Consider the following 48,075-nt stretch of genomic DNA (forward strand, 5'->3'; position numbering starts at 1 on the left):
TCTTATGATTGACGGGCCAGCCTTCGACTCGCAGTAGTTCCGCAACCTTACGATAGCCGTAGCGCCCATATTGCTTGGCCAATCGGATCATTGCCAGGCGCAACACCTCATCATCCGTGGAAACCGCTTGGTATTGCAACGTGCTTCGGGCCACGCCCAGAACCCGACATGTGCGCCGTTCAGAGGTTGCCAGCTTTTGTCGGCTGTGCACCACGGCCTGACGAAGCTGGTCTGTCGTCAGGCCTTCGGCTTTAAATAATCAAGGCTCTCTTTGAGGATCAGCTTATCCAACTCAAGCTCCGCCACGATCTTCTTGAGCCGATCATTCTCTTTCTGAAGCGCCTTCAGATTGGCCATCTCCGATCGTCCCATGCCACCAAACCGTTTGCGCCATGTGTAATAGGTCGCGTCGCTGACACCAGCACTTCTGCAGGCCGTCGCTACATCTGAGCCAGACGCTAGGCTCAGTTCAATCTCACGCAAAAGCCGAAGAACATCTTCATCCGAGTACCGTTTCCGTGCCATCAATCCAATCTCCAAAACTAAGCCAACTTTGGCACAGTTTTAGGGGGCCAAGACAAATCGTCGCTTTCAAAATCAACGTGTATATGGTTTCCGTCGGGATCCCAGATATTGAAAGCGTAGAGATTGACATCAGCGAGGAACACCTCACGGAATTTCGTGTCTGAGGTTTCAAGTCGCTTTTTGAAGGCCACCGCACCTTTTGCCCGAAAGGCAAAATGTTCGAGCTTGAGGTCAACCTCGGTGCCAACCGCCGCTGGCTCTTCGATTTCGACTAAATGCACGACCGCAGTTTCATTGGCATACATCCAAGCACCCTCAAACGGGAAGGATGGTCGAGGTCCTACCGTGAGACCCAAAACATCGGTGTACCAAGCGGTCATCTCCTCAAGTTTTGTTGTACGAATGTTAACGTGGTCGAGCCGCATGATCTGCATTGCCTCGCGCACCTCTTTTTGGCCTTTGGAGTATCCCCGTCTGGTCTACTCCAAAGGAAGGATCGAGCCGAATGACTCGCGTCCTTCGGCCCGATCCATGGGAGAAAGTTTACTTCATCTTCAGGTCAGAACCACGGAACGTGCTGACCATTGCTGCCATCAGGCCATCGCGCGTGACATAGGCGTCTGACCCGCGGTAAGGCTCGGCAAGGAATGGTGCATTGGCGACCCATTGGACGTTCAGCGTATTGCCGACCAAGAAACTCCGCTCGGTCGAGAAAGTAATGCCGATCAGGCCACCATCTTCGGGAAGTTGGCAAAAGCCAGCGAATAGATCACCGATCGCTTCGCGACCCACGACAACGGTGCCGTTGTCGAGATGTACTTCCGCATCAGCAGGGTACTGCGCCATCAAGCGATCCCAGTCACAAACATTCAGCGCGTCCAAGTGTTCGTCGATCACAGCTTGTGGTGTTGGTTGCGTAACCAAGTCTGGCAGCTCGCGGGATTGGGCGGACACCTGTGTCGCCAGCAAAAGGATAGCTCCTGCTATGAGGTTCTTCATCATGGTATTTCCTTTCAAGATTTCATTGTGGTTGAGTGGATTACTTGCCTTTGAGCAATGCGTGCGCCGCGGTGCAGATCTTCTCGGCGTCCGGAATGAGCACAGATTGCAGGCCAGCATTGGCGGGCATGCGGACATCGGGCGTGGTGACGCGCGCGATGTTTAAAGGGGTCTTCGGTTCCACCAGTTCGCGCAACCTGAAGGCTATTTCGCCAGCAAATCCGCCTTGGCGAACTGCCTCGTGAACGATCAAGACATTGCCACCCGCCGCCTTTGCAGCAGCGATCATCGCATCTTCATCCAGCGGGTTCAGCCAACGCAGATCAAGCACGCTAGCTTCGATCCCGTCGCCGGACAGGGCGTCAGCGGCGGCAAGCGCGCGCGGCACCATTGTCCCCCACGTCATGATCACAACGTCTTTGCCATCGCGACGCAGGCGCGCTTTGCCGACTGGCTCTGCACCTTGCGTTATCGCGACTTCAGACTTCTCAAAGTAGAGACCGCGCGCCTCGATGACGACCACGGGGTCTGGGTCAGCGGCGGCAGCGCGCAGCAATGCGTAGGCATCCGTCGCCGACGCAGCAAGTGCTACCTTGATGCCCGGAATATGTGCCAGAATGGCCTCGATTGATTGAGAATGCTGCGCACAAGACCCCGGCGTGACACCTTGTTGGGTGCGCACAACCATCGGACATGTCGATTTTCCACCCGTGATATAACGGACGTTGGCTGCCTGATTGATCAATTGGTCCAGCGCCACAAAAATGAAGTCGGCCCACATGATCTCAACGATTGGTCTCATGCCGCTGATGGCAGCACCAACAGCAGACCCAAGGATCGCATTTTCCGCAATGGGCATGTCGAACACACGGTCCTCGCCGAAATCGCGTTGTAAATAGCGGCTTCCACCAAAGATACCGCCCGCGTTTCCGACGTCTTCGCCGTAAACCAGCGTGTTCTCGTCTGTCTCAAGCTCGGCCCGCATCGCCAGCGTCACGGCAGCGATATAGGTCATTTCTTGCGTCTCAAGGACCTCTGGCATTTCAGCGCTTGGTGGTGCCAGTACATTTGCGAGGATGCCAGCATCTTCGGGATCGGGCCCTTCCATCACGGCCTCGGCCATATCGTCGGCGCGCTGGGATTGGGCTGCGACAAGTTCGTCGACCTGTGCTTGCTTCATTGCACCCGCAGCCACCAACCGCGCACCCAGCACCTTGATCGGATCGCGTGTTTCAGCCTCGGCCCTGTCGGCCTTGGGCCGGTAGTGTTCGATGTCTTTGTTGTAGTGACCCCAAAGCCGGGGAACGATGAATTCAACCAAGACGGGCCCCTGCCCGCTGCGCACGTATTCAGCAGTCGCGGCAAAGGTGTCGCGGACGCTAATCGCATCACTGCCGTTTATGGTGGCCGATTTCATGCCATATCCGCCGGCGCGCTGCGCAATTCTATCCACTGTCACCATCTTTGACATCGGCGTCAGTTCGGCCCAGCCATTGTTTTCAACAACAAAGATTACCGGCAGCTTGAAAGCAGAGGCAAAGGCCATCGCCTCGTGCACGGCGCCTTGGTTCATTGCGCCGTCACCGATGGTCACAGTGACCACCTGCCCGTTACCTTTGCGCAGGTTCGCCATCGCGACGCCGCAGGCCATTGTTGTGCCAGCACCGACGATCGAGTTTTCGCCAACAAACCGTGTGTCGGGCGCCATCAAGTATGCAGAGCCGGCACGCCCGCCGTTCACGCCACCAGCCTTCTGACAGACCTCAGCCATCACCGCCTCAGGTGCGAGACCTGATGCAATCGCCCAGCCATGGCCGCGGTAGGTGGCAATCATCTGATCATCGGGGCGCAATGCCGCTGCTGCCCCGACTGGCACAGCCTCCTGGCCAGCGCAAAAGTGCATTGATCCGGGAACGCGCGGTGGATTTGTCTGCGTCAGTGCAAGTGCTTTGGCCTCAAAGCCGCGAATGAACGCGATTTCCTCAAGCATATCTTGCGCCGCAGCGAAATCCTGAGAGGCAAGAGGCGTGATTTTGTTTGCAGAAGAATTCATTTCAAAGTCCTGAGTGATTGCAGCATCTAAACAACGAGAGGCTGGATGATGTCGCGGAATTGGATGGTGCTGCCGTTCGGCCCCAGCTTGATTGTGATCGGTTCGACCCAATTAGGCTCGCCCGGATCCGAAAGCCCCATGTAAGCAACCAAGATGGCGCGCAGCACTGGCGAATGGCTGACAGCGACAATGCTTAGGTTTTTCTCGGTCGACGTGTCAGCGCAGCTACGGCAGTAGTTCAGCAAGCGGCGTGCGACCGCAGTCGCGTTTTCACCTGGCGGGTTGTCGTGAACCAGCCAATGGCCAATGCGATCAGGCGCGCGAAAGAAATCCCCAAAGAACGGCAGCTTCTCGATGGCGTCGCCGCTGATCGTACCTTCCGGCAATTGCCGCGACATCGCTTTGCCGTTTGACACCATCTCAACCCGGTGTCCGGCAAGGTAAAGATCAGGGTTTCGCACGGCGTATTCGTCGTGCACGCCCTCGATAGTGAGCGTTGGGTTTTGTGCCTTGATCATTTCACCCAAACGCTTGGCCGTGTCATGAGACCGCACCGTTTTGGTCGCCAGCAGCAAGATGGTTTCGCCGTCCGGCGTATGGGCAGCAACAAAGCTGCCAGCACGGTCGATGTCGGCCTGCGCGTCGTCGGACAAAGGAACGTCACCGTTATGTCCATCGACTTTACCATGCCGAAACAGGTAAATTGTGATGTCTCCAGACTGAATCATGTGCTTACATCAGAGTGTCGTCACAGGCCGCGATTGCAGCAGATAAACGGCGTTTTCGCGCATGGCCCATTCGATGTCCTGCGGTGCGCCGTAATGGGTTTCGAGCTTCAGGCCAAAGTCCGTCAGCTGCAAAAGATCATCATCGCTCAGCACACCGCCATGCGGGATGTTTTCCTTCTTTTTGCGCCCTTTGCGGTCAACAACGTAGTGATCGGGCGTCACTTCGCCGGACACGACGGCTTCGCCCAGACCATAAGCAGCTTCGATCATCATTCGGTCGCGGCGGCGTGTCACGGGGTGCACGGTGAACATGACACCTGCCTTTTCCGCGTCGATCATCTTTTGCACAACAACTGCCATACGCAGATCGTCGAGCGATCCCTTCAGGTCGCGGTAGAAGATCGCACGTTCCGAAAAGAACGATGCCCAACAATCGATCACGGCTTTTCGGACGGGGTCGGCGCCTTCCATGTTGAGGTAGGTTTCTTGCTGGCCTGCATAGCTTGCCGCTTCGCTATCTTCGGCGCTGGCGGAGGAGCGTACGGCGACCTTGCCGCCAAGTTCCGCATACGCGTCCAGAACGCTCTGATCGACGATCGCGGTTTCTTCGACCAGCTTCATCGCATTGACATGGTCTTTTGCGTTGGCAAATGCGCGCAAAGCGGTCGCGTCAACACATGCCTCCATAATGTCTGATGGCACCACGAAACCGGGTGGGACCGGCAAGCCTTGTCCAGCCATCGACGCAAGGCTTGCACCTTTGCCGCCAGCAATTTCGACAGATTGCGCGTCAGGTTCCGCAAACCAGATAACAGAACGTAAATCAGCCATCGATAATGCCCACCGCACGCACTGGCGCGCCAGTTGTGCCTTGCCAGGCAACCGGGAACACCGAGAGCGTGAACCCGTGAGAGGGTAACTGATCCAGGTTGACCATGTTTTCGAGATGCCAATAGTCGTCTTCTTGCATGACTTTGTGGGCAAGCCAAAATTCTTCACGCTTAAACATTGCCCAAACTGGTGGGTCAAACGTGGGCGCGTCACATCCCATCATGCGCACACCCCGCGCAATCAACCAGCGGGTCGCCTCTGCTGTCATGCCAACGTGATCAGTCAGATAGCGCGGTTCATCATTGTACGCGGACGCCCCGGTTTGGATCAGAACGATGTCGCGTTCCTTTAGAGTGTATTTGATTTTTTTGAGAGCACTGATGATATCTTCAACGGTAATCCCCGCCCCCTTTTCTAAATGGCGGAAATCGAGAACGACGCCGTCGCTGTAACAGTATTCGAGTGGGATGCCTTCAGGCCCGGGAGCGTCAGGACCTCGCATATGTTTGACAGCATCAACATGGGTCCCCGCGTGGTCACTGTGACTGACAACATAGTGGGCTGTGAGGTGATCTTCGCCGTATTTGCCGGCGCCAATATTATCTGCAAATTCCTTCCACGACTCCAACATCGTGATCTTCGGTCCCTGCACACGAGGGAAGGTTATCATCCCCTCATGAACGGGCATGGACAAATCAATCAGCTGGCGGGTCATGTTGTGTTTCCTCTTCAAATAATTTGGCGAATTTGCTGACATGCGAGCGCATCTCGGACCCACTGTTGATGGGATCGCCTTCGTTTAGGGCTTTGATGATGGGCAAGTGGTATTTGGCTACCTGGACCAGTCCGACATGCTCCATCATGAGTTTAACCGTCGTCACATGCGTGCGGCTTTCGATACGAAGAGAGTCCCATGTCTCCTCCAGAATTTGGTTGTTGGCGGCCATAACAATGCGCCGGTGGAATTGTGCATCAAGCGACGCCATCGTGTTGACATCCTCATTGCGTGCGGCAGCTTCCATTTCTTCGTAGATGCTTTGCAGTTCGTCGACGTTTCCTTTCAAAAAAGGCGCTGCCAACTGTCCGGCAAGTTCTTCAAGTGCGGCACGCACCGGATAGACTTGTGCAATCTCAGAAGGGTTCACGTGGCGAACACGGGCACCTTTATAGGGTTGTACTTCAACGAAATGCATCGCGACCAAATCCCTGAGTGCTTCGCGAACGGGCGACTGACTGACGCCCAATTCCTTGGCAATTTGAGATTCAATGAGACGGTCACCCGGTTGATAATCCCCCTGCAAAATGCGGGTTAGGAGGGTTTCGCGGATTTGGTCGCTGAGAACTGCACGTTGTAACATCTTGCTGGCCTATCGATTATTGAAGGATTTCCACTACCCCCGTTGTACCGTTGACACGAACGGTATCACCAGTGCTGATCTGCTGTGTGGCGTAAGATGTGCCAACGACCGCCGGCAGACCGAACTCACGCGATACAACCGCGGAATGCGAAGCAGATCCGCCAGCATCTGTGACCAGCCCGGAAATCTTGGTGAACAGCACAACCCATGCCGGGTTTGTCATTTTGCAGACAAGAATTTCGCCCGCTTCCACTTCGTCGAACTGATCCAGTGAAAGGACGACACGCGCCTTGCCTTCGATCACGCCGGGCGATGCAGCCAGACCGTTCACCTCGCCGGCCTTTTCAGGTGGCTTGTGGTAAAACTTTTCTGGGAAACCCCAAAGTGACGCGTAAGGAAATGCCAGCGCATCTTCGGTTGCGGTACCAACCCAATCGGGTGGCCGCTTTGTTGTGGCCTCTTCGTGGTCGTCGCGGCGATCAGACACCAGATCGCGGGCATCATAGGCTGCAGGATCACCGACCAAGGCACGTAGTTCGTTATAGTGAAGGAACGCGATGTCCTCGGCCTCGTCCAGTACGTCCGCGGCAACAAGCTTGCGTCCTATTGCGATCAAAACAGTGCGAAGTCGGGCGTTTGTGCCCTGATCGATATAAAAGTGGTGGTCCGGAGTGAGTGGGTTCATGCGTAGGGATTGCTGCAAGACTGGGTGCATCTCGGCGCGGGCTGCATCATCAGGCAGCGCGGCCATCAGTTCTTTGACTGCGGCGTCCAAGTCTTCTTCGACGTGCTTGCGCGCTGCGGCCAGATCATAATCGTTCAGCACATAGCCACGTACCGCTTCGATCACGGGACCGGGGCTTTCACTCCAAAGCGGGAACATAACCTCGTGAGACCACATGGCCTTTTGGCCGAATTCTTTTTGGTAAGGCTCTATACCTTCTGCGATAAGCGCGCGGCCTTCGTCGCTGCCGCCGAGTGCCGCTATGACGCCTGCGGCACCATCAACTTGGAACGCCGCAGTCAACGTGGGGCTGGCCTTGATCTGTTCTTTGATCTGCCACAGGGCTTCGAGGGAATCCCAGTTGCGGTCATTCACAGAACTTTGCAGGCGCCCTTTGAGTTCAGGATCAGCATCCGGCAGCATCGCATCAATTGTCCCGTTCAGTGCCATCGTGGCCGAGAATTGGGCAAAGTTCAGTTGCCAATGAATTTTCCAATGGCGGTCGTGCATGTCGATGGTGTCTTCAAGAAGAACCGCCAAAGCCGTTAAGCTGGCGCCCTCTTTGTCAAAGTTATCGATGTACTCAAAGCTGCGCTTCATCTCTGGCAGGATGCGATCGTTCCACCAATCGAGGAAGTTCTCCGCGTAATGCGGCAGCACCGTCCCCATGTAGGGGCCGATCTTAGCGGCATAGTCGGCGTTCATCGGCACACGTGGTGTATATGCCGACTGATACTCTGACGCGCTAGATGACACAGACGGATCGGCAGGAATTGCGGCGGTATAAAGGTAACCGTTGATATTTTTAGCGATCCAGTCGCTGGCAAATGGCGTGCCAAAACGGCGGAACATATGATCGCAGGTCAACCACCAACCACCGATGTCAAAATACATCGGCGATAACGGGTTTGGACAATGGTTGTCATCAAGGATCCAGAACAACTCCTGTTCACCGTCTTCCCATGTAATCGGAAAATCATCGGTGCCATGGTTAATGCCCAACGGCGTTGTGGATTGTACATTCATCCCTGTTTCCTCCCATTTGAAACTTGCAAGCAGCAAAAACTATCTGGCCCATCTCACTCCCCGATATAGACCGTTGTTCTGACCTTACGCCACGCTCAAATCATATGTCAACGATTATCGATTATTTACAATCAACCTTCATTAAGCTATTGTTAGTTATCGCATTTAGGCTTGAAACGCTGTCGCAATCTTAGCGATGCGCGCATTCAAAGGCCAAAATATACAGCACTTGGAGGAGCTTAAATTGAAAGTTGTATTGGTAGGGTCCGGCATGATCGGACGCGCGTGGGCCATCTGTTTTGCGCGTGGCGGTCATGATGTCATCCTTTGGAATCGGTCCGCCGGTCAGGCTGACATCGCAAAGGAGTATGTCGCATCATTGCTGCCAATGCTGGCCGAGCATGACCTTCTCTATGGTGATTCTGTCGAGGTTGTATTGTCGCGGATCATTGTCGCGACTTCTCTGTCTGAGGCCCTGAAGGACGCGGATTACGTCCAAGAAAGCGTATCCGAAGACACTGATGTGAAGTGCGAAGTCTACACGGAAATTGAAAAGCACTGCCGTGCTGACACGATTCTTGCCAGTTCGACGTCGGGCCTTTTGCCCTCTACCTTTACTTCGCATTTGGATCACCCAGAGAGATGCATCGTCGTTCACCCGCTTAACCCGCCCTACCTCATTCCAGCGGTTGACGTGGTCCCCTCGCCAGCAACGGACCCGGCGATCTTGGCAAAGGTGGCAAATATGATGCGCGGTTGCGGCCAAGCGCCGATCATCATGCAAAAGGAAGACCCAGGGCTTCTGACGATCCGCATACAAGGAGCCATCTATCACGAGGCTTGGCGGCTGGTCTCTTCAGGTTTGGCCAAAGCCGAAGACGTTGACATCGCTGTGCGAGAGGGCCTTGCGCTGCGTTGGTCGTTCATCGGTCCCTTCGAGACGGCCGACTTAAACGCGCCTGGCGGAATCCGCGATTTTGTCGCCCGCTACGGGGAGCTGTATCAAGAGCTCTATCCAAGAGGCGGGCCGTATAATTGGGACGGCGCGCTGATGGACGAAGTCGAAGCAGATCGCAGATCCACGCTGCCCATGGAAGATCACGCAGAGCGACAGTTGTGGCGAGACAAACGCCTGATCGCACTTGCGGCCCACAAACGCGAACGCGATCTAGTGGACGCCAAGTCAGTCAGCTTGGACTAGGCACCAAGATGATCATCAAGCGCATCAAAGCTGCGGAATGCAAAATCTCGTTGCCCCACCCTATTCGTCTTGGGCCAGTTGAGATTAAGACCCGCGACTTTGTCGTCTTACGACTGGAAACTGATAGCGGACTTGTCGGAGATGCCGTTAGCTATCCGCGCGGCTCTTCGCTGCTGGATAGTGTGGGCCGTTTGGCGCCCTTCGCTCTGGGATCCGAGGTCGCAATGCGGCGCGCCACGATCGACACAATGTTGCAATCCTTCGTGAATGGCAGACCGACATTTGTGAAAGCGGCAGGTCTCTTCGACATCGCGCTATGGGATCTTGCTGCAAATAGCGTCGATATGCCCTTGTTTGAAATGTTGGGGGGGGTTCGCACGCAGGCCCCCATGATGGCTGTCGCAGGCTACTATTTGGATCAGCGAACCATCGAGGACGTCTGCGACGAAGTCTCTAAGCGTGTCGATGAAGGCTATGCGCGCATCAAGATCATGATCTCAGGTACGGACCTTGATCGTGATCGCAATCTTGTCGAAGCCGCCCGCAAAATCGCCGGAACGCGGCTATGCGTGGATGCGCATTGGGTATTCCGCAGCCTGCCGGCCGCCCTACACCATTGTCGTGCTTTGGATGAGTTTGATCTTGCGTTCATTGAGGATCCGTTCGGGCCCAATCAAGGTGAGCTTACCGGTGCACTACAGACCCGCATCCAAACACCGCTGGCCTACGGCGAAGACCTACCCGATGCGCAGTCCATTCACCGCGCGATCGAAGACATCGATTATCTGCGACTTGACGCGACAACATGTGGTGGCGTTTCGACCGCGCTGGCGCTGGCAGAGGCCGCAGGCCATGCAGGTCGGATCGTGCTCCCGCATGTCTTTACATCACTCCATGCGCAGCTTGCCGGTGCGGTTCAGGCGATTGATGCGGTGGAATACATCCCTATCGAGGTCGGTGCCTGTCCGATCTATGAATTGCTCGCCAACAAGCCCGTTATCAAAGACGGTATGCTGCAGATTGACACTGCTGCAGGTGCAGGCATGGGATTAAACTGGGACCGCGTCGAACATTTCGCCACTGATGAAGCACGCGACATTCAGCTGTGATCTAATCCGCTGGTGTCGTCGCCATCAGCGACGGACGGCGGGCAATGTCTGCTTCCCAAGCCTTTAGACGTGGGCGTTCTTTGCGCCAGCCCAGATCAGGTAAGCGGAAATCAAGATAGGACAATGCTATCGCAATCGTCAGGCTACCCATCGAAGGTGGTCCGCATAAAACCGAACCATGATCTGCGGCCTGATACTCAAGCGCATCAAGCGCACGGGTAATCTTTGCTCCTTGCCCCTCAATCCAAGGGGTGAATTGCATATCCTTCGGACGCAGCCCGCCTTCATAGACGATCAAGATCGCGGCCTCCATCATCCCATTCCCAAGTGGTTCCAAGGTAAGCGACTGTGTCGCGGCACCACCGCGATAGAGCCACGGTGCATACGTATCGGCCAGAAATCGGCAAATGATATCGCTATCAAACAATGCCGTACCATCATCCAACACGAGCGTTGGGATTTTCCCCAAAGGGTTGATGTCCGTTGGAAGCGTTCCGGGATCAATCGCTGATCCAGATACCGACACCAGCTCAACTTCGTCGGTCTTCTTTGCTTCATGCAGCAGCACAATCGGTTTACGGGCAAAAGGTGATGCTGTGGCGTAGAAAAGTTTCATCGAACGCACCCTCCAAAGAGTATGCCGGGCGATGGACGCCGCCCGGCATTTTGGTCCTTATGACTGTGAGCCACCTTCAAGCGCGAGCACTGCATCGCCATCCACGGTGGATACCAATGAGAGTTCCCCATCAACCCATTCGAAGATGCCGTAGAGACCAGCAACGACACCAGTTGGTCCGTACTGCATTGATCCAGTCACACCATCATAGTTGATCGCTTCGCCAGCGCGCAGCAGTTTAATACCTTCGGCATAAGTGCCAACGCTTTGGCCCTCACCGCCTGTCACCGCGAACATTGACGCAGCCCAAGCTTCGGCATTTGTCGAACCTGCATGCTCGATCGCGAGGGCCGTCGCGACCAGAACGTCATAATATTGTAAAGCATAGGAGTTCGCGACATCACCGATCGCTTCGGCTTGTGGTGACGCCTCTGCCATTGGTTTGTACCAGTCAAATGCTGGACCCTCTTGCGGTGCAAATGCGGCAAACACAACTTCTTGGTGCTGATCAATAGCGCCAGTCGTTGCAGTGTCTACGAATTCAGTTTCCTGCCATTCGCTGGTGCCGATGATGTACCATGACTGACCTGCTTCGGCGGCGTTCTTTACGATGGCGCCACCATCAGCAGGTGCTGAAAAGATGATCACACCTTGTGGTTCATCACGCGCGATCCGTTGGACCACGCTGCGATAGTTTGGCTCACCAGGTTGAATATCGACCGACGCGACGACCTCGATTCCAAGCGCTTCGGCAGATAGCAAAGCCGCTTCTTTTTGCAACTGCGATCCAGCAACTTCGGTGGCGATAATCGCGATAGATGTCACGCCTGCGGCCTGAGCATGCAAAAGTGCTGCGTTACCTTGAGCCGAGTCCATTGGGGACGCACGGAACAGTGGTTCCGCAGATGTGCCGCCATATTCTGCCTCGATTGATCCCCCGTGCACAGATGGCATCAGTGGGTAGCCGTTCTCGGCGATTTTATCGAGAATAAATTCACGGTAAGACAGGTAGCTGTGTGCTGGGTTAAGCAGGATTTCAACACCCTCACTGTCCACCAACTTGCGTACCGCTTGGGCTTCGCCGATCGTGCCGATATCTTGGTGAACAGCGACGAAAGGCCGGCCCAATGGCGGGTCAGCATTGATCACGGACAGTGACAGGTCAGCGACACCATCAAAGAAGTCGCCCCACGCACCGTATTCGCCAGTGTGATATGTCAAATGGCCGACTTTGATATCCTGCGCTTGCGCCGATGTTGCGGCGAGCAGCGCCAAGCCTGCTACTTTTATTGAGTTCCTCAGTTTCATTCTACCTTCTCCTCCAGGTTGGGTTCGTATCTGGCCGATCATCAGATGTGATAAGCCGCTGTAATGTCTTTCATTTCGAGATTTTTGCGCTCTTTCAGCAGATGGATTTCACCAAGGCTGAGAACGAGAATGCGATCTGCAATCTCGATCGCTTTGACGGCGTTTTGTTCGGCCAGAACAATCGTCATACCGCGCTTTTCGCGGGCCTCTTTGATGCTTTCGAACAGGATATCGACGAAGAGTGGCGACAGCCCCGCAGAGGGTTCGTCCAGCAAAAGCAGCTTAGGTTCCTGCATCATGGCGCGGCCCACGGCAAGCATCTGGCCTTCGCCACCGCTCAAGGATCCGGCCTGTTGGTGCGTGCGATCTTTGAGGCGCGGGAACAGCGTAAAGACGTCATCTAGCTTTTCGTCCATCGGACGCGATCCGGTACGTCCGCCGATGCGCAAGTTTTCCATCACGGAAAGCGCAGGGAAGAGATTACCTTCCTGCGGGACGTAAGCGAGACCATGCGCGGAGGCCAAATGCGCAGGCATCTGCGTAATGTCGGCGTCTTTTAAAGTGATGCGTCCCTGAGACGTTGGCAAAAGCAGCGCAAGCGTCTTGAGCAGCGTGGTCTTGCCCGCACCGTTAGAGCCGAGCACCGCAAAAACCTCGTCCTTCACATCAAAAGTGACGTCATTCAGAACGCCGATTTCGCCATAACCGGAATTGAGATTGGTCACATTCAGCATCTCAGACCCCCATGTACTTTTCTGCGACGACACGGTTTTCGCGTACGTCATCGGGGGTGCCTTCAAACAGCATTTGACCTTCGGACAGGAAGTGAACGTAGTCGCAGTATTTCCAGATCATCGGTAGATCATGCTCGACGATGACAACGCTCATTTCACCGGCATCGACCTTCTTGCGCACCAGTTCCATCACCGATTGGGTGATGTCATCGGGCAGACCCGCAGTGGGCTCATCCATCAGCAGCATTGTGGGCTGGGCCACGAGGCAGCGCAGAATATCCAGTAATTTCTTTTCACCGCCAGACTTGGCGCTGCCGTCGGGATCAGCAAACGAGAACTGTTCCAGCAGCGCTGCGACACGCGCCTCGATGTCCTCTGCGTCGCGGGTACGATCAAAGATTGAGGAGAGACCTTCACGATCAGAACTGGTTGCGGAAAGTGCTAGATTGTCCCGGATCGATAGTCCGTCAAACCCTTGAATACGTTGATTTGTCTTGATCAGACCAATCCGCGCGACGTCATGCGACTGCAACGCGTTCAACTCATGCGTACCGGCTTCATTCTCCAGTGCGATCTCGCCCGAGGTCGGCGCGATGCGCCGCGTCAACAGCCCCATCAAGGTACTTTTTCCTGCCCCATTGGGTCCGATCAAACCTTCCAGCCCATGCGTACCAAAGGAGACGTTCGGAATGTCGACAACCACGTGGCCATGATAGGCTTTGGACAGGCTCGTTGCAGTCAGCCTCATGATGCGGCCTCCTGTTTTGTGGTGCTTGTCGCATGCTTTGGCTTTGCCCCCATGCGACCGGCCCCAAGAAAGCCTGCGGGACGGAACATGATCACGGCCACAAGAAGAAAACCGTAGAAGAACAGTTTTAGGTTCTGGATTGTCGCGGCATATTCAGGGGGTAGCGGCAGATATGTCTCGATCAGAATGTCGAACATTCCGACCGTAAGAACGACACCGACGATGCTGCCAAAGCTGTGGCCCTTGCCGCCAAGTACCAGCGCGATCCAAACCGTAAAGGTGACCGTTGGCGACAGAAGGTAAGGCACAAGAAATTGTTTGAGAGGCGCAGAGAGCCCCCCAAGAAATGCCATCACACCGCAGGTTAACGCGAAAATCAGCCGCTTGGTCCCGGACGTGTCCTTGCCCAGGCTTGCGGCCAGTTCTTCGTTGTCACGAATTGACAGCAAAACACGGCCCAACCGGCTGTCACGCAGGCGGATCGAGACGTAGAAGATCGCGATGACGACGCTGAGGATAAAGATAGCGAAGCCGAGCTCGGCAAAATCGCTCGACGCGAAAGGATAGCGGATGGTGCCCAGACCACGCACACCGTTGGTCAGCCACTTTTCCGAAATGACCAAGACGCCAATAATAGAGCTGAACGCCAAGGTCGCGCAAAGGATCGCCTGACCAGACCGGTCCAAAATCATCCGACCCAAGGCCCAGGCCACGAGTGACACAATCGCTGTCGCCGCCAGGATCGACAACAGGATTGGCATGTTCAGACTGACGTTGAACACGCCCGTCAAGTACATGCCAGCGCCCCAAAATCCGACAACGCCAAAGTTTGGAATGCCTAGCAAACCGAATTGCACATGCATCAACTGGGCGAGGCCCACATAGATGACCAGCAAAGAGAGTGAGTAGATAAAGTATTCCACTAGGCCATCCGCCCTTTTCTGAAGCTCAGAATTCCGATGAAAAGGATCAACAAGACCGCCTCGGCATAGAGCGGCTTTGTCACCAGCGTGATGAAAGCCGTCAGAACACCTGCCGCGATACTGGCCAAAACGGCCCCGCGGACGCTTCCAATGCCAGCAATGATCGTGACCATGATCACGATCAGAATTGTATTCCAGCCCATCATCGGGGTGACGGCCGAGAATACGCCAGTGAACACGCCAGACAGACCACCAGCACTGCCCGCGATAAACCAGATGGCAACAGAAGTGCGGTGCGGGTTGATCCCACTTGCTGCGGCCAGTTCGGGGTTATTGGCAAGGCCGCGCATACGCTCGCCCAAACTCGTGCGGTAGATCATCCAGCTCAACGCCAGCGCGATCAGCGCGACCAGTACCAATGCAGTCAGTTGCAGGTTCGTGGCCCCCTGTCCCAGAAACGAAAGGTACTTGATCTCGGGCTCAACTAGATAGCGGTTGTCGGCACCAACAAGCAGAACAAGTGCGTGACGCAGCATGAATGAGACGCCAACCGAGAGAATGATCATTTCGGTCGGTTGCACTCCACGATCCATCGCCGGTTTGAAGATCAAAAGGTAGACGGCGACGCTCATCGTGCCGGATGCCAAAGCCGCTGGTATGATCGCCATATAGAAGTTCATGCCGATCACGACATTGAACAAGATCGCCGCATAGGCGCCCATCGTTATCGATTCAGCGTAGGCGATATTAATGAAGCCGTTGAGGTAATAGATCAGCGTAAAGCCCATCGCCGCTAGGATCAGCGGAGATGCTTCTAGCAACCCAATAAACACTGAATCGAATGCAATTTGCATCGCGAACCTTCTATTGAAATGCCCGCCGCAGAAGCGCTCACAGGGCAAACACAAATCTGAAACTTTGTCGCGCGACCAAGGGACAACTCAAACGAGATGACCCTGGAGCGTTCGGTTTGTGATCGAAGCCAACTGACGGATTGAATCCTTTTGGATCCAAGTCACGGGCACTCAACGGCCAAACGATTGCGACAAGATTTCCTCCCTTCATCTTTGTAGTGAAGATTCCCCTACCGGTCAACGATTATCGATTATCGAGTTTCTTTTTGAATTCCAAGACTGATCTTGTGGTGCAACAACAATTCATGGCGGAAACGCAAAAGCCCCGCCGGGTGGGACCAGCGAGGCTCTTACAACCGAGATTGGCTGTCTATTTGCTTTGAAGCGCTGCCCAAAGCCGCTCTGGCGAAAGCGGGAGATCATGCACAACTGCGCCAGTGGCTTGTGCGACGGCGGCAGCAAGTGCTGGTGCTGTGCATAGAATTGCACCTTCACTGACACCTTTTGACCCATAGGGCCCCGGCCCGTCCTGATTTTCGACCATGCCGGTTTTCATCGAAAGGGGCATGTCTTTGGTCGTGACGATTCTGTAGTCGATAGCACCAAGGTTCTTGATTCGGCCTTCATCGTCCATGATGATTTGTTCCATCACCGAGTGGCCCAGCCCCATGATCGCGGCCCCTTCATCCTGCATTTCAACCTGCAGCGGGTTCAACGCCTTGCCGACATCCCCCACGGTCACATGCTTATGGATCAGGATTTCGCCTGTGGCTTCATCAACTTCAACCTCGAAAGCCGTGCAATTGAACTCAAAGAAGGCTGGCGTACCACCCAAGGCGTGCTCTGGATCGGTCGGTTTGCGCATGCGGCCCGTGCCGACCAGCTCTCCGTTCCATTTGCCAAGGCTTTGCTGCACGAAATCAAAGATAGAGTGAAACTCACCAGCTATCTGAATGGTTCCGTTCCCAACTGCGATGTCCGCCTCTGACAGACCGGACGTTTCACAAGCCAGTTCCAACACTTGACGCTGGATATCTTCGCAAGCGCGGGTCAGCGCAGTTCCCATGAACACGGTCGAACGGCTGGCAGAGGTCTGAAGATCGAAAGGCACGACCGAGGTATCGCCCATGACAACTGACACCCGATCAAGCGGTGCGCCAAACGCATCAGCGGCCAGTTGCGCAAAAATCGTCCGCGCGCCCTGCCCCATGTCGGACGTTCCTGCATAAACAATAACACTGCCATCGGCGAGTAAACGGACGGTCGAGTTCGACAGCCCCGTCGTGGCACCAGATTTGACACCAACAGCAATCCCGCGACCGCGCCCCTCTGGCAATGGGTCGGTCCACCCAACCATCTCAGCTGCCATCTTCACCGAAGCAGGCCAATCGCCATCAGCAGGAAAGTCGCCTTTGACGACCTCGTCGCCTCTGCCAGCCAGATTGCGCAGTCGAATGTTCAGCCCATCGAGCCCCAAGGCACGGGCACCGGCATCAATTTGCGATTCCACCGCCCAGTTAATCTGCGGCGTGCCAAAGCCACGAAACGCCGTGCTGGGTGTGGTATGAGACAAGACGGCACGCGCATGAACGCGGGCATTCTTTACGCGGTAAGGACCACAGCCAAGATAATTGCCCTTTGTCATCACACGCTCAGCAATGTCGACGTAGGCGCCAATCAGATAGTCGGATTTGATGTCCTGAAACAGAATTTCGCCATCTTGCGCAAACCCTGTTCGGATATGAACGTCAGCAGCCGCACGACGTACGGCCTGAAAAGTCTCCTCCAGCGTCAGGATCAGGCGGCAAGGTCGCCCCAGCCGCAAGGACGCATATGCCACAAGCGGCTCAAACTTCGGATTCTGCTTGCCACCAAAGCCACCTCCGGGGTCAGCGGCCAGAACGCGGACAGCGCTGAGCGGGTGGTCAAATAGCTCTGCCATGATCTTTTGTAGCAAATAGGGGTGCTGGACAGGGCTCCAGATTGTCATACCGTCCGGCTTGGCCGATACGATGAACCCATGCGGTTCAATCGCGAAGTGGGTAACCATGGGAAAGCTATAGCGGTTGTCGACAACCAATGCCGCGTTCACGCTGTCCACATCACCCCAACCATAATCCCGCGCCTTCAGGATATTCGAACGTGCCTCGGCATTGGGCTGAACCAATGGCGCATCAGGCGCAAGTGCCGCGGCAAAATCCGTTACTGCGGGCAGTGTTTCATAGTCCACCTTGACCAAGCTTGCGGCATAGGCTGCAATGTCTTTGTCCTCCGCGGCAACAACGGCAACAGGTTCGCCATGATATTGTGTCTCCCCGTCTGCCATGATCGGGCGATCTTTGAAGACAGGGCCAAAGCGTGGCATCGGATCAGGAAGGTCCGCGGCTGTTATAACATCCAGCACTCCCGGAACAGCACAGGCGGCGGCAATATCGATACTAATGATCTCCGCCCGCGCAGCATTCAGCGTGACAAGCTTGAGATGTACCATGCCGTCAATCTCGAGGTCGGCGACAAACGCTTGATGTCCTGTTACGCGATTCACGCCGCCAGCACGCACAGCGTTGGTGCCAACGGTAGCGCCCGTATCGGCGTGCCCGGTTTGCATCTTCACTTCTTCTGCATGCCCCGACGCCACATTCACAGCATCAAACATGCGGTTGTATCCGCCACACCGGCACAAGTTCCCTGAAAGGGCCTCGCGCACTTCCGTTTCAGACGGTGCACCATTTTGGGCCATCAGATCCTCGGCTGACATCACCATGCCGGGAATGCAAAAGCCGCATTGGACGGCGCCACAGGTGAGGAACGCGTCCTGGACTGGGCTAAGGGTGTCACCCTGCGCGACGCCTTCGATTGTTTCAATCTCACAGCCATCTGCCTCGACCGCGAGGAAAAGGCAGGAGTTCACTGTTTCGCCAGCAACCTTCAGCGTGCAGGCACCACATTCACCGACTGCGCAGCATTCTTTCGCACCCTTAAGATCCAGCGTATCCCTAAGAAAATCAAGTAAGGTAACGTGGGGAGCCACCTCGCACGTGTACGCCGTGCCGTTGACAATCACCGATATCGTCATCGTTTCATACATCGGCCAATGCCTCGCGCTGACGTTGAAGGGCTGTTGCAAGCGCACGCGTTGCGAGGACTTTCAGCATCGCGACCCGGTAGTCGGCGCTGGCGCGCACATCACTGATCGGTTTTGCCTGCGCGACCATGCCATCTATGACGGCGTCGATCTGGTCCTCGGTCGTATTTGGATCACAGAGCATACCGCTTGTATCCGTGACCACCAAAGGGCGCGGCGAAGCGGCACCAAACGCAAAGGTCGCCAGACCTGTCGCACCTATGTGGCAACACAGGTTCACGGTAGCAAGGTCGACACCTCGGCGGCGGGTGATGCGCCCAAAGGCTGTCCCGGTCTGCCCGTTTTTGAAAGGCAGACGGACAGCGGTGACTAGCTCACCAACTGCTAAGGCGATTTTGCGATTGCCTTGGATAAACGCGGTCACTGGCATGGACCGGGCACCCTGCGGACCAAAGATATCGACCGATGCCCCACATGCTGCCAAGACGGGCACAGTGTCTGCGGCGGGTGAGGCATTGCAGATATTGCCAATCAGGGTCGCGCGATTGCGGATCTGACGGGACCCCACGACATCTGCAGCCTCTGCAAGTGCCTGAAAATGGCGGTTAATCAGATCACTCTGGGCAATGGCAGTCATCGCGACGAAACCGGACAGGACAATTTCATTCTGCGACGCAGTAATCTTGGGCTTCATTTCCACGACGCGTTTGAGATCCAAAACAGTATCCGCTTGGAAGTGACCATGCCGCAGTCCAACTGTTAGATCTGTACCTCCTGCGAGAAGGCGCACGTCTCCTATCGCGTGGATCAACCCCTCTGAGGCTTCTTGAAGTGATGCCGGACAAGAGTACTGAAAAGGCTTCATAGCAAGGCATCACTGCGTTTTCTTGGGCGATATCGCCGGATTATGCGTTCTTATACCACGACAGGTTATCAGGTACGTCATCTAACATCAGGTTAGATACGCCTCAAATACGATCAGGTCAACGATTATCGATTATTTGAACGAAATTGAACATGCGAGACAACTCACCAAGTACCTGAGCACGCTCACGCAAGTTCGAATGCGAGCTTCCTCTTCCAAGTTCGTCAAGTGAATTTCTACATTCGCGCAAACAAAAGAGACAGATTTTCCACGCTCAGTGTTCTCCGCTAACCACGCGATGCGTCGAAGCCAAACAATCACTCGAACGCAGTCAAAGTCAGCTCCGTCCGGAGGACGTGAATTCGACGTTTGATCCTCGCTGCGGTTTGCGTGAATGTCTGCTCCTTCCACTGCGATCCGGCACCGAATTTCTTGCTTACGCGGCATTTCTGACGCTGCGAGCGCACGCAGCGAGAAAATCCAAAGTACAGGTTGGGCTCTCAACGGACATTAGCTGCGCCAATAACGAACGGCTGGTATAGGAAAGGTGGACGTTCTCTGCGGACCCATTGGACTCACAGAGTGCGGGACAAAGTGAGTTCTCGCTGCGATTAGCCCAAAGTCTGCTGCTGGCAAGTTCAGTTTTGCTTTTCCAGATAAAGAGCTTCAGCAAGCGTGCTGCTTGTGACCGGTTTTTCGATGAACGCAGTATGATCAGGTACGGCCGTTTTTGCAGATGATTTACCCGACATGATAATTGTCTTCACGTTGTGCGGACCCCGCCAAGCTGCCTTGACGAGATCAAGACCATCAATAGTCCCGCCAAGATCAAGATCGCTAAGCAGCAGGTCAAATCGCTTTTCTTGAAGCAATGTCATCGCATCGTGTCCTGTGTCGCTTGTTGTGACATCATACCCAAGTTCAACGAGAAGCTTCCTTATATACGCGCGGGTTTTAGAGTCATCTTCTACGAGCAAGCAGGCATATGCAAAAGATGTGCGTGATTGCACTTCATCAGTCACCGCAAGTGGCAACAACACTTCAATTTGTGTACCCTGTCCGGCTTCGCTGTCGATATTCAGTTGCCCTCCAGTTTGCCGAATGAATCCGTAGACTATGGAGAGGCCTAGCCCAGTTCCGCCTTCGCCTTCTCGGGTTGTGAAGAAGGGCTCAATCGCGCGATCAAGAACCTCTAGCGGCATCCCATGTCCGTCGTCTTCGATCAAAATGTGAGCTTGGTCGGTCCCGCGCTGATCGAGGGTCACTTTGATATGTCCTATTTCTGAGATGGCATTGTTGGCGTTTAACAGCAGGTTCAATAGTGCCGATTCCAATTGGCCGGGATCAACACGTACGTGCAAGGGCTTGTCGGATAGTGCGATGTCCAGCTGCACATTTGGCTTAAGGCCGATCTCAACCAGATCAGCCATTCCCTCTACCAACGCGTTAAGGTCCACCACCTCCGGTGTCAGGCTTTGTTTGCGGGCAAATGCCAACAGGCGATCCGTCAGGGACCCCCCCAAATCAACAGCATTTCCAATAGCATCAAGGCTTTCGCTAGCGTCGTCATGACCGCGCGTTTCAAGCAGGTGCGCATGGGTTCGAATAGTTGACAGGATGTTGGCAAAATCATGGGCAGCGTCCCCCGCAACTTTGCCAAGGGTTTCGATCCGGTCGATTTGTTGCAGCCGATCAGACATCTTACGACGTTCTGAGACGTCGGCCAAAAGCCAGACACGACCATCGTCGGGCAACTTGCTTGCACGTATGTCCAACACCTGCCCATCTGACGATACCAATTCACAGTGGCCGCGATGATCGTGACTAAGATCAATAGCTTGTGCGGCCTTGGCAAATCGCCCCTGGTGCAGCCAGTCGACAAGCGATGCGGCGTCGGGCGATTCATCCGGCAGCCGCAGGATTTTAAGAAATGCGGGATTGCGCGCTGTCACACGACCCGCCGCATCCGCAATGGCGATGCCGTCTGAAATGTTGGTGAATACTTTTTCAAAAAGCGCGTTGCGCTGATCTAGTTGCCGGTTGGACCGGTCCAACCGCAATGCGTTTGCCCGAAAACTACGAAAGGACCGAAACAGATCTCCGATCTCATCCTTACCATCAAGGCGGCGCGGTAGGGCGCTGGCGCGATCTCCATTTGCAAGCCGAACCATCGCGGCCGAGACCCGCGTGATATTGAATGTTACATATTGCGATACATAGATGGCCGCGGTCATAGCCAAGGCAAGACTGACTGCGCTAATGGCCGCAACGGACATGCGCGCGACCCAGATCGTCCGCGATGAGGCGGCCCTTTCACTGGCCAGAAATGCCTCTGCCTGGTCTGCGTATTCGCCTGCAAGTTCGTTAATGCGGTTCGCATCATGCCGAATGCGAAACAGCGCGTTTTGGGCTTCCAGATTGCTTGAAAGTTCAAGGCGCCTTAATTCAAAAATACCCGCTACACCCCAGACTGCATCTTCAAGCTGTTCAAGAAAGACTTCTTGTTGACCTTGGAGTGGAACCTCCTTGAGCGTTTCACGCTGCCGCAAATATTGCCGCTGTTCTTCACCGACACCGATCAGGTTCCCAGCATAGGCTGCATTCAATGCATCGGCGTTCATACTTTGAAGCGACCACCAGATCAGGCGTGTCGTATCATCGCCTGCCGGCGCAGCCGTTGCCATCGTCGCCGTATTCCTGAGAATGCCAAGAACTGCTGTCTGCACGCGCAATTGCGCCTGCAACGCATCAAGATTGCGCGAGGCGGCAACAAGATCGGAAACGCCCGCAGTCATACTATCCAGAATGTCGGAAACAGGTGGTGACGGGTCTTGCGCGTTGCCAAAACGGGTCTCTGGCCAATCGGTGCGGACACGATCCAGGACGGTTAGAAGTTTTGCACCTTCTTGTTCGATAAGGAAATTGGAACGCTGGTTCAAAAGATAAGGGGCAGATGTTGCAAGATCAGAAGATCGCTTTGACAGATCGATCGCTTGGGCCACCTGGCTAAGCGTTTCTTGGTGCAAATCCTGCAAACGCGCGTCAACACGTTGCAATGCAATCCACGTCACCGCACTTGCCGATAGCACCGCAACTGACAAAAGCGCAAGCGCCGCCCAAAGCCTGCCACGCACGGTTCGCAGGTTGAAAAATCTCAATTGTTAGGTCCCGAGTTCTCGGTGACAAAGATATAGCCTTGGCCTCGGCGTGTCTGAAGGTGAACCGGCTTAGATGGATTTTCCTCGATTTTGCGACGAAGCCGCAGGATCAATACGTCAATCGTTCGGTCCATATAGCGGTTCAAATCGCTGCCAATTTCAGCAAGCAGATCAACACGCGGAATAATCTTGTTGGGCCGATCAAGAAAGAAATCTAACAACCGATATTCGGCATTGGTCAAAGGAACTTCGCCACCATCCTGTGCGGTGACAATCTTGTTGGTGCGATCAACGGCCAGCTTCCCGAAGGCGATGTTCTTGTCGTCTCTTTCCGGCGCCAATGGCGCGCTGACCCCTTTTCCGTACCTGCGCAGCACAGCACGAATGCGCGCAATCAATTCGCGCGGATTGAAGGGTTTCAGCAAATAATCATCCGCGCCGACCTCTAGTCCGATAATCTTGTCAGTCTCGTCGCCACGGCCAGTGAGCATCACAATGGGCAGATCGCCTTTGTGACGAATGTCCATTGCCAACGCGAGACCGCTTTCACCCTTGAGCTGCAAATCGATCAAGACGAGATCAAAATCAACAGATTTGCGGAGCTCCAAAAAATCCGCGCTGCTTTCCATGGGGATCGGATCAAATTGGTTTTCGGTCAGCAAAGCGACGAGCGCGTCGCGCATCCCGGCTTCGTCGTCCACAATCCCAATTTTTGCACGATCCATTCGCCTGCATTCTCCCGGTCTGGTTTTAAACCTACCGGCAATCTGTTCGTCCGTCTCAGGTTTATTCGTTTCAAATATTACAAAACCGTGGCGGTTTGTAATTCTGTTAACCAGAAACATGCGGGCCTGTAGCATTGTTAATGCACGTTGGGTCTGCGTTTTTGCGATTGCCTCATAAGCTGTCGAAGCCGCCCGGAGACACATCCGTTGGGGCAAGAAACACTTCTGGGAGGAAGACATGAGAAAATTTGGTTTGGTCTCATCAGCTGTCTTGATGATGGCAGGGGCAACTGCCGCGTTTGCGGACGAAATCAGCGTTGTCTGTAGCGCGGAACAAGACTGGTGTGATCTGATGGTCGCAGCTTTTGAGGCTGAAAACCCTGACACCGATGTGCTGATGGTGCGCAAGTCCACAGGCGAAACATTGGCACAGATCCGCGCCGAAGCGGGCAATCCAAAGATTGACGTTTGGTGGGGCGGGACGGGCGATCCACACTTGATCGCAGCTGAAGAAGGCCTGACCCAAGCGTCCGGTGTCGATACGTCTGAATTGCTTGGTTGGGCGCAGAACATGGCCACAATCTCAGAAGGCCGATCGATCGGCATTTATGCCGGTGCCTTGGCTATGGCGTATAATTCCGAGATTTTGGCTGAAAAAGACATCGCACCGCCAGCATGCTGGGCCGATCTGGAAGACCCACGATTTGCGGGTGAAATTCAGGTGGCGAACCCGAACAGCTCAGGCACGGCCTATACAGAGCTTGCGACGTTCGTGCAGTTGTTTGGCGAAGACGAGGCATATACGAAGCTTGCCGCTATCGGCCAGAACGTGAACTCATATACCAAGTCAGGCTCTGCCCCATCTAAGGCTGCCGCGCGGGGCGAAACGGGTGTCTCCATCGGCTTTATGCATGACATGGTCAATCTTGCCGCACAGGGTTTCCCATTGGTTGCTGTCGCTCCATGCGAAGGCACGGGTTATGAAGTTGGCGCTGTCAGCATCATTGAGGGCGCGCGTAACTTTGACGGCGCCAAGGCTTGGGTCGAATTTGCACTTCGCGCGGACATTCAGTCACGTGCACCGGAAACAGGATCGTTCCAAGTCCCATCAAACTCCAATGCAGAAGTTGCACCGGAATCGCCCGATCTCGCGTCGATCAAACTGATCGACTACGATTTCGCGACTTACGGGTCGAGCGATACACGGGCGCGATTGTTGGCGCGCTGGGACTCTGATGTGGGTGATCCCAATCCTGAGCAGTAAGTCTCACTGTTGGCGTTCAGCTCTTTCATAACGTCGACTATTGGGTGCCCTCACTTTGGGCACCCTCTCTCTCACTTCACTGGACTTGAATATGAAACGAACGGTTTTGTTCTGGCTCTATATTGGGCTTGCAGGCTTTGCTGTGCTGCCATGGCATATGACGGACGCTGGCTTTTTCTCATTTGAATGGATGACGGACGGGGCATCTTCAAGCGGACTTTGGCTTGCGATGTCGGGGCATTGGTGGATGGCGCCTATTGGGTTGGCGCTTATTGCCGCCATCGCCGTTGTTCTCGCTATGAAAAGGCCAGTGCAGCGCGCCAAGACAACGCTACAGCTTGCCGCGTTTGGCCTTTTTGGGACAGCCGTACAAGGTCTGATTATTGTGCGCGCTGGCCCGCGTCTTTTCGAGGGCCTTTTGACCGGTGAAACCATCACCGCGGGCCAACCCGGAATGGGAGTGGGTGCCGCCGTTTGCATCGCGGGTCTTTTGTTTGCGCTGACGGTTTCCATGTCACAAACTGGCAAAGGACGCGGTGACGCCTTCGTGGTCAGCATGATTGGCCTGATCATCGCGCTTGTCGGTATCTTCGTGTTTTTCCCTGTCATGCACATTCTTGTCCGCGCGTTTGAAGTTGACGGCGGTTACAGCCTGACCAGCTTTTTCCCGCGTTTTTTCAGCAGTGAAATCTGGGGACTGCGGTGCTTTGTCTCTGATCGGTCTTGTGGCGTTGCAATTAATTCGGTGTTCCTTGCCACCCTTACGGGGCTTGGTACGACGTTCCTTGGTCTTTCGTTCGCACTGATCTTCACCCGCACTGAATTTCGCGCGAAAAAACTGCTGCGCGTTCTAACGGTCATTCCCATCATTACACCGCCGTTTGTCATTGGCCTCGCGTTGATCCTCCTTTTCGGGCGAAATGGCTCGGTCACGGCTTTTGCGGCAGACCTGTTTGGTACGGAAAAAACCCGCTGGCTTTACGGATTTTGGGGCGTCTACATCGCGCAGCTTTTGTCCTTCACCCCGATTGCATTCCTCGTCTTGATCGGTGTCGTGCAAGGCGTCAGCCCGTCCATGGAGGAAGCGTCTCAGACACTTGACGCAGACCGCTGGCAGACCTTCCGATTTGTTTCACTGCCACTGATGCGCCCCGGTTTGGCAAATGCGTTCTTGCTGGGGTTCATCGAAAGCCTTGCCGATTTTGGCAATCCCCTGGTCTTAGGCAGTGGTTTTTCGGTGCTGTCGACTGATATATTCTTTGCCATCGTTGGTTCTGTGGCTGATCCTGCAAAGGCGGCAGTTCTTGCGATTGCGCTGCTCACTCTGACGCTCTCTGCGTTCTTGCTGCAACGTATGTGGTTGGGCCAAAAATCTTATGCGACGATCACAGGTAAGGCCGATTCTGGCCAGAACGCCTCGCTTAGCCCAATGGTGAAAAACCTCTGCTATGCCACCGCATTGCCGTGGGCGGCTCTCACGGCAATCGTTTACTCGATGATCGTCTTTGGTAGTTTCGTGAAACTATGGGGCTACGATCATAGCTTTACCTTCGATCATTACATCCGTGCGTTTGGGATCGACTATACAACTGGGCGCTTGTCCGGAGTAGCTTGGGACAGCTATTTTACCACGTTGACAATTTCGTCTATCGCGGCCCCTTTGACTGCTCTTGTTGGACTTTCGACGGCTTATCTTCTGGTCCGTCAAAAGTTTGCAGGCAAGGATCTATTCGAGTTCTCAACAATGCTTAGCTTTGCCATTCCGGGCACCGTGATCGGGGTCAGTTACATTATGGCGTTCAATTTCCCACCTATTGAGCTGACGGGCACAGGCATCATCCTGATCATCGTGTTTGTTTTCCGCAATATGCCCGTTGGCGTACGCGGCGGTATCGCGGCTATGTCACAACTGGACAAAAGCCTTGATGAAGCCTCGATCACGCTGGGTGCCAACAGCTTTATGACCGTGCGGCGTGTGATCCTGCCTTTGATGGGGCCTGCTATCCTTGCTGCACTCACCTATAGCTTTGTGCGCGCGATCACGTCTGTCAGTGCTGTCATCTTCTTGGTCAGTGCCAAACACAACATGGCGACATCGTTCATTGTAGGGCGTGTCGAGAACGGTGAATTTGGTCTCGCGATTGCTTACTCAGCCGTGCTGATCATCACCATGCTCACCGTGATCCTACTCCTTCAACTTCTTGTTGGTTCGCGCCGTCTGCGCCGCACCGACCGCGTCCAAACAGCGGCTTGAAACCAGGCCAAACCTCGGAGAAACTTATGACACAATCCACCCCTGGTTCCGTCCACTTTGAGGGCGTCGTCAAGAAATTTGGCGAGGTCACGGCCCTTAGAAGCCTTGATCTGACGATTGACCCCGGCAAGCTTGTAACCCTGCTTGGCCCATCGGGATGCGGCAAGACCACGACACTGCGTCTGATCGCGGGGCTTGAGATGGCCAGCGCTGGTAACATCCACATCGGTGGCGAAGACGTCACGCATCTGACGGCAACTTACCGCAAAGTGTCGATGGTGTTCCAATCCTACGCCTTATTCCCACATATGACCGTCCGCCAAAACGTGGCTTACGGCCTTACCGTGAAATCGATGCCTAAAGCTGAAGCTGCTAAAAAAGCAGAACATGGATTAGAATTGGTTGGTCTCGCCGGTTTTGGTGATCGTTTGCCGAGTGAGCTGTCAGGCGGTCAACAACAGCGCGTCGCGGTGGCGCGTGCGATCGTGCTGGAGCCCGAAGTTTTGTTGTTAGACGAGCCTCTGTCAAACCTAGACGCAAAACTCCGCCGCCATGTGCGCGAAGAGATTCGCCAAATCCAACAACGCCTTGGCCTTACAGCGGTGTATGTCACCCACGACCAAGAAGAGGCGATGGCCGTCTCGGACCGCATCATCGTGATGAAGAACGCGGAGATCGCGCAGGAAGGATCGCCCAGCGATCTTTACGAGGCCCCAAAATCGGCGTTTATCGCCGACTTCATCGGGGACGCCAATCTTGCAGATTGCGGTATCGAAAGTGTGACGAACGGGGAGGCTTCGGTGGTTCTAGATGATTTAAGGTATAAAGTTCGCGACGGTGGGCTGCAAAGAGGGCCTGCCAAATTGGTGCTTCGCCCGCATAATCTGCATCTCGCTTCCCCCGATCAGCCGGGGATCAAGGGCGAAGTCAGCTATGCGGCCTACCTCGGCAAAGAAATCCAGTACACGGTAGAAAGTACGATCGGGTCGCTTTTTGTGATCAGTGGCGTAACCGACAAGCCTTTTGCCCAAGGCGACACCGTAACCATTCAATTCGACGCGGACCTTGCACGTCTTGTTGCGGCATAGTCTGGGAGACAGCAATCGTTATGGACAGCATCTTGTTTTCAGCTGGAACGCAACGAAACGTCGCATCGCAAGATTGGCAATCTGAAATCACCGCAGGCGGTTATCGTGCAATCATTTTCGACTGCGATGGTACCCTCGTCGACAGCAGCGAGGCGCATTTTCAGTCCTTTAGGACAGCGGCTCGCGCGCAGGGATATGATATGGATCGCGATTGGTATGCCAAGAGGACAGGCCTCGATCGCCGGTCGATTTTATCTGCCTTGTCGACAGACATTTCGGGGACTGTGGACATCGCTTTGGCGGCTCAGCACAGCATTGACGCGTTTATTGGCGCGACAACAGCGGTATTCCCGATCACCGAGACGGGTAAACTTGTCCGAACCTTGGCCGGAGCCTATCCAATGGCTGTCGGAACCAACGCAGAAATCGAAGTCGCAACTGCCTCATTACAAGCTGTTAACTTGCTAAGTTACTTCGTCACCATTGTCTCAATCTCAGATGGTCTTCCGGCTAAACCGGCGCCCGACATCTTTGACCATGCCACAAGAAGACTTGGGTTTCCTGCGGCCAAGACTTTGGTTTTTGAGGATTCTGCAGAAGGTGTGTCCGCAGCCATCGCTGCTGGATCGGACGTCATTCAAGTTGTTCGTTGCTGACCTTCGCTAGGTTGCAGAAATTTGTCACATTTGGCTCTCTGCCGCCGTTAGATCAGAGCAGCATATTCAGCGGATAGACGTGTTCTCCCAATGGGGACTGCCCCAAAGGTGCCGTTCGATCACTCATCGCGATGTTGTGGTCGCAGCCCGCATTGGCACCTTTCGCTGCAGCCGCAAAACAGCGGGATGGTCGTACTCACACTGAGCGGGACTAAGCGGCCATCAATGCACTGTATGTGAAGGGCCGCTTTTGGCGCTGACCGGACTTTCATTAAGCTAATTGGCTAGTTGCTCGCTCGTTCATCATAGGCCTCCCGCGATACATCTATTTTGGCAAGATTATCCAACGCCCAGTTTCCCAACACGTTTACTGGTTCACGAAAAGACTCGCCCATCTTGGTCAAATTGTATTCCACTTTTGGCGGAATGGTTGGGTGGTATGTCCGATTCACAAGACCGTCGCGCTCCAGCTCCTTTAACGTCAGGCTGAGCATCCTTTGCGAGATGCTAAGGTTGCGTTTGAGTTCATTGAATCGCAGCGTCCCGTACTGAGCGAGCGAGATCACGACAAGCACGCTCCACCTATCACCGACCCGGGACAGAACCTCGTTGATACGTTTGCAGTCAGGGCATTGTTTGTCGTCCAGCATGGCGGTTCCCTTTGTGTAACCGAGGTTCAGAAATGTGCCTTCTTGCGGCGTGATCCAGTGTTCATTAGATCGTCAGTTACAAATATATACCGCTCCCAAAAGGGTCTGACAATAGGATGAGACTGATGACAGCCAAGCCACTCAATGACCTTTTAAACTGGCGCTACGCCACCAAGAAGATGGACCCATCAAAAACAGTCCCGCAGGAAAAGGTTGAGGCCATCATCGAGGCGATCCGCATGGCCCCTACCTCCAGCGGCACCCAACCGTTTGAAGTGTTTGTTGTGACAAACCCAGAGATCCGCGCCAAAATCACCGAGGCTGCTGGTGGGCAAGCTCAGATCATAGACGGGTCGCACGTGTTGGTCTTTGCGGCTTGGGACAATTACACGGCAGACCGCATCGACGAAGTTGTTGATCTGAATGTTGCAGCGCGCGGTGATTTGCCGATGCTGCACGCCTATTATGACAATCTGAAATCGAACTACGTGCCTCGCGACGCCGAAACGAACTACGCCCACGCGGCCCGCCAGGCCTATATCGCTTTGGGCATCGCGCTCGTCTCTGCTGCTGAACAAGAGGTCGACAGCACCCCGATGGAAGGCTTTGGCCCTGACGCTGTGGATGCGATCCTTGGCCTGAAAGAACGTGGTTTGCGCTCCCTCGTTTTGATGCCGTTGGGGTATCGCGATGAGGACGGCGATTGGCTGGCGCCGATGGATAAGGTGCGCAAAACCCGCGACACTCTCGTTACAGAGGTGAACTAACATGGGTATTCTTCGCAAACTTTTCCGCGCGCAGCCGACACCCACAGCCGACGGCGCATTCAGCCCGTCGCCCTTTGCGATCAAATTGGGCACTTCATCTACGACCGATTATGACGGCGGGGCTTACGCCAGAACATACGCAGGCAAAAAGAACCGCGTGCTGATGGTCTGCACTGAGCAACGCAACATGACGATGGCCAATGGCAAGAAATTCTCGACCGGCAACCACCCTGTCGAGATGGGGCTGCCAATGCTGCATCTGATGAACGCAGGGTTCGAGATTGATGTAGTGACGCCAACTGGCGCACCGGTCGCAATCGAGGAATGGGCGATGCCTGCTGACGACGCGGATATCCAAAAACTGTTCCGCGACTTTGCAAGTGCGTTTCAAAACCCTCGTAGCCTTGCCGATTTTGTCGCCAACACGATGACAGACGACACGGCCTACGCCGCCGTCTTTATCCCTGGTGGTCACGGCGCAATGCTTGGGTTGCCAAGCAATGCTGACCTCGGAAAGGTGCTGCATTGGGCGCATATGACCGGTCTTCATACCCTTGCGCTGTGCCATGGCCCTGCCGCGCTGTTGGCTGCAAAAAGCGACGCAGGTTTCTTGTATGACGGCTATAAGATGACGGTGTTTCCCGATGCAGTGGACAAGCAAACGCCGATGATCGGCTACTTGCCTGGTCCGATGCCATGGTGGGTCTGCGAAAGGCTGAATGCATTAGGCGTGGAAACCATCAACAATAAGGCCGACAAATCGACCCATGTTGACCGCCGCCTAGTGACAGGTGCGAGCCCACAGGCGGCCAATGATTTCGGCAGACTGGCAGCAACGACCTTGCTAAAACGCACCGACGCGAACTCCTAGAGCCAAAGGCGCACATCATGACTGACACAAATTCCCCGCTCCGTATTGATATTGTCTCGGACGTGATGTGCCCTTGGTGCATCATCGGGTTTCGCCAACTTGAAACCGCCTTGGAGGCAAGCGATGTGGACCACGAAATCCACTGGCATCCGTTTGAGCTAAATCCGAATATGCCCCCCGAAGTGCAAGGCATCGGTGAACATCTGGCCGAGAAATACGGAACGACGCCAGAACAATCAGCAGCCAATCGCGCGATGATGACCGCGCGCGGCGAAGAGCTTGGGTTCGACTTCAACTTTGCCGATGGCTTTCGCATGCACAACACGTTCAACACCCATCAACTGCTGCATTGGGCAGATGAACAAGGCCGCAAGCACGCTTTAAAACTGGCACTGTTCACCGCGCATTTCACCCACGGGCGGAACTTGTCTGACGATGCTGTGTTGGTCGAAGTTGCTGGAAAAGTCGGCTTGGATCGCGACGAGGCAAAAGCAGTTCTTACCGATCAGAGATTTGCAACCGCAGTGCGCCAAGAGCAAAAATTCTGGATCGAGCAAGGTATCAGCGGCGTTCCTGCCGTCATCTTCGATCGCCAACATTTGGTCACCGGCGCGCAGGGTGTCGATAACTTCAAAAACATACTCACTCAGCTTCAACCCCAGGATGCCTGACCAGTCCTTTTCTGCGAATGGGACTAAAAAATAGTTTGAATTTACATTGAGCGGCATAATGCCGACATTCGCGGCATCACAGCAAAAAGTTACTTCAGGCTCGTTGCGGCCGTTAAATCGGTCGCAGCATGTTCAACCGACGCCGAGCATTATGCCAGCAGGGACGGCCCTTTGCGGACATTGACCGGTGTTCTTGGTTAAGAACCCAGTCTAGGAATTTGAATATCATCCAATTGTTTAAGAGCGTCCCTTGCGCTGACGGTCAAACCATGGCGCTCGACATACTCGATCAACGCAGCCTCCAAGCACCTGATTTTCTCTAGGTCATAAGTTTGTTTGAACATGATGACGTTCCCTTCGTATTGCACTGTTGATCACCTCATAAGGTTAAGATTTTATTAAACGTTTGAGAGCGTGGTGCTGTTTGCCGCCCCGGAAGGAAAAATTGAAGAGGCCTTAGTTCAACTTCGTCCGATCTGCTTTGGAAACCAACTCGTCGACAGAGTTAAAATACTCGGCAATTTCTTTGACCGGGTTAGCAAAGGCTTGTCGGGGTTGGAGGTTGCTTTGACCAGTTTTCGCATACTGCCTCCAATCATCGGTTTGCACATTGCTCCAGAGCTGATCGAGTTCGGGCTTGCGAAGTTGCGCTTCTTGAACCTGTTTTGCACTTAATGGCGAGAACTTCGTCCTGACCTGCTCTTCGCGATATTGTTCAGCGAGGTGCCCATACGTATTGCTGACAGTGATGCTGCTCGCATGTCCAAGTTGCTTTGCCACGATATCCAAAGGGACGCCCGCTCTCACAAGGTCGCTAGCATAGGTGTGACGTAACCCGTGAAAGACCAATTCTCGCGGCAAACCTGCTCGGGCAACCGCTCTGCGAAACAACTGCGTGTGCTGCTTACGCCAAGGCTTGCCCATGTCAGAACTCAGGACGAAGTCTTGCGCAGATTTGCCTTCACACTGCGCCAGAAAGAACGCCATGCCTTCGTCAGGCAGAAACACAAACCTTGCCGGCGACCGTTTGAAAGCATCCACGCGTATACCAAAGCCTTGCTTTCCTACATCTCCGACGATGAGGTTGCCCAGTTCACCGACACGGCAGCCACTATAGAGCGCAGCTAGAACAAGCTTCTTGAGCGCTGGGGTGCATTCGTCAAGAAGTCGCCCACATTCCTTTCGGTCGAGAAAGATCGTTCGAGGAGAATGATTAACTGGGATGCGCTTGAGGCACCGCCAAGGTCTTTCTGACTCGATAGCTGCGTTGTCCCATGCATGTTTGAACGCCATCTTAAGGATTGTCACAAGTGAGTTGAAAGTACGCTTGCGACGTCGCAGCTCGTCACTCGATAGCATTTCTATGCCAACACGAGGCTGCCTTTCTCGAAACCCATACTTGGGAGGCGTTTCGAGCACTTGTTGCGCAAGCTCTCTAAGGTGCCGCGCATTAAACTCTTCCAGCGGCAGAAACGCAAAGTTCGGGATGAGGTGATAGTTGATCAGAACTAGGTTGTTGTAGTGTCCGCCTTCAGAGCGGGCAATGCGTGTCCATTCGCAATAGTCCCTCAAGGCATGTCCAACAGTATACACATCACCAATTGGGCATATGTTGACGTCCTTGATCCGGCCAATGGCGCGAGGTGATGTCGCCATCGCACTGACCTCACGCGTATCAAACCACTCAAAGGCTCGCGCCAGAGCGGTGCGATAGTCGATTGCTCCATTGCCTAGCTCCAGGGCCGAGCCAAGACACTTTTGCCGATAGAGTTTGTCTGTGGTGAGAACCCGCGCGGTCCAATTGCAGATGGCGGCATCTGGCTTGTGAATCCCGATGTGCCGACCTTGATAGAGTGAATGCCAATAAGCTGTAGACCTGATGTTAAGATTCTCGATCTGATTGGGGCTTTCAAATGCACATGGATGATCAAGCCCTTCTGATTTCAAGTATCTTGTAGCCTCACGCGAAAATGACACATCGGCCTCCTGTCAAACTAACCGCCGCAATCTTGAAGTTAAGCAGTCATAATATCAACAACTACCAGTTGCACAACTCCGAGTCATTTAGAATTGTGATTTGGAGGCATTGATGGAGATTTTTGCAAATGCACTTAAGTTAGCAGCCTGCATAACTCTGATGCAGTTGCCGACATCGCAAGAACTGCTCGCCCATCCGGGTGGACTTAACGCTGCCGGATGCCATGCGGGAAGTAGACCCTATCATTGCCACCGCAGCGCAGGCGAGATGGTCAGAACAAGGGATGGTAGAAACCGCCTACGATGCGATCTTGGCAGTCGTTCTCGTGAATGCACAAGAGGTAGCAATTCCTCTACAGTTCCGGTTCTCAATGTTCAGATACAACTCAGACGGCATTGCAGTAGGCTGTCCCAGAACTTCGCCGACGGGGACTGGGGTCCAGCCACCCAACGCGCTTTGATCAGGTTCCAGCAGGCATACGGCTTAACACCTGATGGCGTATACGGGCCCGCGACAGCAAAAGCGCTTGCGAGTAGTCCAAACGGTCGCTGCTAACAAGCACTCTTGGATGTTCATGCGGCTCAACGGACTTGGTCTTTGCTTGTTTTACTTCGGCCCAAAGCTGCCGTTGACCTGCAGGTTCTGATACTGCAGTCGCGCCTACGTTCCCGACATTCGCTGCGAGCGCGAAATCTCGAGATCGACGAATGGGAAAGGTGCGGACAAAGTCAGCCTTCACTACGGTCTCTGTAGTGAAGGCTCCAATGCATATCTGCCAAATTGAACATTGGCGGCTACTTTGCGAATGCAACCCGAAAACGAATACCGCCGCGGAACGACCTCACCCAGCCATTGATCTGGTGGCATTCACCGATACCCAAGACTCGAAATCCCCAATTTTGTCAGGGAAACGCCTCTGTCAAGCAGACACAACACAGACGTCGTATAAGCTTCCATATGGAGAGCCTGAAGTGCCGTTACTTGCTTAAAATTTCAAGTAGATGGTACATTCAAGATTGAGCAATTTGGGAACCATTGGCGCAGTGCAGGAGGGTATTGTTATCAAGTCGGCGGCGGGATTTTTTTCAAAGGAGAATTTGTAATGCCAATTCATGAGAGCTTATTGGTCCACAGAAGACTTGCTGACTTCGTTGGAAGTGGGAATGTTGCCGTTGCGGATTGGGGCGGCTCGCAATTCGTCGACAACAACGTCTTCATGGAGCTAAAGTATTTTGCGCTGCGGCCAGGCGCACATCATAAGGTATCGTTCCGCGCTATCCCAGGTTCAGGTCTACAGGTCCGTGCCCGCTGCGAGGCTTGGTTATCACTTGATGTGCTGAATGCGCCGCGCGTTTCCATTTCAGAGAATCCCGGACCGGTTTTGGCCCCAGAGACTTTGCACGCACGGATCCCCGACGATGGGACGGAACGAGGGGAGCACGAAGCTTTGGCGACCTCGCACACCGCGCGATTGCTCCGCACGACCTTTGCACCACCATCGGGCAATAACGCACTAGAGGGCGAGCCTGACACGGTTGCCATGCGCATCCGCCCGGATCGTCCGATTTTAGGCGCGGACGTGTTCGCTCCGGTTGAACCCAGCTTGCCTAAGGCGCTTCCGATTGACGTGATCGTAAAAATCCGGGACGGGCCAGAAATCACCCGCCAGCGCCTTTTGGGAAGCGATGACCACCTTGGAGCGCCAAGTTTCGAAACCGAGGCCATCGACGGCAACGAGATTGTCGATGTTGAGTTTGTAAATCCCAACGATGTTCCAGTGATCTGCATCCCCTGCAGCGTGTCGGTGCGGCGGAAAGCTCGAACGAATGTTGTTCGAATGCCAACAGAGATGTTCACACGTGTTTTCAATGACGCGCTGGCGTCGCTTACCCCCACCGTCATCATTGATGCGGGCAAAGCGCGAGCGACCTTCAAGGGAGACGTAGCAAAGCATCTGGGCCTTCATTCGCTTGAAGCCGATTTGCCGGGGTCATGGGAAATGGGCGGCGCAACGTTCGAACCCGGCGAGCTTGATATCATGAGTGCCGAGGATCTGTTTGGAGAGGTCTTGGAATTCTTTCTTGCGGACTTGGATGGGGCGATGTCGGGTCTTTTCGTCAATACCAATTTCTCGGACGAGCAGATTGTAGAACTGGAAGCGGCCTATTTCCGCCTTCGTCCGAACTTTGCGGAGAAGGTAGAGGAATTCCTGGACTTTCGACCGCACTCGTCGGAACACAGGGCCCGGTTCAAAAGGTCATTCGAGGATCTCAAAGAGCGATATCCGCTTCTGATGGATGGTGAGAACCATGACCGCGCCGATGTCGGGCTTTCGACCAGCTACAAGATCACACGCACGCATGGCTCACTGGGGCCGATTGCGATTGAACTAGATGTTGTTGAGGCACATGCCCATCTGTTGATCCGACAGACCCACCGGAAGATCCCTGCACCACATGGCGATTTGCCGCGCGATATGTTCACGATTGGTGCGGTTATGCCTCTGTTGAACTTCCGGCTCGAAATCGGCGATCTGGACATTGACCTCGACGTTCCCCCTTGGCTGGTATTCGTGACGCAAGGGCTCGCGACCCTCGGCGCCTTCTTGGTCGAGCAAGGCGGAGAAGCCCTGTTCGACTACCTTGCGGATAAGGCCGAAAGAGAGGTGCCGATTGCCGTCCACAAGATGTTCCAAGATCGAGCGCTGGAGATCGGGGACTTGATCGTCGAAGCCTTTGAAACTGTCGCTAACCGCGACCAGTCGTTTCACAAGGCCGCTGCCTCGCGCACAGAGCTGGCGATTGCGACGATCAACCGCGATCAGCTGAAAGTACCACATGACCCGAACTGGGATAACACGCCGTCCCCAACCGCCGAGATCGAGGTTCAGGTACCGCCGGTGGACCCGATAGATCACGACAACAACCCCATTGGCCCGCAACCGCTCGTCGCCGTGCCCCCGGAAGCGCGCCTGAACGAAATCAAGCATTTCATCTTTGTCATGATGGAAAATCGGTCGTTCGATCACATGCTCGGTTATCTGTCGCACCCGCAGTTTGGCGACCGCACGGACGTCGACGGGCTAGAACGCGTGCAACCACCGGGCCCGGAGATTGTTGTAGCCGGGGCCATTCAAAAATCGCGCGTGCTGGGCGGCGATCTGGAAGGGACGATTGCCACGCCCTTGCCCGGCCCCAACCCGCAATTTCGACCGAATTTGCCACATGAACACCTGTCAATCATGCGGCAGATCAACAATGGTGAGATGAACGGATTTGCCTCTGAATACGCGCGCAAGCTTGAGCGGACGGCCACGGTCAACCCCGAAGGTTTCCTCAACGACCCTGAACGCGCTTTGCGCTTTCAGACCAAAGATATCATAGAGACATACCATGACCTGACAGAGAATTATCTCGTTTGCGACCGTTGGTTCAGCGCGGTGCCCGCCGGCACCTATCCTAATCGGTCCTGCTATTACTCAGGTGTGACGCCTGCGCTCGACAACGATACGATCATGGATGACGCAGGCTATATAGACCATCTGACCCTGTTTGACGTGTTGGATCGGGTGAATGTCGATTGGAAGGTGTTCGAGAGCGACGTGACATTCTTGCGGACGTTTAGACGCTTTCGCCTGGAAACGGAGCGGATACGCCCGATTACTGAGTTCGGGACAGACACGCTGCCGGCTGTGTCATTCGTCGATCCAAACTTTACTGGCATGCCGAACAAGAAGCCAAACAATGACGATCAACCGCCGACAGACGTCCGGCGAGGACAAGCCTTCGTAGCAGATATCATTAATAAGGCGAAGGCACGGCCCGAATGGAACGAAACAATGATTGTGGTGACCTATGACGAACACGGGGGGTTTGCTGACCATGTGCCGCCACCGGGCGCGCCAAACTCGAGCCATCCAAACGGGGCTGAAGATATCTCGCTTGCGCATCCGGATGTTGAAATGTTTGGTGTTCGAGTCCCCACATTTGTGGTCTCACCGCGGGTTGCACCGCGTTCTGTTGCGCATCAGATTTTTGATCACGCAACGGTCTTTAAGACTCTACTTCAGAGGTTTGCGCCAAATTTCGTCAATTCGCAAATTATACCAGAGCGTGTGCGCCGAGCGCGGCATCTAGGAGAGGTATTACTTGAGCAGCCCCGCGCCATCGTGGCCGATGTCAAGAGCCCTGAGCAGCCCGTTGCGGTTGCCTTTGCCGCATCCAGACCCGTTGCCCGTCTCGACTTTGTTGAACCCGAAGACAGGGAAGACATGACCGCCATGCTGAAGCAACTTGGCAAGCCATCTGCATCGCGAAGGGACCGATTTAATAGCTAAGCATTGCATTTCCCCGCCATGACACCTTAACTGCTCATACACTCAGTGATATTTTGAAGTGATGGCCAACATGAGAATGTCGCCTCGGGGTTTCACGGCCCATTCCTGCCATTCATCGGGCCTACTGACGCCGCAACCCAGCTTTCCCAAAGCGGACACTGGCAATGGCGCGCAGTATTTTGTTAGCCCGATGACCAAAACGTAGTTCAAAGCCGTTAGTTTCGGCTTATCAACAACAGTTCCAACCGCTTCACCTCACGAATAACACGGTCGGCTTGCATTTGCGGCATCAGGCTCATTTTCAAGCTAGTCGCAACAATCATAAGGACAGCGCCAGTAATACCCCATTTGACCGCGCCCAAGACTTCGGTCGCGAAGTAGAATTGCGTGGCGCAATAAACACCGCACAGGAACATTGCGCTCTGAACCAACATAATCACCCATGTGACCCAACCCAACTTTCCGCTGAACTGGCTTAGGCCAAGTGCGAAATAGCCCAGTTCTTTGGTTTCAGCCAAAGCGGCCTTGTCTTGGCCTTCGAGAGCCTCTTGAATCAATTCATCCAGTTTGGTCATTTGTGTCTCCTTTGAATAATACCCGTAGTTTTTCACGCGCATGCATTAAGCGGGTCTTTACCGTGCCAATGGGCACATCGAGTGCCGTCGCCACTTCGGCAACGGTCATTTCATCAAGATAAAACAGCGCCAAAGTCGCTTGATGCGTTGGCGGCAATTTAGCTATCGCATCACGCACATGTTGTGCATCTGTTGTACGTTCGCCCAAAGGGGCAATCGTGAATTCGGCCTCTTCCGCCCAGCCCGTTGCCAATTCCCGATCTCGCTGATGGATTCTGATTGCCGCAGCAACTTTTCGGGTGACAATCTGCATTGCAAAAGCCCGGAAAGCCGCAACTTCGCGGAGTCGAGGCAAGCCACGCAGAATATCGACCCACGCCGTTTGGGTAACATCACGTGCACCTTCCGCATCGTGAAGCAATCGGTTCGCATGTCTCAAAAGGCGTGGTTGCACCAAGCGCACCAATTGATCCATCGCTGCCGTGTCCCCCATACGCGCTGACGTAACCAAATAGGCCTCGAGTGCACGGGCCTTTTGGGCTGTGGGTGCTTTTGACTGTTCCATGTATATAAGGTGCGCTGTATCGGGCAGATGGTTCAATCAGTAGCAAAAAATTTGTTCCGCAACGCTCGCTTTGTGAAATTTGCTGCAAGCAAAACGCAGCTTGGCATCAGTCACTTTGGGCGCTCAGCCGCCATCAGATGCGGCGCAACATCTGCCAAATAACGGGGCGTCAATCCCCGTCACGCCCGTCCCAAACCGGCCTTTTATCCCTCGCCCAACATGCTGCGGTCGCAGCCCGCTTTGCTGACATTCGCCGCAGGCGCGAATTCGACGCTTACTTGAACTGGAAGTCTGCGGGACGAAGCTGCCTTTTGCTTGCGCGGCAATTTCCTACACAGATGAGTCTTTCGCGATTGCATCTTTGTTGTGAACAAGGCAATGGCCATTTCTGATTGGCGAACGAAGCAAACCCCGCTCAGCCCACATCGCCAATCCGACAACTTTCGGCTTATGCAATGAGCTCCACATAGGACGCTCGCAATTCGCTGCGTTTTGCGTATTTACGGGCTGGGGGGCCATAGGCCTCTTCTACAGTACACACCCTGGCTGATACTGCTGCAAGCTTCGGAAAAGCAAATAGCAATTGGCTTCGCGCCAACCGGCTCAGTCCACTGATCGCTGTTGGCCCTGGATAATAAGATTCCGTCGGTGCGCCTTCTGCAATCACCAGTTCATGATGTTCAAACATGATATGAACATAAGTGACCGGCGCCAGGCTCTTGTCAATTCTAGCCCATTTACCGCCCCACACTTCAGCGGCGAGTTTCGCGCGCACCAAGACTTCCTGTGGTCCCAATGTTGCGAGAATGCCGTGTTGGGGCGAAACGATCATCTTGCGCTGGTTACCAAATGCATGCTTGCGCACGATAACCGGTCGCAAGTTAGGGTCAGGACCCATTAATTGGCTTGATGCTGAATCATTGCTGTGATTCAGGTTCCCCAAATATTGGGGGGAACGATGAGCAATCTCTACTGGCTAACTGAAGAACACATGAAGCGATTGCGACCGTATTTTCCCAAAAGCCGAGGTCGACCACGCGTAGATGACAGGCGTGTATTGAGTGGAATTATCTTCATTAATCGCAATGGTTTACGCTGGTGTGATGCGCCTCCGGAGTATGGTCCACCCAAGACATTGTACAACCGTTGGAAGCGGTGGAGCGATATGGGAGTATTCGCGCGGATCATGACGGGATTGGCGGCAGAGGCGCCCGACCATAAGACCATCTCAATTGACGCGACTTATCTCAAAGCACACCGCACAGCCTCAAGCCTGGGGCTCAAAAAGGGGGGCGCGGACGTCTGATAGGGCAGACCAAGGGTGGTATGAACACCAAGTTGCATGCCGTCACGGATACAAGTGGGCGCCCAATTCAGTTCTTTGTCACCGCCGGTCAGGTCAGCGACTATACTGGTGCCGCGGCCTTGTTGAGCAGTCTGCCAGATGCTGAATGGCTGCTCGCGGATCGAGGCTATGACGCAGACTGGTTCAGAGAAGCCTTAATCGACAGGGGTATCACTCCATGTATCCCTGGCCGTAAGTCACGCAGCAAGACCATCAAATACGACAAGCGCCGCTACAAACGCCGCAATCGGATTGAGAGAATGTTCGGTCGCCTCAAAGATTGGAGACGCATCTCAACGCGCTATGACAGGTGCCCCAAAGTCTTCCTCTCAGCTATCGCTCTCGCCGCAACCGTCATATTCTGGTTATGAGTCTGGAACCTAGCAGCCCCGAAACCAAAGATGCAACAAAGGCTCCGCCAAGTCCTTCGGTATTATCCGCCTGTTCTTTGGTGATACCTAAGGAGTTTGCCCAAGCTTTGCCGAAAATCGACCAGTGGTACCAAGCAAATCCAAGAACATAGATTGCAACTGTCGCAATCACGACAGCGATGAAATTTAAGTTTTGTAGTTCCGCTATAATGTTCACAAAGTTTCCTAACTTCATTGCGTTTATGAATGCCGCCCAGACCGGTGAGCGTTGACACGTTCCGCCTGTGTTTCGTGCATGCGACTGCGGTTAATAGATGCCTCCAAGAACTCAGATGTTGTGCAAAACATCGACGATTTACGTCCTATATCTGGATAACCTCACCCCATCGAAGCTAGAGGGGGCGAATAGCGGCCATCATCGACCCAAGCGTTATGCAGCGCCCCCGGTCAGATCCTCAGCAAGCATCAGCGCATTGCCGTCAGGATCATAAAACGTAGCGGTTTTGACCATGCCTTCGACAACATCCGTGTCACCGTCGAACTTCACCTTGGCCTGCTCCAGCTTTTGCCGTGCATTGTCCAAATCAGCGATGCCAAAAACCGGAACACAATTGCCGGGAACAGGTTTTGCATGTTCTCCAAGGCCAATTGTAACACCGGGTGTGTTGGTCTGCATCTCGGACCAACCTGCTTCATCTGCGTGATAAATCAGCTCAAATCCCAACATGCCTTCGTACCAAGTTGCGCTGGCATGCCGGTCTGTGACCGACATCGCGATGTTAATCGTTTGATCTACTGAAATGACTGACATGGGCTTCCCTTTTGATTCTATTTATATTAACTATACTTTATGGACATTGGCTTGCTTGTCAACATCACTTCAAGGGCTTGGGCTCTCCCAATTCTTGCGCAGCTGGATAGTGGCATTCCCGGTCGTCAGGCCCCACTACTAGTGGCAACCGGTGCCGGAAGGACAGCTTTCGCACAAAGCATGGATCATCTGATCACCATAGGGTTGGTTGAGCGAAACCCGGGCCACGGCCATCCATTGCGCCCGGAATTCCGGCTGACCCAAAGGGGTGTGTTGGCCGCCAAGCTCGCTAGCCAAATCAACCGCATCTCAAAGGAGGAAGATCAAGCATTGCTGCGGCGTTCTTGGACGCTACCGATTTTGGCGTCACTGCAGAGCCCTCGCTACTTTATCGAGATCAAACGGGATCTTCCGCCGATTACAGATCGCGCCTTGTCACAGTCTTTGAAAACGATGGAAACAAGAAACTGGGTCTGCCGCGAAGTAGACGAATTCGGGCGACCACCTCGGTCTCAGTACTCAGCAGTAAGTACTGGCCGCGCAATAAGTGCAGTCACAGCATCAGCGATTGCCGTCACCGAATGAGGGCGAGCGTTGAGGTCAGAAGTCCGAAGGGCAGCTTTGTCCCGCTCTTACGTCCTAGCCAGCCACAGAAATGCTGCACCCAGCACGAATGGCGGCTATGCGGGATGCGCGCGCAGCATTTGGACAGTATGGTGAACGACAGGAGTGGGCCGAACAAACTTTCCGAAACCATCAGATGGCGAAGACTGAGCAGGTACTATGCTTTGCGGTATCAGAGGATCAGTGACAGCCGCCTGTCGGCCAATCGGATATGCGCTTGAACACCCCAGTCGAAAGGTAGAAAATCCTGTTCAATTCCATCAGCAAAGATGACACCGCCCTCATTGATCCGAGATATCAGTGCTACTTCGTCATCCAACCCAATCTCACCTGCCGCAATGTCACAACCCGACGTCTTACTGGGCCAAGGTTCGCGCGCAAAAAAGGCGGCGCGGTTTTCTTCGGGCGCGATGTCATAACTTCGGTGCGTCGCGGTCATGATGGACTTTGCCCACCCGGTCAGTCCAGTGCCGGTTGCAATGATCATGCCGGATGACGACTGAAACTCTTCGGCACCCCCGGCCTGCACGACATAGCGCGCCGATTGGTGCGACCGGTGCCCGATGAAAAGCTCGTTCAGCGCCAAAAGCGAAAGCCCTTCGCCCGCCACAGCTTCGATCATGGTGCGCGACTGGACATCAACATCGGCGTGCGCCGCGCCTTTTAACAAAGACGGCAAAGCCTCTATCGCATGCCGCGTCAGCACACCCTCAGATGAGGCCGGATCAGGAGTGATGCCAATAACAGGCTGCCCATCAAGGTACTTTGCAAGGTTGGCCACCAACCCATCTTGCCCAACCGGCACAACAATATCGTTTGCGCCAAACAAGAACCGGCTCAGATCCTCGCGCACCACATGCACAAAGGTCCATTCAGCGGGAATCGCAGCCTTGGCGGCGGTCAAGGCGCGGGATTGTAACGCATCCCGCACCTCCAACTCTTCTATGGTCTGGCCACGGGTCGACAAGAAGAATTCAGCCTGCCCCCGCGTGCCGTGCTTGGCCAGCAGTGCGGCATATTCAGTCTCACGACTGACCAAGACAACACGAGGGTTCAGGYTGCTCATCTTACTTCTCCATCGCCTGCGCACTCATCAACTGTTTGACCTGCTGAAAGGCACCCGCCAGCATGTCGGGACTTACGTTCAAGCTGTCGATCTTCTCAAGCTTGCCTGCGAACTCTTGCGCGGCCAAAGCAAACATCACCGCAGGGGATACATCGGCAATCGCCGCCATGCGCGCCTGTTCCATATCAGCAGCGGCCTGTTCAACCGACCGGATCCGCTTGGCTTCTGCTTCGGCTCCGATGATCTTGGCCTCGCTGTCGGCTTCAACCATGATGCGCTTWGCAGCGACCTTGGCTTCGGCTTCAGAACGAGTGTTTGCGTCCTCGCGCGCAATCAGATCCTTGCGGCGCGCGGCCAGCTCAATCTGATTTTGCAGTTCGTTTTCCGCAATCGCCCGCTCTTTATCGACAGCCAAAGCACGTCGCGAAAAGGTCGCTTCATCTGCCTTCTGCTGCAGGCTTTCAAAAGTCGGAGCCTGCAGTGCACGATACAGTTCAGAGCTTGGGGACAGCGCCGAAACACGAACGCTCACAACCTCTAGCCCCATGGCATCCAAAGTCGGATCGGCCTCAAAGCCGGCCGAAATGGCCKCCTGCACCGGAGACAGCCCCGCCTCCAGCAAGTCCCGCACGCCCTTGTCTTTCAGGTATGCATCGGCAAATTCGCGGACCAATCCGGTCAGAACCGATTTGATCTGCTCTTCTGGCTTGCCTAAGGGGACGCCCTTGCCGATGTCGATTCCAAAATCGACCCGAGACGCAACACGGTCCGCATCGGCCACTCGCCAGATGACAGAGCCTTGCACCGCCAAATCCTGATAGTCAGACGACTGGCCTTTGATGATAAAGACCAACTCACGGTCATTCATAGGGATCTCGGTCAATGATGCGCCATTGGGATCGAACCAAAACGACAACCCGCGACCGGATTTTTTAAGCGAGCCTTTGCGAAAATACTGAATGTGCTGCGATGCTTCTGCGCGCAACTGATTGGCGAAAACGTACCGTTTGATCTGTGCCATTGAACCTACTCCTCTGGCTTTACTTGATACAATTCGGCAGGGCGATATGCGCCGCCAGTTTCAAACTCGCCTGTTGGGACGATCATCCCACGGTCCAGCAACTTGCGCCGGAACGGAGGTTTTTTGAATTCTTTGCCCAGTATGGCTTCGTGTACTTCCTGAACTTCTCGCAAACTGAACTTGTCAGGCAAAAAGGAATAACCAACGCGCGAGTAGTCCAGTTTGCCCCGCAGGCGCTTCACGACATCGCCAAGAATATCTGCGTGGTCGAAGGCCAGTTTCAAAGCCGCCCCGTCGATTGAAGCTCGCGCAGGCCCACCAGCCTCGCCGTCCCAATCTACTTCAAGGTTTGCCAACCGGTGATCAGCCAATACCTCCGCCGGACACAGCGCCAGATAGACGACGCTTATCACCCGGCCACGAGGATCGCGTTCAATCGCGCCGTAAGTGGCAAGCTGTTCGAAGAGAACGCCGTCCAATCCGACCTTTTCYCTCAAAACCCGCTCAACGGTTTGCTCTAACCCATCTTCCRCTCGCACAAACCYGCCGGGCATAGCCCATCCAGGGATTTCATCGTCGGGTCTGTTGACCAGCAAGATCTTCAACTGGCTTTCAACAACYGCCACAATCGCAAGGTCAACGGCAACACTGGGTTTGGCATATCTGGCTAAGTTGGTCATATCTTATATCCATATCAGTTATTACTTATATAGATATAAGATCAGTAGGCGTCAACCCCTGCGTAAATCGCTTGCAGGTGCGAAATGCTGCATCCTGCACAAACGGCAGCTTTCGGGGTGGTGATAGGCCGGATTTGCTGTGGGTCGAATGGCGGCTTCGGGCCGTCCTCAACGACCGTCTTTCTCGGAACCATGCGACATACGCTGCAACACCGCAGGGCGGCACTGAGCCCATATGGCGTACACCGTAGCTCTGGTGCCAGCTCCCCGATGGTCATTTCCTCGGTGTATGTGGCAGTACAGGTTAAGCTAGACCGGCTGCAAGTGTCATTGGCTTTGTCACTGTGAGACTTCCAAGAGTTCGTCGATTTGAGCTAAGAGCCGGTCTCGCTCCTCGGCGGCTTTCTCGAGTCGGACAATTGAGCTTGGAAACGATGGTGCCGCAGGTGCGCGTTCACCAGTTGCGCACGCTTCCACGTCCTCAATGGCGTCCAGCTTTTCTCGTAGTAGCGGCTGAAATTGGGCGAAGTACTCTTCCCCAGCGCCGGACCCTTCCGGCGTCGTAATGTCGAAACCAAATGCTTCGTACGCTGCCTCTAGATTGGTCAGGTGACTTTCGTAGGTCTGGCGCTCGCAAGATACCTCATTCCAACCCCAAATGATCGTTTGGACCAGAAATACTCCAACTTCATTCTCGGCTTCTTCTTCGTAGGTCTGCATGAGAAACTCGACACCTTGGAGTTCAACGCCCAATTGGCCAACAGTCTTGACCTCTTCGGCCGTCGCGGTCTCACCAACTACAGTAAAAGCGAACGCACATAACGCTCGCCTAATCATCGGCATGGTTCCACCCGGGCAGTGACATTTACTCATGGGCAAGGGGTTGTCTCACTAATTGGAAACGCGTCGTGCACGCCAATTGACAACAATGTACATGTTAGTGCGCCCGCTTGCAAATAGCTTGCCACCCGCACGTGGTGTCAGTGAGTTAGCTTGGACCGTAAAAGGGAAATATAGGTAGTGGCTTTCAACTTCGACAGTAACTTCGTCCGCGATGTGTGAATTGCCCTTTCACAAGATGCTGCGGTCAGTATGAATGGCCGCAATGTGGACGTGTCCGCCAAATTGAGGATGAATGGTCAACGGCAGGTCTGGGCCGTCCTTGTAGGCTCGGTTTCATCCGACAGTTCAACATGCTGCGTTCGATCCAATGACGGCGAAGAGCCCGATGTGCCAATATGCTGTGGTGCGGCGAATGTCAGCTTCCCTACAAGGTCATTTGGCAAACAATAGTCGCTTTTGAGCGCCAAGTGGCATAATCAGTTACATTTCGACGGAAACAGCTCGCAGGAAGCTGGTGACTGACCGACGCGGGCAGCAGTTAGGATCGACAAATTTGCAAGTGGATCTGTGCTAAACAAAACGTTCATCAAGCTGATTTGCACAAATCCATCGTAGACAGGCGTCGTAGCCCAACCACTAGATCGAACTGCCTCTACATCTGCTACTCCGTGTGATCTAAAGCTGTCATCATTCGCAATTTTTTCGTTCCACTCGATAACATTATGACTCACGGGGTCATTGATTGACATTGCTTGGCACAGTCCCGGTTCATCTACTATTATGTCGAGAATTAACCATGAACCATCGTTGGGTGCCCAAACAGCTTCCGGAAAATCAGACCAGCCTAAGTTTCTGCCCAACTGTGCGATTTCATCCTCACTGAACTCATAAAGGTTTGTGCGGGGGACATGGGTATCTTCAATGGTTTGCTCGACACAATAGGCCCAGAAACCTTCGAACATTGACTGATCTTGAGCAAAAAGTGGTTTGCTCATCGTAACGAAAGTCAGAATCATAGCTGCAAAAAGAGGTATGATGCTCTGGTACGAAATTTGAGCCATTCTGATTTAACTTCCTAAAAACCTAGATGTTCACGTAGCCTTGAAAGATGGCGGCCCTTACTGGCCTTTTACGCAAAGTTATCTAGCTGCACTCCTTCCTAAAAACCACCGTTCTTCTGTCCAGCCCCATTTCTATGGGCCACTTTTGAGCAATGTTTCTGGAATTGGCGGACGCATGTTTAAAGCCTGATGGGGTCGAACACGATTGTACTGTCTGAGCCATGTATTGATGACGATCTGTGCCTGTTTCGTGGTGTGGAACCATTCAGCATTCAGGACTTCTCGGCGCAGCGTGCCATTGAAGCGCTCGTTGTATCCGTTCTCCCAGGGTGACCCCGGGTATATCTGGATCGGCTTAATCCCGACCTTTCTCAGCCAGTCTTGTAGTGCTGTTGCGATGAACTCTGAGCCATTGTCCGAACGAATGTATACGGGTTTCCCGCGCCGCAAAAGCAGTGGGTAGAGCGCATCCAGCACATCCGCGCTGTTCATCTTTGGTTTGACCGCGACACACAGTGCCTCACGGGTATATTCATCCAGCACCGTGAGCATCTTGTAGGGCCGCCCGTTGCTCAGTTTGTCGTGCACAAAATCGACGCTCCAGATGTGATTGGGATGTTGCGGCCGCAGCCGGATGATTGAGCTGTCCTTGTGGTACAGTCGCCTGCGTTTCTTGTGTCGCCTTGGAAGTTGCAGGCCTTCTTCGCGCCACAGGCGTTCGATCTTCTTATGATTGACGGGCCAGCCTTCGACTCGCAGTAGTTCCGCAACCTTACGATAGCCGTAGCGCCCATATTGCTTGGCCAATCGGATCATTGCCAGGCGCAACACCTCATCATCCGTGGAAACCGCTTGGTATTGCAACGTGCTTCGGGCCACGCCCAGAACCCGACATGTGCGCCGTTCAGAGGTTGCCAGCTTTTGTCGGCTGTGCACCACGGCCTGACGAAGCTGGTCTGTCGTCAGGCCTTCGGCTTTAAATAATCCATGCTCTCCGTGATCTGTCTC

45 protein-coding genes and 1 pseudogene are annotated in these 48,075 nt (G+C 54.3%); 13 read left to right on the forward strand and 33 right to left on the reverse strand.

Going from position 1 to position 48,075, the window contains the following annotated elements; genetic code table 11:
- The 10 genes and pseudogenes from DHN10_RS19120 to DHN10_RS19165 form a co-directional block, all read right to left on the reverse strand.
- Positions 1-211 (reverse strand): annotated as a pseudogene (locus DHN10_RS19120) (IS3 family transposase); the annotation flags it as partial.
- Positions 212-237: 26 nt separating this feature from the next.
- A complete protein-coding gene (locus tag DHN10_RS19125) occupies positions 238-525 on the reverse strand; it encodes a transposase (RefSeq protein WP_159086992.1) in 288 nt (95 codons plus the stop codon).
- 17 nt (positions 526-542) lie between these two features.
- Positions 543-959, reverse strand: coding sequence for a VOC family protein (locus DHN10_RS19130; RefSeq protein WP_108816959.1), 417 nt, complete (start codon positions 957-959; stop codon positions 543-545).
- A gap of 109 nt (positions 960-1,068) precedes the next feature.
- Positions 1,069-1,524 (reverse strand): nuclear transport factor 2 family protein, encoded by a 456-nt coding sequence (locus tag DHN10_RS19135; protein ID WP_159087101.1) that lies wholly within the window; start codon positions 1,522-1,524, stop codon positions 1,069-1,071.
- Positions 1,525-1,564: 40 nt separating this feature from the next.
- Positions 1,565-3,577, reverse strand: a complete 2,013-nt coding sequence (locus DHN10_RS19140; protein WP_108816961.1) for an alpha-ketoacid dehydrogenase subunit alpha/beta — start codon at positions 3,575-3,577, stop codon at positions 1,565-1,567.
- 26 nt (positions 3,578-3,603) lie between these two features.
- On the reverse strand, positions 3,604-4,305 hold the full coding sequence (locus tag DHN10_RS19145) for a histidine phosphatase family protein (RefSeq protein WP_108816962.1): 702 nt from the start codon (positions 4,303-4,305) through the stop codon (positions 3,604-3,606).
- 9 nt (positions 4,306-4,314) lie between these two features.
- Complete coding sequence (locus tag DHN10_RS19150) at positions 4,315-5,136, reverse strand: PEP/pyruvate-binding domain-containing protein (protein ID WP_108816963.1); 822 nt, start codon at positions 5,134-5,136, stop codon at positions 4,315-4,317.
- Positions 5,129-5,893, reverse strand: a complete 765-nt coding sequence (locus tag DHN10_RS19155; RefSeq protein ID WP_199910731.1) for a cyclase family protein — start codon at positions 5,891-5,893, stop codon at positions 5,129-5,131. The genes DHN10_RS19150 and DHN10_RS19155 overlap by 8 nt, the downstream gene beginning before the upstream one ends.
- Positions 5,832-6,494 (reverse strand): GntR family transcriptional regulator, encoded by a 663-nt coding sequence (locus DHN10_RS19160; RefSeq protein WP_108816965.1) that lies wholly within the window; start codon positions 6,492-6,494, stop codon positions 5,832-5,834. The genes DHN10_RS19155 and DHN10_RS19160 overlap by 62 nt, the downstream gene beginning before the upstream one ends.
- A gap of 16 nt (positions 6,495-6,510) precedes the next feature.
- Complete coding sequence (locus DHN10_RS19165; protein WP_108816966.1) at positions 6,511-8,244, reverse strand: PEP-utilizing enzyme; 1,734 nt, start codon at positions 8,242-8,244, stop codon at positions 6,511-6,513.
- A gap of 244 nt (positions 8,245-8,488) precedes the next feature.
- Between DHN10_RS19165 and DHN10_RS19170 the strand changes: the two genes are divergently transcribed.
- Both DHN10_RS19170 and DHN10_RS19175 read left to right on the forward strand, forming a co-directional pair.
- Positions 8,489-9,445 (forward strand): 3-hydroxyacyl-CoA dehydrogenase, encoded by a 957-nt coding sequence (locus DHN10_RS19170; RefSeq protein ID WP_234417201.1) that lies wholly within the window; start codon positions 8,489-8,491, stop codon positions 9,443-9,445.
- 8 nt (positions 9,446-9,453) lie between these two features.
- Positions 9,454-10,554 (forward strand): mandelate racemase/muconate lactonizing enzyme family protein, encoded by a 1,101-nt coding sequence (locus DHN10_RS19175; protein WP_108816968.1) that lies wholly within the window; start codon positions 9,454-9,456, stop codon positions 10,552-10,554.
- 1 nt (position 10,555) lies between these two features.
- Here the strand turns inward: DHN10_RS19175 and DHN10_RS19180 are convergent, their stop codons facing one another.
- The 10 genes from DHN10_RS19180 to DHN10_RS19225 all read right to left on the reverse strand — a co-directional run bounded on the left by DHN10_RS19180 (position 10,556) and on the right by DHN10_RS19225 (position 23,570).
- Entirely contained in the window at positions 10,556-11,170 is a 615-nt protein-coding gene (locus DHN10_RS19180) for a glutathione S-transferase family protein (RefSeq protein ID WP_108816969.1), read from the reverse strand.
- A gap of 57 nt (positions 11,171-11,227) precedes the next feature.
- Complete coding sequence (locus tag DHN10_RS19185) at positions 11,228-12,478, reverse strand: ABC transporter substrate-binding protein (protein ID WP_159087102.1); 1,251 nt, start codon at positions 12,476-12,478, stop codon at positions 11,228-11,230.
- A gap of 41 nt (positions 12,479-12,519) precedes the next feature.
- Entirely contained in the window at positions 12,520-13,263 is a 744-nt protein-coding gene (locus DHN10_RS19190; RefSeq protein WP_199910732.1) for an ABC transporter ATP-binding protein, read from the reverse strand.
- Positions 13,214-13,960, reverse strand: a complete 747-nt coding sequence (locus DHN10_RS19195) for an ABC transporter ATP-binding protein (RefSeq protein ID WP_108816972.1) — start codon at positions 13,958-13,960, stop codon at positions 13,214-13,216. Before DHN10_RS19195 ends, DHN10_RS19190 begins: the two co-directional genes overlap by 50 nt.
- Complete coding sequence (locus DHN10_RS19200; protein ID WP_108816973.1) at positions 13,957-14,883, reverse strand: branched-chain amino acid ABC transporter permease; 927 nt, start codon at positions 14,881-14,883, stop codon at positions 13,957-13,959. The genes DHN10_RS19195 and DHN10_RS19200 overlap by 4 nt, the downstream gene beginning before the upstream one ends.
- On the reverse strand, positions 14,883-15,737 hold the full coding sequence (locus DHN10_RS19205; RefSeq protein WP_108816974.1) for a branched-chain amino acid ABC transporter permease: 855 nt from the start codon (positions 15,735-15,737) through the stop codon (positions 14,883-14,885). The genes DHN10_RS19200 and DHN10_RS19205 overlap by 1 nt, the downstream gene beginning before the upstream one ends.
- A gap of 370 nt (positions 15,738-16,107) precedes the next feature.
- Positions 16,108-18,825, reverse strand: a complete 2,718-nt coding sequence (locus tag DHN10_RS19210) for a molybdopterin-dependent oxidoreductase (protein WP_108816975.1) — start codon at positions 18,823-18,825, stop codon at positions 16,108-16,110.
- Positions 18,818-19,687 carry an FAD binding domain-containing protein gene (locus DHN10_RS19215; protein ID WP_108816976.1) on the reverse strand — a complete coding sequence of 290 codons (870 nt, stop codon included), beginning with the start codon at positions 19,685-19,687 and terminating at the stop codon, positions 18,818-18,820. Before DHN10_RS19215 ends, DHN10_RS19210 begins: the two co-directional genes overlap by 8 nt.
- 638 nt (positions 19,688-20,325) lie before the next feature.
- The gene (locus DHN10_RS19220; RefSeq protein ID WP_108816977.1) at positions 20,326-22,845 is read right to left on the reverse strand and encodes an ATP-binding protein; all 2,520 of its coding nucleotides are present in this window, start codon (positions 22,843-22,845) and stop codon (positions 20,326-20,328) included.
- Positions 22,842-23,570: a response regulator gene (locus DHN10_RS19225; protein ID WP_108816978.1), complete on the reverse strand. Its 729-nt coding sequence runs from the start codon at positions 23,568-23,570 to the stop codon at positions 22,842-22,844. Before DHN10_RS19225 ends, DHN10_RS19220 begins: the two co-directional genes overlap by 4 nt.
- Before the next feature lie 238 nt (positions 23,571-23,808).
- Between DHN10_RS19225 and DHN10_RS19230 the strand changes: the two genes are divergently transcribed.
- The 4 genes from DHN10_RS19230 to DHN10_RS19245 all read left to right on the forward strand — a co-directional run bounded on the left by DHN10_RS19230 (position 23,809) and on the right by DHN10_RS19245 (position 28,832).
- The gene (locus tag DHN10_RS19230) at positions 23,809-24,834 is read left to right on the forward strand and encodes an ABC transporter substrate-binding protein (RefSeq protein ID WP_108816979.1); all 1,026 of its coding nucleotides are present in this window, start codon (positions 23,809-23,811) and stop codon (positions 24,832-24,834) included.
- 91 nt (positions 24,835-24,925) lie between these two features.
- Complete coding sequence (locus DHN10_RS19235) at positions 24,926-27,088, forward strand: ABC transporter permease (protein WP_108816980.1); 2,163 nt, start codon at positions 24,926-24,928, stop codon at positions 27,086-27,088.
- 26 nt (positions 27,089-27,114) lie between these two features.
- Entirely contained in the window at positions 27,115-28,176 is a 1,062-nt protein-coding gene (locus tag DHN10_RS19240) for an ABC transporter ATP-binding protein (RefSeq protein WP_108816981.1), read from the forward strand.
- Between the two features lie 20 nt (positions 28,177-28,196).
- Entirely contained in the window at positions 28,197-28,832 is a 636-nt protein-coding gene (locus DHN10_RS19245; RefSeq protein ID WP_108816982.1) for an HAD family hydrolase, read from the forward strand.
- Positions 28,833-29,116: 284 nt separating this feature from the next.
- On the opposite strand, the gene DHN10_RS19250 is transcribed toward DHN10_RS19245, so the two are convergent.
- On the reverse strand, positions 29,117-29,482 hold the full coding sequence (locus DHN10_RS19250) for a winged helix-turn-helix transcriptional regulator (protein WP_108816983.1): 366 nt from the start codon (positions 29,480-29,482) through the stop codon (positions 29,117-29,119).
- Positions 29,483-29,607: 125 nt separating this feature from the next.
- On the opposite strand from DHN10_RS19250, the gene DHN10_RS19255 reads away from it, so the two are divergent.
- Genes DHN10_RS19255 through DHN10_RS19265 form a run of 3 tightly spaced genes read left to right on the forward strand, consistent with a single transcriptional unit; the run spans position 29,608 to position 31,791 of the window.
- Positions 29,608-30,249, forward strand: a complete 642-nt coding sequence (locus DHN10_RS19255) for an NAD(P)H-dependent oxidoreductase (RefSeq protein ID WP_108816984.1) — start codon at positions 29,608-29,610, stop codon at positions 30,247-30,249.
- Between the two features lies 1 nt (position 30,250).
- Positions 30,251-31,120 (forward strand): DJ-1/PfpI family protein, encoded by an 870-nt coding sequence (locus DHN10_RS19260; RefSeq protein WP_108816985.1) that lies wholly within the window; start codon positions 30,251-30,253, stop codon positions 31,118-31,120.
- A 17-nt stretch (positions 31,121-31,137) separates the two neighbouring features.
- The gene (locus DHN10_RS19265; protein WP_108816986.1) at positions 31,138-31,791 is read left to right on the forward strand and encodes a DsbA family oxidoreductase; all 654 of its coding nucleotides are present in this window, start codon (positions 31,138-31,140) and stop codon (positions 31,789-31,791) included.
- Positions 31,792-32,247: 456 nt separating this feature from the next.
- On the opposite strand, the gene DHN10_RS19270 is transcribed toward DHN10_RS19265, so the two are convergent.
- The gene (locus DHN10_RS19270) at positions 32,248-33,768 is read right to left on the reverse strand and encodes a tyrosine-type recombinase/integrase (RefSeq protein WP_108816987.1); all 1,521 of its coding nucleotides are present in this window, start codon (positions 33,766-33,768) and stop codon (positions 32,248-32,250) included.
- 268 nt (positions 33,769-34,036) lie between these two features.
- Between DHN10_RS19270 and DHN10_RS20120 the strand changes: the two genes are divergently transcribed.
- Positions 34,037-34,324, forward strand: a complete 288-nt coding sequence (locus tag DHN10_RS20120) for a peptidoglycan-binding domain-containing protein (RefSeq protein WP_108817001.1) — start codon at positions 34,037-34,039, stop codon at positions 34,322-34,324.
- Positions 34,325-34,871: 547 nt separating this feature from the next.
- The gene (locus DHN10_RS19280) at positions 34,872-38,105 is read left to right on the forward strand and encodes an alkaline phosphatase family protein (RefSeq protein ID WP_108816988.1); all 3,234 of its coding nucleotides are present in this window, start codon (positions 34,872-34,874) and stop codon (positions 38,103-38,105) included.
- A gap of 215 nt (positions 38,106-38,320) precedes the next feature.
- On the opposite strand, the gene DHN10_RS19285 is transcribed toward DHN10_RS19280, so the two are convergent.
- The 3 genes from DHN10_RS19285 to DHN10_RS19295 all read right to left on the reverse strand — a co-directional run bounded on the left by DHN10_RS19285 (position 38,321) and on the right by DHN10_RS19295 (position 40,143).
- Complete coding sequence (locus tag DHN10_RS19285) at positions 38,321-38,680, reverse strand: DUF6768 family protein (protein WP_108816989.1); 360 nt, start codon at positions 38,678-38,680, stop codon at positions 38,321-38,323.
- Positions 38,664-39,245, reverse strand: a complete 582-nt coding sequence (locus DHN10_RS19290) for an RNA polymerase sigma factor (protein WP_108816990.1) — start codon at positions 39,243-39,245, stop codon at positions 38,664-38,666. Before DHN10_RS19290 ends, DHN10_RS19285 begins: the two co-directional genes overlap by 17 nt.
- Positions 39,246-39,693: 448 nt before the next feature.
- Positions 39,694-40,143: a Hint domain-containing protein gene (locus DHN10_RS19295; RefSeq protein ID WP_108816991.1), complete on the reverse strand. Its 450-nt coding sequence runs from the start codon at positions 40,141-40,143 to the stop codon at positions 39,694-39,696.
- A gap of 60 nt (positions 40,144-40,203) precedes the next feature.
- Here DHN10_RS19295 and DHN10_RS19300 point away from each other — a divergent pair.
- Positions 40,204-40,961, forward strand: a protein-coding gene (locus DHN10_RS19300) for an IS5 family transposase (RefSeq protein ID WP_108815104.1) whose coding sequence is annotated in 2 segments (ribosomal slippage) — positions 40,204-40,522 and positions 40,522-40,961 — 759 coding nt in all. Because the reading frame shifts where the segments join, the coding sequence is not laid out codon by codon here.
- On the opposite strand, the gene DHN10_RS19305 is transcribed toward DHN10_RS19300, so the two are convergent.
- Both DHN10_RS19305 and DHN10_RS19310 read right to left on the reverse strand, forming a co-directional pair.
- Positions 40,945-41,196, reverse strand: a complete 252-nt coding sequence (locus DHN10_RS19305; protein ID WP_108816992.1) for a DUF1761 family protein — start codon at positions 41,194-41,196, stop codon at positions 40,945-40,947. The two genes, DHN10_RS19300 and DHN10_RS19305, sit on opposite strands and share 17 nt — an antisense overlap.
- Before the next feature lie 195 nt (positions 41,197-41,391).
- A complete protein-coding gene (locus DHN10_RS19310; protein ID WP_108816993.1) occupies positions 41,392-41,772 on the reverse strand; it encodes a VOC family protein in 381 nt (126 codons plus the stop codon).
- A 180-nt stretch (positions 41,773-41,952) separates the two neighbouring features.
- Here DHN10_RS19310 and DHN10_RS19315 point away from each other — a divergent pair, with 180 nt between their 5' ends.
- A complete protein-coding gene (locus DHN10_RS19315; RefSeq protein ID WP_306419279.1) occupies positions 41,953-42,357 on the forward strand; it encodes a winged helix-turn-helix transcriptional regulator in 405 nt (134 codons plus the stop codon).
- Between the two features lie 211 nt (positions 42,358-42,568).
- Here DHN10_RS19315 and DHN10_RS19320 read toward each other — a convergent pair whose 3' ends face one another.
- From DHN10_RS19320 to DHN10_RS19345, 6 genes are all read right to left on the reverse strand, one after another.
- Positions 42,569-43,462 (reverse strand): NAD(+)/NADH kinase, encoded by an 894-nt coding sequence (locus DHN10_RS19320; RefSeq protein ID WP_108816995.1) that lies wholly within the window; start codon positions 43,460-43,462, stop codon positions 42,569-42,571.
- 1 nt (position 43,463) lies between these two features.
- Positions 43,464-44,483: an SPFH domain-containing protein gene (locus DHN10_RS19325; RefSeq protein WP_108816996.1), complete on the reverse strand. Its 1,020-nt coding sequence runs from the start codon at positions 44,481-44,483 to the stop codon at positions 43,464-43,466.
- Positions 44,484-44,488: 5 nt separating this feature from the next.
- Complete coding sequence (locus DHN10_RS19330; protein WP_108816997.1) at positions 44,489-45,163, reverse strand: NUDIX hydrolase; 675 nt, start codon at positions 45,161-45,163, stop codon at positions 44,489-44,491.
- Positions 45,164-45,502: 339 nt separating this feature from the next.
- A complete protein-coding gene (locus DHN10_RS19335) occupies positions 45,503-46,006 on the reverse strand; it encodes a hypothetical protein (protein ID WP_108816998.1) in 504 nt (167 codons plus the stop codon).
- A 476-nt stretch (positions 46,007-46,482) separates the two neighbouring features.
- Positions 46,483-47,001 carry a hypothetical protein gene (locus DHN10_RS19340; RefSeq protein WP_234417204.1) on the reverse strand — a complete coding sequence of 173 codons (519 nt, stop codon included), beginning with the start codon at positions 46,999-47,001 and terminating at the stop codon, positions 46,483-46,485.
- A 198-nt stretch (positions 47,002-47,199) separates the two neighbouring features.
- Positions 47,200-48,075, reverse strand: an 876-nt coding sequence (locus DHN10_RS19345) for an IS3 family transposase (RefSeq protein ID WP_108817000.1), incomplete at its 5' end; no start/stop codon positions are given.

The organism is Loktanella sp. Alg231-35, assembly GCF_900143545.1.
Taxonomy (GTDB): domain Bacteria; phylum Pseudomonadota; class Alphaproteobacteria; order Rhodobacterales; family Rhodobacteraceae; genus Yoonia.

Bases quoted from the DNA above. Each gene is read 5' to 3' on its own strand.
- DHN10_RS19155 (WP_199910731.1), bottom strand. From the start codon at position 5,893: ATGTCAGCAAATTCGCCAAATTATTTGAAGAGGAAACACAACATGACC.
- DHN10_RS19255 (WP_108816984.1), top strand. From the start codon at position 29,608: ATGACAGCCAAGCCACTCAATGACCTTTTAAACTGGCGCTACGCCACC.
- DHN10_RS19250 (WP_108816983.1), bottom strand. From the start codon at position 29,482: ATGCTGGACGACAAACAATGCCCTGACTGCAAACGTATCAACGAGGTT.
- DHN10_RS19175 (WP_108816968.1), top strand. From the start codon at position 9,454: ATGATCATCAAGCGCATCAAAGCTGCGGAATGCAAAATCTCGTTGCCC.
- DHN10_RS19125 (WP_159086992.1), bottom strand. From the start codon at position 525: ATGGCACGGAAACGGTACTCGGATGAAGATGTTCTTCGGCTTTTGCGT.
- DHN10_RS19240 (WP_108816981.1), top strand. From the start codon at position 27,115: ATGACACAATCCACCCCTGGTTCCGTCCACTTTGAGGGCGTCGTCAAG.
- DHN10_RS19280 (WP_108816988.1), top strand. From the start codon at position 34,872: ATGCCAATTCATGAGAGCTTATTGGTCCACAGAAGACTTGCTGACTTC.
- DHN10_RS19165 (WP_108816966.1), bottom strand. From the start codon at position 8,244: ATGAATGTACAATCCACAACGCCGTTGGGCATTAACCATGGCACCGAT.
- DHN10_RS20120 (WP_108817001.1), top strand. From the start codon at position 34,037: ATGGTCAGAACAAGGGATGGTAGAAACCGCCTACGATGCGATCTTGGC.
- DHN10_RS19130 (WP_108816959.1), bottom strand. From the start codon at position 959: ATGCAGATCATGCGGCTCGACCACGTTAACATTCGTACAACAAAACTT.
- DHN10_RS19215 (WP_108816976.1), bottom strand. From the start codon at position 19,687: ATGAAGCCTTTTCAGTACTCTTGTCCGGCATCACTTCAAGAAGCCTCA.
- DHN10_RS19235 (WP_108816980.1), top strand. From the start codon at position 24,926: ATGAAACGAACGGTTTTGTTCTGGCTCTATATTGGGCTTGCAGGCTTT.
- DHN10_RS19265 (WP_108816986.1), top strand. From the start codon at position 31,138: ATGACTGACACAAATTCCCCGCTCCGTATTGATATTGTCTCGGACGTG.
- DHN10_RS19205 (WP_108816974.1), bottom strand. From the start codon at position 15,737: ATGCAAATTGCATTCGATTCAGTGTTTATTGGGTTGCTAGAAGCATCT.
- DHN10_RS19340 (WP_234417204.1), bottom strand. From the start codon at position 47,001: ATGAGCAAACCACTTTTTGCTCAAGATCAGTCAATGTTCGAAGGTTTC.
- DHN10_RS19335 (WP_108816998.1), bottom strand. From the start codon at position 46,006: ATGCCGATGATTAGGCGAGCGTTATGTGCGTTCGCTTTTACTGTAGTT.
- DHN10_RS19310 (WP_108816993.1), bottom strand. From the start codon at position 41,772: ATGTCAGTCATTTCAGTAGATCAAACGATTAACATCGCGATGTCGGTC.
- DHN10_RS19150 (WP_108816963.1), bottom strand. From the start codon at position 5,136: ATGGCTGATTTACGTTCTGTTATCTGGTTTGCGGAACCTGACGCGCAA.
- DHN10_RS19315 (WP_306419279.1), top strand. From the start codon at position 41,953: ATGGATCATCTGATCACCATAGGGTTGGTTGAGCGAAACCCGGGCCAC.
- DHN10_RS19135 (WP_159087101.1), bottom strand. From the start codon at position 1,524: ATGAAGAACCTCATAGCAGGAGCTATCCTTTTGCTGGCGACACAGGTG.
- DHN10_RS19190 (WP_199910732.1), bottom strand. From the start codon at position 13,263: ATGACGTACGCGAAAACCGTGTCGTCGCAGAAAAGTACATGGGGGTCT.
- DHN10_RS19285 (WP_108816989.1), bottom strand. From the start codon at position 38,680: ATGACCAAACTGGATGAATTGATTCAAGAGGCTCTCGAAGGCCAAGAC.
- DHN10_RS19305 (WP_108816992.1), bottom strand. From the start codon at position 41,196: ATGAAGTTAGGAAACTTTGTGAACATTATAGCGGAACTACAAAACTTA.
- DHN10_RS19180 (WP_108816969.1), bottom strand. From the start codon at position 11,170: ATGAAACTTTTCTACGCCACAGCATCACCTTTTGCCCGTAAACCGATT.
- DHN10_RS19260 (WP_108816985.1), top strand. From the start codon at position 30,251: ATGGGTATTCTTCGCAAACTTTTCCGCGCGCAGCCGACACCCACAGCC.
- DHN10_RS19140 (WP_108816961.1), bottom strand. From the start codon at position 3,577: ATGAATTCTTCTGCAAACAAAATCACGCCTCTTGCCTCTCAGGATTTC.
- DHN10_RS19295 (WP_108816991.1), bottom strand. From the start codon at position 40,143: ATGGGTCCTGACCCTAACTTGCGACCGGTTATCGTGCGCAAGCATGCA.
- DHN10_RS19230 (WP_108816979.1), top strand. From the start codon at position 23,809: ATGAGAAAATTTGGTTTGGTCTCATCAGCTGTCTTGATGATGGCAGGG.
- DHN10_RS19245 (WP_108816982.1), top strand. From the start codon at position 28,197: ATGGACAGCATCTTGTTTTCAGCTGGAACGCAACGAAACGTCGCATCG.
- DHN10_RS19290 (WP_108816990.1), bottom strand. From the start codon at position 39,245: ATGGAACAGTCAAAAGCACCCACAGCCCAAAAGGCCCGTGCACTCGAG.
- DHN10_RS19210 (WP_108816975.1), bottom strand. From the start codon at position 18,825: ATGTATGAAACGATGACGATATCGGTGATTGTCAACGGCACGGCGTAC.
- DHN10_RS19185 (WP_159087102.1), bottom strand. From the start codon at position 12,478: ATGAAACTGAGGAACTCAATAAAAGTAGCAGGCTTGGCGCTGCTCGCC.
- DHN10_RS19160 (WP_108816965.1), bottom strand. From the start codon at position 6,494: ATGTTACAACGTGCAGTTCTCAGCGACCAAATCCGCGAAACCCTCCTA.
- DHN10_RS19195 (WP_108816972.1), bottom strand. From the start codon at position 13,960: ATGAGGCTGACTGCAACGAGCCTGTCCAAAGCCTATCATGGCCACGTG.
- DHN10_RS19225 (WP_108816978.1), bottom strand. From the start codon at position 23,570: ATGGATCGTGCAAAAATTGGGATTGTGGACGACGAAGCCGGGATGCGC.
- DHN10_RS19145 (WP_108816962.1), bottom strand. From the start codon at position 4,305: ATGATTCAGTCTGGAGACATCACAATTTACCTGTTTCGGCATGGTAAA.